We start from the raw sequence: 57,671 nt of genomic DNA, 5'->3' as shown, positions 1-57,671 counted from the left end.
TAAAAAGAAATGGAATAGTGCCGAGCATGAATCGTCCAGGCCACTGCACAGATAACGCTGAAGTAGAGTCATTCTTTCATACACTCAAGGGCGACATGATTAGAAAGAATACATTTAAAAGTGAGAAGCAGCTCAGAGATAAACTAGCGGGTTATATCCAGCATTTTTATAACCGTTATAGACTGCATTCAAGCTTAGGATATCGAAGCCCAAATGAGTATGAAGTTGTGATGGGGCTTTAGAAATATGGTGTCCATTTTATCGGGTGAAGATCATTATCAACGCTGGGCATTCTCGGCTTGGAGTCTGATAGGCTCGGTAAAATCAGTGGTTACAGCCACTTATTAAAGCGTTAGAATTTTGATTAATTCAGGAGGAATTTTTGACAAAATCAGGCGAATTATTTGAACGATCTATTCAAGATGCAGAGGAATTGCTTGGTAGGTTCGATCAAGAGAAGAATAATCAGACTGAGTACAACTCAGAATCACTTAAACGAGCAGGATTAGTTTTAACATTGGCTGCATGGGAAACCTATGTTAAAAATCGGTTTCTAGAAGAAATCGAAGTATGGCTTTATTCTACCAAAGGTAGTCAACTAGGTAATTTCGTTCAAAGAAGAGTCGATGAAGATTTAAAACGTTTTTTTAATCCAAACTCTTCTAAAACAAAGCAGCTGTTTAAATCATATTTTGATATTGATATTACTGAAAGCTGGAAGTGGCATAGCTACCACCCTCCTCAATCAAAAAAAGTACTCGACCAACTAATTTCATTACGTGGTGACGCCGCGCACCAAGCCAACACAACTGAAAATCAAGCACATCTTGTAAAAAGAGATGATCTTGATAAAGCAATCAGGTTTATCAAAGGCTTGGTTAGAGCAACTGATCAACTGAAAATTGCAAAATAATTCTAACAAGGCACTAAACCCGACACTTCACGCTTGGCATTTTTGCTTCGCAAAAGTCTATGCCAAGGTTTCTTGCGGGTTAGTTTGGCGTTAGGTGAAAAGGAATTCACAGTAAATGAAAAGATTACTAAAAATTGTCACACTGTTGCTCTTTGCTATTTCAATTCTAGGTTGCGAAGATAAAAATGAAGTCTATGCAAACCCTCCTGGCCATTTATTAGAGCAATTAGAAGCGTATTTTCCACTTTCTATTAAGTATGTAAGAAAAAATGAGGAAATAGCTCTAACCCAAGGAGTCCCATTACTACCTCAATACATCGAAATAGCACACAAGATTGGCATCAAACATCCTGAAAAAATTCGCGTCCATTATGCCGATTCAATTCCTTTGCCGGAAAATGAATCATTGCTATTTCAGATGCAACGATTAGGGCTAGACTCACCTTATATCACTGGTACAACATTTGGCTACGGTATCTGGATAGCCAATAGAGCAAAAGGTGACAAGCTATTAATGTCTCATGAGCTGATCCATGTAAAGCAAGTAGAGGATATGGGTCTCGAAGCATTTACTAAAAAATATTTGTTACAACTAAAGATCTTTGGCTACGCTGAGTCGCCTATTGAACTTGAAGCTTACAAAAAGGCAGGCAAATATTTGTAGCAACACTTCAAAAGATTCACCTAACAAGGCGCTCAACACGACACTTCACGCTTGGCATTTTCGCTTCGCAAAATTCTATGCCAAGGTTTCATGCGGGTTAGTTTGGCGCTATGTGCAAATCATAAAAAGGAACTTGTATGAACCAGCTATTGGATTCGTTACTAGAACATGGTTTCAAAGCAAAAATGAAGAACAACATCATTTACGTCAATCTTTCATTTTTCTCGTTCCCTGTCGCAATAGCTCATAATATTCCTATGAACTGTTATGAACTAAAACTCCAATATTGGCGTTATGCATTGCTCACAATGTTGTTTCTGATAAACCTCCTGCAAAATTTATCAGATGAAAATCTAGTTTTCAGTATTCTATTTGGTGCTCTCGTTGTTGGTTTCCCAATATCTACGCTGGTCGTACATCATAAATCCAGAGCCCTAAAAGATTATATAGATTCGATTAATGGAGAATAAAATGCATAACAAATTGTTCAACTGGATTCCAAAACGCTTGACACTTTTGTAACGGTCAGTTTTTGTGGTTATGGTGGTCATATTAGGTTTGGTGGCTTTGTTTTGTCACTATTTAACAAGGCTTTAGCACACAGATTGAGATTTTCACACAAGGAAGGTTTATATGTCTGATAATGGAACAGCGCTACACTGCAGTAAATGCAATCAAAAGACAATACATCGAAGATTAAACGCTTCAGAAATTGAAGCCAAAAAAGCTGAAAAGAACAACCTAAAGAGTAAAATTCTTCATTTTGTGTTTGGTGTATTGCTCAACCAATATAACTCAAAATCAAACATAAGTTACTTCAAGTGCACTGTTTGTGGTTCAGAATACACAGATAATGAGAGCATGCCTCATGGTTGGAGTTGAACTCATCGTTATACTTTGTGCTAACAAATCGCTTAACAGGGACTCCAAACGCTTGGCGACCTCAGTCGCAAATTCAGCTCCGTGTTTATGGCACAATATTTAACTCTGGTGGCATCGCGTTGTTGGACGTTAGTAAAGCGTTATGAGCCAATTCATCAAGGAGAAATAGATGTTAGATACGGTTAGGAATATCCTGGAACTTAACGATATTCCATTTGATGGTCAAAAAGACGTAGTTTATTGCAAGTTTCGTAATGCTGGTTCTAAGGTGAAAATCTCATACGATAGTTCAAGCAACAGCTACAAAGTATCTGGTAACGAATTTATTCAAGCCACCAACGCAGCCTTTTCTTTTGCATTCGCTTTTACGGTACCACATATTTTTGTTGGTGTTGAATGGAGTTGGGTGATCACTGCGCTTTCAATCTTTACTGGTACAACTTCTATCACACAGTTAATTTTCACTCAGTTCAAACTGTTAGATTTAAAGCAACAATTAAGACAGTCTGGTGTTTACTTGAGCTAGGCTCATAACAATGCGCTAAACTAGACACTTAACGCATGGCATTTTTGTAATGCTCAGGCTTTGGAGTTAAAGTGATGGAAATTGCATTTAGTCGCTTTGTTTTGTGACTTTGTTTTGTCACTTGTTAAAAAGCGTTAGGTTTACTTCAAATTCATTATATCATGAGTAAGGAAACTCAAATGTCATATGAATTTCAACTAAAAGCGGCACATAAAGAACTTGAAAGTAAAGGGGTTTGGAGAGCTAACTTTAACCCTCCCCTTTTAAAGTTATTTAGGTTTATTAGTATGCAAATACCACCACCGTATTATCAAAAGTTCACCATCAACTTTATCTTTACTAGCCTGATGTTCGGATTAATATTCAGCATATTAAATTGGTTCAATAACACTAATCCCGTTACCCAAATTCTTCTTGAAGGTGTCTTTAGTGGCCTGTTTTTTGGGTTATTAATGTCGGTTTTCTATTGGGTTCGTAAAAAACAGCTAGGTTTGACCAATTGGACAGAGCTTGTGTAAATATAAAGACCGAACAAAGCACTGGCCCAACATTTACGCATGGCGACTTCGCATCGAAAAATGACACTCCAAGTTTCATGTGGGTTCGTTTAGAGCTATGCGACAAAGAGGATTCATGGAAATTACATTACTCGCGGAGCATCCCGACTATGTACCTAAAATAGCTAAGTGGTACTTTGACGAGTGGGCTCATATTGCGCCGAATATCACTGAAGAAATGGTATTAGAAAAAGTCACCGAGAAATCTCAAAATCGGGACCAAATACCATTGGCTCTTATCGCTTGTATGGAGGATAAATTAGTAGGTGTATTGGAACTCAAGATTCGTGAAAATAAGAACTATCCTGAATATGAGCATTGGGTCGGCGGAGTGTACACCAACCCTGCTAATCGAGGACAAGGTGTTGCAAGTCAACTACTGAAAAAAGCGAAAGTGTTGGCAATAGATTTTGGTGTACAAGATCTATACTTACAATGTGAGTGTTTCAATATCCCACTGTACTTAAAACATGGCTTCAAGGCCTTACACCTAGCTCAACATCATGACTCAGAAACAACAATAATGGTGTGGCGGGCAGGCACATAACAAGGTATTAGCTGATATTAAGTTCCACACATTACAAAGATTGGAGGATCTATGAAAGGTAAAGGAAAGTGTCTATGTGGCTCGGTTGAGTTAGAAGTAGAATACGCCAGAAACGAATTGGCAGCTTGTCATTGCAGTATGTGTAGAAATTGGTCAGGTGGCCCGATGTTAGCCATTGATTGCGCTGATTCAGTTAGAATATCAGGTGAATCAAGTGTTGTTAGGTATCAGTCATCAGATTGGGCTGAAAGGGGTTTCTGCGGTAAATGTGGTACGCACTTGTTTTACTTCTTAGTGCCAAATAATCAGTACCATCTTCCTGTTGGATTATTAATATCAGAGAATGACTACAAACTAACTCATCAAATATTCATTGATGAAAAACCCGAATACTACGAATTTAAAAATGAAACACAGTACATGACTGGTGCGGAAGTGTTTGCCCACTTTGAAAATGGAGAGTAAACCGCTAACCGGGCATTTAAACGAACAAAAACCATTGGCTTTTGTTCGTTCTTTTTGAGTTCTTACCAACCATTTTTCACCATTTAACAACACCTCAAGGAGAGAGCATGACATGTCCATATTGTGGGGTGAGAGTTAGCTTCTTCAATTCATTTAAAATTACTCGTTGGAATAACCATATCTGTCTAAATTGTGGTAATGAATCTATTGCAACAAGAGTCAATATTGTTCTGTCAGTGAGCTGTATATTGGTGCCTCTATTTTCGATAGACATGTTGTTTTCTAGCCTACAACAACCTTTACACGAGGTGTTGTACATTGTTCTTGCCTTATTTTTCTCTTATACAGTCCATAGATACGTTGGAAAACTTCAAAAAATCAGCCAGAAAGAGCTAACACATTGCCTAACAGCGCTCCTAGAGATCGATAAGCTAAACCCATAGCTACGCGCCCGGTACCCTACTTCGTATCATCAAATAAAACTGAACTATTTCTTGGACCAGCACGTAACTATATTTTTGGTCTATCATTTGTCGGAGTCTAAATGAATCGTATTAACCCTCAGAAATTACTTTATAGTAAATGGACAGCAACCAACCCTAACAACCGTGAAAAGCACTTCCTTATCTCAGAAGTCGAGTTCAACGAAGATGGTTCTGTCATTCTATGCAAACTTGAAGCGGTCATCACCCATAATGAATATCTAATTGATTGGCCTGACTTGAAAGACAAAACAAAATGGCTGCAAGGGTGGAAGTAATCTAACTTGCAGGAAAACACACCTAACAAGTTGTTCCACGGGAGCAACACGTGTGCCATTAGCACACTAATTTTGTAAGAGTGACAAGCCCTAGAAAATTGAGTTACGCATATAACAACGTTTCAAACTAATTCGTAGCGCTTACCCTTTTGCTGTAGGCTTTAGATTGCGTAATTGCGTTTAAAATTTGGCTTCGGTGGCGCGTTATTTACTACTTCATCGGGCGTTTTCTTTACAGGGTAAAATGATGATTCAATGGCCATGTATTTTCAAATTAGAAGGTGACTCTGAGTTAATGTATCTCGAGTCTGAGTTGGTATTGGCTAGCGAGTTTGAGTCCTTGATTTGGAGTGGTTTAGACCAATTGATAGACAGTAACGGTCAACGTTATTTAGTCAATCACATTGGCGAGAGCTATATATTTGAATCGCAAGGAATTGAGTTGTCTCTTGAGTCAGTTACCAAACTAATTCAAGAACATGAGTTTGCAAAAATGGAAATGTGTTTGACTAAAATACAGTTCACATCGGTGCAGGAGGCGATACATTCTCTCGCGCTTGAAAAATAATCATACAAACGTTTATTCGTTATTCCCAACACTTAGAATTTTTGGTTTGATCTAAATTTAGTGTTAACGCTACAAAGGTTTAGGTAACTAGTAGCATTGTTCGTAACTTGAGTTTGATCAGGCTTATATGGAGGAAACCATGAAAAAGTACATACTGTTACTCGCTCTACTCTCTTTGGGTGGCTGCCTAGGTATACCTCAAACAATTCAACCCGTGCAACAATTTGAATTAGAAAAATATTTAGGTAAGTGGTACGAAATTGCTCGTTTAGACCACTCTTTTGAACGAGGTTTAAGTCAGGTTACTGCGGAATACTCGATGCGCTCTGATGGTGGTGTTTCGGTTCTAAATCGCGGTTACTCAGAAGATAAAAACGAATGGAAAGAGGCGGAAGGTAAAGCATATTTCGTAAATTCTAAGAATGAAGCGTATTTAAAGGTTTCATTTTTTGGTCCATTTTATGGCTCGTATGTTGTTTTTGAGTTGGAGAAAGATAACTATGACTATGCATTTGTTTCAGGACCAAACAATGACTACCTTTGGTTACTATCAAGAACACCAACGGTAAGTGTTGAAATTAAAAATAAATTTAAGCAGTTAGCACAATCACATGGCTTTGCAGTGGAACAGTTGATTTACGTGGAACAAAAATAGACCATACAATCGCTCAGCAGTAACCCTGCTTAGCAAAAGTCTATGGCACGTTAGTTTCGCGTCGGTGCTAAGCCTTTAGCCACTTTAAATCTTACCTGACTTGATGCATTTTCCAACTTCATCGTATGCGGTACATTGCCAAGTATCATTTTCAATTTCGATATATTTTGGGGCATTATCTAAGTTAAATGCGCAATACAGTGGGACTGTTTGTTTTGAACATGGGTTCTGCTTAGATTGCCCTGAACTTAGAGTGGCTACCGATGCACATGTTCCATCTTCTTTATATTCTGAACAGTGCCATTCTTCATTATTCCATACTATTTTTTCTGGGTTCCACATGCGGTTTTTGTTGAATACGCATGTGCAAGGTTTGTCATCAGTAGCGGTCCCAATTTTACGTGAAGTTTTACTATCTGTGTTTGCAAGTGCTATTGACGTGGTTATTAAGAGCAATAACGTAATTAGTGCGGAATGTTTCATATTGGTTCTCCCTCTTCGGTGAGTATGAAGTGATTATATATGAGCTATAAGCAACCATTAATGATTTCGGGCATATATTCAGGAAATCAATAAAACTAAAGTGCATAGTGACTTCATGAAAGGTAAGCTCTCCTTGTAGGGCATTTTCATTATACTTTTATAATTCCGAGTATCTTTCATGGCTAACTACCAACCTACTCTTTAATAGCGCTGCATTTATCTTACCATTTAGTATTTTGAACTGGTTTCCCCAGCTTCTTGTAGAAAACATTTCCGCGTGGGTTATTTTTCGGACTGTTAATTTCAATTTTTTACATGCTTCGTAAAAAACAGCTAGGTTTATCCAATCGGACAGACTTTGTGTAAATATCGAAACCTAACAACACACAAAAACCGACGGTTACACGTGGCATTTTTTCTTCGTAAAGTTTTATGTCACGATTTCGAGCATATTTGTTAAACGTTTAACATTAAGGAGGGCGGTGTCATGGAACAATCAATGAAATTTGGTAAGTTAGCGGAAGCTCACTTTGAAAATGGGCTGTTGTGTGCTGAAAGTGTCGTTTCTGCTATCGCTGAATATCACGGAGTGGATGATCACTTAGCCTTAAAAATGGCCACTGGATTTTGTAGTGGTATGGCTAGAACGTGTGGGCCATGCGGAGCCTTATCTGGAGCTGTAATGGGTATAAGTTTAGTTCTAGGTCGTGAATCCCAAGACGATTCTGTTGCTGTTACGTACGAAGCAACGCAGGAATTTGTCAAAAAGTTTGAAAGTGAATTTGGTGCAAAAGACTGCCATGAACTTTTAGGGTGTGACATTGGAACTGATGAAGGTATGGATTATTTTCGCTCTCAAAACCTTCGTACTAATTGCAGTAATTACACTCGAAAAGCCACTGAAATTGCGGTGATAGTTTTGAGTAAACATGCTTAGCAACCAACTTAAGGCTGACCGTATTTGGAGGATAAATGGCAAGTATTTTATATCTCGCCGCTTTTATGCTAGTCGTGGTGTCTTTTGCGCACTCTTACCTAGGAGAGCGCTTTATTCTCTCTAGGTTGTTTAAGCGTAATAATTTACCAAAAATTTTAGGCAGCGTTGACTTTACGAAACGCACTTTAAGGTTTGCTTGGCACTTAACGTCAGTCGCATGGTTGGGGCTTGCGGGTATTGTGGTCGCTCTCGCGCAACCTGAATTTAGTAAACATCTGGTTGGGCAGATAATCGCCATTACTTTTACTACACACTTTTTGGTGGCGCTTTTAGAGTCGAAAGGAAAACATCTCTCTTGGATTCTGTTTGGTGCAGCTGCCATTTTGGTGCTCGTGGGTACCTATATATAACGGTCAATTTCAGCAAATAACACATTAATTAAATGGACTTTATTATGATTTTAAATCACGTGTCAGTTGGTACCTCAGATATCGTATTAGCTGTTAAGTTTTACGATGCCGTTATGTCTACATTGTCCATCAAACGTACCCACTATATCGAAAGTATCGCCGCTGCTTATGGCGAAAACTTTGAGTTTTGGGTTGGCAGTCCTTATGAAGGTAAAGCGACATCAAGCAACGGTTCACACGTTGCTTTCAATGCGTTGTCTCAAGAGTCGGTTGACCAGTTCTATGCCACCGCCATTGAACTAGGTGGTTCATGTGAAGGTAAACCGGGATTAAGACCAGAATACGGTGCAACTTACTACGCAGCATTCGTAAGAGATTTAGATGGTAACAAAATTGAAGCCGTATCCATGTAACGTCCTCTACACCTATAACAGAGCCGTGAACTTAAGCCTCATCCTTATGGCGGAAGCCTAGAGCATAGTTACTATGCCTCACACTAAAATTGGTATGTTTGATGTTTAAAATTGAGACTAAGCGCCTAATTCTTCGGGATATGACTCCAAATGATGAGCCCGATTTTATTGCCATGTCCCAGGATGTAAAATATCAGCGTTTCTATGATGAAAGTGATTGTGACCCTAACAAATACAAAGAGCTTACATACTTGTTCATCGCTCAGGCCTCTGAAAACCCAAGAACGTCATACCAACTCGCGGTCGAATGTAAAGAATCAAGTCAATTCGTCGGTACTGTTTGTTTACGCCTTGAAGATAATAAGCAAGCTTCAATGGGGTGCGCGTTCTCAAGAGCATCCCAAGGCCGTAAGTTAAGTTACGAAGCAGCCTTAGCTCTCGCTGATTTTGGATTTTCCAAACTTGGCGTTCACCGTATTTATGCGGAGACAATTAGTAAAAATCTACCTGCCATTAATCTTTGTAAATCTTTAGGTATGCGACAAGAAGCGCACCTAATAGAACATCGTTTTTTCAAAAACCAGTGGTGGGATACCGTCATTCTGGCAATGCTTAGAACCGAATGGCTGTAAACCCGTCGAGTTTCCCAAGAGGCTGATGCATATTTGGCATCCAAATAACTACGTAGGGAAAGGGGTCTGAACCATTGCTCCTAAATGACCTAAAGTAGCTGCTTGCTTCCCTCCACCCAACAGTATGGAGCACTCATTTCCCCTTATAAGCAATACATTACACTTTCTTTTTGGATTGGAATTACTCATCAAAATTCTTCCTAAAACTGGACATCATCTCTCATTTATTATTCGTAGCCTGTCTTAAGCTATAGACGTAAACTCAACCAGAGGTGCTCGCTATGGACACACAACGTCACGGAATCACGATTGGTATTGAACGTATCGGCTTAGAGTCCATTTTAGTGTTTAAAGCAACCGGTAAGCTCACTCACGAAGATTATAAGGCCATTATTCCAGTGTTAGATTCTAGCCTAAAAGGCATAGATCCAAAACATGTAAAGATGTTGGTCGATATCACCGAATTTTCTGGTTGGGAACTTCGAGCAGCATGGGACGACTTTCAGTTAGGGCTAAAGGTTGGCTTTAAGATTGAAAAGGTAGCCATCTACGGCGATAAGAATTGGCAAGAAATGGCTGCTAAAATAGGCAGCTGGTTTTTGTCAGGTGAAATGTTGTCATTTGGAGACTATGAGTCGGCAGCAGTGTGGCTAGTTGATTAACGTAAACGTCACATTCAGTCGAATTAGGAACTAAAGTCAGTTAAACATCGCTTAAGACCTTAAAGATTAAAGCCGAGAATCAACTCGGCTTTAATCTTTAAGGTCTTAAGTTACATAATACTCGAGTCTTACTTAGAAGCTCGATAGCGAAACTAGCTGCTGTGTATAGCTTTGCGTTGGTTGACTAAACAGCTGCTGAGTATCTCCCTGCTCTATGATCTCACCATTTCTCATGACTATCGTATAATGGCACAACGACTTCACTACATTGAGATCATGGCTGATAAACAGATACGTCAGGTTGTACTTTTGCTGTAACGACTTAAGCAGGTCGAGCACTTGCGCTTGAACGGTTCGATCAAGTGAAGAGGTTGGCTCATCAAGCAATATAAACTCAGGTTTTAAAATGAGCGCACGTGCTATCGCAATACGTTGCCTTTGCCCACCCGAAAATTCATTAGGGTAACGAAAACGCGTTTCAGGATCCAAATCGACTTCTCTCATTACGGCACAGATGGCTTCATCTAGAGTTTTATCATCCATCTCTTGGTGAACAATCAAGCCTTCCCCTATCACCTGAGCAACTGACATACGGGGGTTCAATGCCGAGAAAGGGTCTTGAAATACAACCTGCATTTTACTGCGAAATGGCAGCATTTGTTGTCGGTTTAGACCTTGAAGCTCATGCCCCTCATAAGCGATGGAACCTTGAGAGTTGACTAGTTTGAGGATCGCCATTCCCGTTGTTGATTTACCCGAACCACTTTCACCGACCAGACCAATTGAATGCCCTTGTTTAAGCTCAAATGCCATGTCAGTCACGGCTTTGACGTGCGAAGTGACACGCTTGAACAGCCCCCCCGTAATAGGGAACCAGACTCTCAAGTTTTTCACATCAAGCAACGTTCTGGACGTTGATGCCACCTCGACAGGCAAGCCTCTTGGGTCAGAATTGATCAGTTTTATTGTGTACGGGTGCTTTGGCTCAGAGAATACGGATTTGCTTTCACCAACTTCAACCAACTCCCCCTCTTTCATCACCGCAACGCGATCAGCAATACGACGAACGATACTAAGATCGTGGGTAATAAACAGCATGGCCATACCCAACTCTTGCTGAAGCTCTTTCAGTAAATCCAGGATTTGTGCTTGTACGGACACATCCAATGCGGTGGTTGGCTCGTCGGCAATAAGAAGCTCAGGTTCATTAATCAGCGCCATCGCAATCATCACTCGCTGACGCTCTCCGCCAGACAGCTCATGTGGGTAGGCCGCTATTTTTTGCTCTGGATTTCTAATTCCTACCTTGTTTAGCCAAGAAACCGCAAGCTCTTCCGCTTTTTTCTGCCGCATGCCTCGGTGTATCGCTAAGGTTTCTACAAGCTGCTTTCCAATTTTATGCAGTGGATTCAGCGACACCATGGGCTCTTGAAATATCATGCCGATTCTACCGCCACGAATACCTCTAAGCTCTCGCTCGGTACAACTTAGAATATCCACGCCGTTAAAGTCGATGCTACCGCCAAGGTAATGAGACGATCCTTTAGGTAGAAGCTTTAACACCGAGTTTGCTGTTACAGATTTTCCAGAACCACTTTCGCCGACAAGCGCTAATGTTTCCCCTTTATTAATAGTAAGAGACACCTTGTTCGTGACTTGTTCAATGTCTTTCTTACGCCCAAAACCAACGGACAGATCTTTTATGGTTAATACTGTTTGAGTAATTGCAGTTGAAGTAATCGCACTTTGAGTCATGGCTATCGACCTCCTTGAGCATGCGGGTCGAAAGCATCACGTACCGCTTCACCAACAAATACCAGTAACGTCAGCATCAGTGACAATACAACGAACGCCGAAATTCCAAGCCAAGGCGCTTGAAGATTCGCTTTACCCTGAGCAAGAAGCTCACCTAGCGAAGGCGAACCCGCTGGTAAACCGAAACCTAAGAAATCAAGAGATGTCAGGGTTGTCACCGAACCAGATAAGATAAATGGCATCATGGTTAACGAAGCCACCATCGCGTTTGGTAACATATGACGCAGCATAATTCGCTTGTCGTCCACGCCCATCGCTTGCGCAGCACGAACATAGTCAAAGTTACGACAACGCAGAAACTCTGCTCGAACCACGCCAACTAAGCCCATCCAACTAAACAGCACCATGATCCCTAATAGCCACCAAAAATTGGGTTCAACAAAACTCGATAAAATAATCAGTAAGAACAGCGTTGGCATCCCTGACCAAACCTCTATAAACCGTTGTCCCAACAAATCAAGCCAACCGCCGTAGTAACCTTGTGTAGCGCCAACCGCGACACCAATTACGCTGGAAACAATGGTCAGTACAAAACCAAATAAAACGGAGATTCGAAAGCCGTAGATGATCCTAGACAAGACATCACGCCCTTTATCATCGGTACCCAGTAAATTCACCGAATCTGGCGCAGAAGGAACACTGCCCGTAATATCAAAATTGATCGTGTCGTAACTGAATCGAATTAACGGCCAAACTATGTAACCTTTCTCTTCAATTAAATCGGTCACGAATGGGTCGGTGTAATCGGCTTCGGTTTCAAACTCGCCGCCAAACTCGGTTTCCGCGTATTGCTGAGCAATCGGGAAATACCATCCGCTGTCGTAGTTGATCATAAGTGGTTTGTCGTTCGCAATAAGCTCAGCAAATAGGCTCAAGAAAAACAAAATGCCGAATATCCACAGCGACCAAAAACCTCGCTTATTCGATTTAAAACGTAACCATCTCGCTTGATTAAGCGGGTTACTTCTCGCCTTTTTGATTACTGGTTTTGGACTCTTTTCCATTTTCTCTTGCATTTCTAACATATTAGCGGGCCTCAAAGTCAATTCGAGGGTCAACCCACGTGTAAGTAAGATCAGAAATAATACTCAAGATTAATCCTAATAACGTCATGATATAAAGTGAGCTAAATACCACGGGGTAGTCACGTTGAATGGTGGATTCAAAGCCTAATAGGCCAATCCCTTCCAGTGAGAACATCACTTCAATCAACATGGATCCCGTAAAAAAGATACTGATGAATGCGCTTGGGAACCCCGCAATAATAATGAGCATGGCATTGCGAAATACGTGCTTGTATAGAATCGTATTTTCATCCAACCCTTTTGCTCGCGCTGTCACCACATATTGCTTGTTAATTTCATCTAAAAACGAGTTCTTGGTTAACATGCTCAGTGTTGCAAATCCGCCAATGACCATGGCAAATATTGGAAGTGCCAAGTGCCAAAAGTAATCGATGATTTGTTGATACCAATTGAGCTGGTCAAAATTGCTCGATACTAAGCCACGTAGTGGGAACCAACTGAAATAGTTACCGCTAGCGAACAGAATGATTAAGATAATTGCGAATAAAAACCCAGGGATGGCATACCCAATAATCACTAACGCGCTCGACCACACATCAAAACGAGAGCCGTGATGAATCGCCTTCAATATACCGAGCGGTATTGAAATAAGGTAAATGATCAAGGTACTCCACAGCCCAAGGGATATGGAGACTGGTAACCGCTCTTTAATGAGGTCAATAACGTTACCCCCTTTAAAGAGGCTATCGCCAAAATTAAACGTCGCGTAATTCTTCAACATCTCGAAATATCGAATATGAATCGGCTTATCAAAACCAAACTGACGCCTTATCTCTTCAACCACCTCAGGATCAAGGCCTCTTGATCCTTTGTAGCCAGAGACTGAATCGTCAGTACCCGTACTAAGTTCAACCTCACTACCGCCACCAGAAAAGCGCTCCATGATGCCAGAGTTGTGCCCTTCTAATTGAGCAATGGCTTGCTCTACTGGGCCACCAGGTGCAATCTGAATAATAAAAAAGTTAATGGTGATGATCGCCCACAAGGTGGGGATCACCAACAGTAAACGCCTAAATATATATGCTGCCATTGAAGCCTCTATTAACGACGTTTTTCTGGAAGTTTGGCGGCTTTATCCTCTGAAATCCACCACGTATCAATACCTAAGTCATACCTTGGCATTGTTGATGGTCTTTCAAATTTATCCCAAGAGGCCACACGATATTGGCTAATGTGCCACTGAGGAATGATGTAATAGTTCCATTGCAAGACACGGTCAAGAGCACGACCTAACGTCAGCAGCTTCTCTGGATTTTGCTGATTTGCCGATATCTCCTCGGTCAGGTAGTCAACCACTGGCTCCTTTACGCCAGCGTAGTTGTAACTTGAGTCGATATAATCAGAGTTCCAAATGATCATGAGATTCGGGCTTGGGTATGGATTCGCTGAGTAAGTCGCCGACACCATATCGAAATCACGGTCACGCCAACGCTTAACGTACTGAGTGGTGTCGATGGTTCGGATCTTCATATCAATGCCCATACGTTTCATGTTCTTCTGCACAGGAATCGCAATACGCTCGGTAGTTGGGCTATAAATCAGCATTTCAAATTCAAAAGGTTGACCCGTTTCAACATTGGTCATCACTTTATTGTTTAGCTCCCACCCTGCTTCTTTCAATAGCGCAAAAGATTTTCTCATTTGGCTACGAATTCGTCCTGAGCCGTCTGTAACTGGAGGCTGATATTCATCGGTAAACACATTCGGAGAAATACTGTCTTTAAATGGTGTTAACACTGCGATCTCTTCTTTCGAAGGTAAGCCCTTAGCTTCATAGTCCGTATTTTGAAAGTAACTACGCGTTCGAGTGTATTGATCGTAAAACATGTTGCGATTCATCCACTCAAAATCCATCGCGTAATTTAGTGCTTCACGTACTTTGGGGTCTTTAAAAATATCGCGCTGGGTGTTGAATACGAATCCCTGAGTCGACTGAGGGCTTTGGTGAGAAATTTCTTCTTTCTTGATGAAGCCTCTATCAAAGTTTGCTCCGGTGTAAGAGTTCGCCCAGAACTTAGCAGAGCTCTCTTGGCGAAGGTCAAACTCGCCAGCTTTAAAGGCTTCTAACATAACCGTGTCATCACGGTAATAGTCATACTGTACTTGCTTAAAGTTGTTGCGGCCAACATTGACAGGCAGGTCTGCCGCCCAATAGTCCTCGACTAACTCGTAGGTTACGCTTTGTCCGGCTTTATATGATGTAATTTGGTAAGCAGCGCTGCCCACTGGTGGCTCGGAAAGAGGCTCAGAGAAGTTTTTATCCTTCCAAAAGTGCTTCGGCAATACACTCATTCCTTGCGCCAAGCTAAACAGTTTCTCTCGGTTTGGGGTTTCCATGTCAATTCGGGCGACTAAATCACTCACTGCCGTCACTGACTTCACATCCTTATAATAAACCCGATATTGAGGGACACCTTCGGTACTGAATTTTTCAAATGTGAACGCGACATCATGAGCGGTAATCGGCTTACCATCATGGAAACGAGCCTTAGGGTTGATATGAACTTCTAACCAGGTGTAGTCATCTGAATAACGAACCTTTGAAGCAATTAGAGGGTAATACGCATCAATCTCATCGCTTGGTGAGAACATTAACGTATCGTACAATTGGCCAGTATTAGCGGCAGCCACACCACGAGACGCAAAACGGTTAAAGTTATCGTATGTTCCCATCGCGCCATAAGTCACTTTTCCTACTTTGGGTGCATCAGGGTTTACGTAATCGAAGTGAGAAAAGTTATCTGGGTATTTTGCTTCCCCAAAGCCAACCAGAGTCGTCGACTCAATAATTTTAGCTTGAGCTGTCAACCCAAGTGTCATCAATACTAACCCTAAAACAAACCGCTTTCGCTGTAGCATGCCTTGCTCCCTTTTGTGATTCTTCTAGCGCTTCATGCGTTGTATTCCCTTGCTAGGCTAAGGGGCACAAAATACTATTAATAATTCAGTTACTTGGGTAAGTATATACTCAAGTCCCATCAATGCGAGAATTTGTTCTTTTCAGCGATTCGTTACTATGTCGCTCTCACACTCTACGAAAGTTTTACGACAAGCTAGGTGAGTTATAAGTGCCCCACACCCGAACTTATGGGCTCATTACTTGAATTAAGATCACAGAATCAAATACAACCAAGTGCATTGCAACAAAATATTTTGGCTATTTATGGAATTGCTACTAAGTTTTAAAGACTGAACAAAATACATACAACACTCACTAAACGTCAGGCTCCAAATAAACATCATACCTAAACATCAAGAAAGGCTTTTTATCTCCTTATGCCCCATACCCCCTGTATGTGGCATTCTTTTTATGTGTATCAGAAGTTAACTTGTAACACATTCTCACCGTCCAGGTTTAATATCGTTAATGAGTCGTAAAATCAAAGCCGACACTGGTCTTTTGTATACAAATTGAAGTATTATTGTTTATTAATAACATCAATATATCCTTGGTTATCAATATAAATGACAAGCCTTAAAAATTCAGTCAGTAAAAACGTTAAAACCAAAGTGGCAGGACAGACACAAGATGATGTCGTCTACTGCCATATCTTTGATGCGATCTTAGAACAACGCCTACCGCCTGCGACCAAATTAAGCGAAGAAGCTCTCGCGGACATATTCAGTGTTAGCCGAACAATTATTCGCCGTGCCCTATTGCGATTATCTCTCGAACAAGTTGTGGTCATTCGACCAAACCGAGGGGCCGTGGTAGCTGCTCCAACGGTAGAAGAAGCAAAGCAGATCTTTAAAGCTCGTGAGATTATGGAGCTAGCGATTACAGAGTTAGCGGTTAGCAACGCAACCAAAGCCCAAATCGATGAATGCCGTAAGCTAGTCACAAAAGAAAACGCCGCTTTCGATCATGGCGACTATGGCAGCGGCTTACGACTGTCTGGTGAGTTCCACATTAAGCTGGCAGAAATGGCCGAAAATGCGCCACTGTTAGCGTTCCAACGCAGCCTAGTGTCTCAAACATCACTACTCATCGCGCAGTACGAAACGGGTAGCCATTCCAATTGCTCTCTAGACGAACATTCGATATTACTGGATGCCATAGAGTCTGGTGACGTCGAGCGAGCAACTGAACTGATGCAAGAGCACCTGGATCATATCCGCTCTAAGTTAAATCTAGACAACTCTTCGACTTCCAATGATCTGCACGTTGTTTTCTCGGATATTTTGAAGAATAAAGGTTAAACACCGACCTAAACTGTAATCTCTAACTTGAAAGCGCTTGGTATTCCTTACTAAGCGCTTTTTTGTGCTCATTATAAATTCGATATGGTTCAATGACTTAACACCTTCCTATCTCAACTACTCATTTCCCTACGCTGAGATGGTCTACTCTCAAGAAAAATCCGAAAAATTGCATACAATTATAAGTAACAACTGTAAATAATTTGCTCTTGTTGAGTAAATCAATATTGGTTGCAAATGGTAGAAAAAACAAAGGCTTAAATAAACTTTGTAGCCGACACGTAAAATTGCACACAATGCAATGTTGCATTATTGTAAATAATTAGTTGACCTTTGGGTCAGATTATCTAATTATTGACCATAAGGTCAGAAAATAATTTCAACTACAAATGTGTCATTGCACAAGGAGGTCTCTTGATTACTTTTCTACTCAATCAGGAAATCAGACAAGAAGAAAACTTGTCTCCCAATATGACGGTGCTGAACTATCTTCGCACTAAGATTAATAAAACAGGTACCAAGGAAGGTTGTGGTTCAGGCGATTGTGGGGCTTGTACCGTTGTATTGGGTGAATTAGTCAATGGCGAACTCGAATATCGTTCAGTTAACTCATGCCTTACCTTTGTTTCAGCACTTCATGGTAAGCAGTTAATTACGGTTGAAGATCTACAAAACAAAGACAAATCGCTGCACCCAGTTCAACAAGCGGTCGTGGACTTCCACGGTTCACAATGTGGGTACTGTACACCAGGTTTTATAATGTCAATGTTTGCACTCGGTAAAACAACACCGAATGCCAGCAAAGAAGACGTGATGGAATCACTAGCGGGTAACTTATGTCGTTGTACAGGCTACCGCCCTATTGTTGATGCTGCGCTGTCGCTTTCAAACGAAAAACCTCTTTTAGACCAATTTAATGAGCTTGAACGCGCGACTATCGACAAACTCGTCAGCATTCAAGATCAAGACGCAAACTTACGTGATGGTCACTTAACGGCTTTCTCTCCAAAGAGTGTGGATGAGTTAGCCAAGCTTTATCTTGCTCACCCTCAAGCTAAGCTTGTCGCAGGTGGTACAGATTTGGCTCTGGAAGTGACTCAATTCCACCGCGAAATTGAAACACTGATCAGCGTAAACCTTGTTGAAGAAATGAAGACTTGTGAAGAGACCGACACGGATCTTCTAATTGGTGCAAATCTGCCAATCAGCCAAGCATACCCACTGCTTAAGAAACATTACCCAGACTTTGGTGAACTTCTGCACCGCTTTGCTTCACTGCAAGTACGAAATCAAGGGACTATTGGCGGCAACGTTGCAAATGCCTCCCCTATTGGCGACACGCCGCCCCTTTTGATCGCACTGGATGCAAAACTAAAATTACGTTGTGGTGAGAAGACTCGAATCATTCCAATTGAAGAGTACTTCATTAGCTACAAGGTGACAGCACAGCAACCAAGTGAGTTTATTGAACAGATCATCATTCCAAAACCAACCGATTCAAGATTTAGAGCGTACAAAGTCTCTAAACGTTTAGACGATGATATTTCAGCGGTGTGTGGCGCTTTCAATATTGAAGTAAAAGACAACAAAGTCGTACAAGCACGCATCGCCTTCGGTGGCATGGCTGCTACACCAAAACGCGCAACACGGTGTGAAAACGTATTGCTAGGAAAAGTGTGGAATTCAGCAAACATCGAAGAAGCGATGGCGGAAATGAATAACGATTTCGAACCACTGTCTGACTTCAGAGCAAGCCAAGAATACCGCTCGTTAACAGCTGCCAACATGCTGCGTCGCTACTTTATTGAAACGCAGAATAAAGATAACCAAATCGAAACAAGGGTAACGTCTTATGTCTAACGCACACAACACTATGACTCACGAGGAAATGCTCGCCATAGTTAAACAGGATTTAAAAACTGGTGTAGGCAAAAGCGTGAAACACGATAGCGCGCCTATGCAAGTGACTGGCGAAGCACTCTACATTGATGACCGATTAGAGTTCCCTAATCAGCTTCATGTCTACGCTCGCCTAAGTACTCAAGCGCACGCAAAAATCACCAAGATTGATGTGTCACCTTGTTACGAATTTGAAGGTGTTGCGATTGCTATCACCGCTGACGATGTTCCAGGTCAGCTTGATATCGGCGCTATCTTGCCCGGTGATCCTCTTCTTGCTGATGGCAAAGTTGAGTACTACGGTCAGCCAGTCATCGCCGTTGCAGCTTCAAGTCTAGAACTTGCTCGTAAAGCATCTCAAGCTGCCATCATCGAATACGAAGCACTGCCTCCTATTCTTGATGTGAAAGAAGCTTTGGCTAAGAAAAGCTTTGTTACCGAAAGCCATCAACAAAAACGTGGCGATTCAGACAAAGCACTAGCAAACGCAAAACACGTTATCGAAGGTGATTTAGATATCGGTGGTCAAGAGCACTTCTATCTTGAAACACAAAGCAGCAGCGTTGTACCGACCGAAGATGGCGGCATGATTGTTTACACGTCAACGCAAAACCCAACAGAAGTACAAAAGCTGGTTGCCGAAGTTATTGGCGTACCAATGCACAAAGTTGTTGTTGATATGCGTCGTATGGGTGGTGGTTTCGGTGGTAAAGAGACACAAGCCGCTTCACCAGCGTGTATGTCTGCGGTCATCGCGCTATTAACAGGTCGTCCAACCAAAATGTGCTTAATGCGTAATGAAGACATGAGCACAACGGGTAAACGTCACCCGTTCTACAACCAATACAAAGTAGGCTTTGATGACGATGGCGTTATTCAAGGTGCTGACATTGTGGTAACCGGTAACTGTGGTTATTCACCTGACCTTTCAAGCTCAATCGTTGACCGTGCCATGTTCCACTCAGATAACGCGTATTATCTAGGTGATGCAACCGTAACGGGTCATCGCTGTAAAACAAATACGGCCTCAAACACGGCTTACCGCGGCTTTGGTGGCCCACAAGGCATGATGACCATTGAACATATCATGGACGAAATAGCCCGTTACCTGAAAAAAGATCCTCTTGAAGTTCGTAAGGCGAACTATTACGGAGAAGAGGGCCGAGATACAACTCACTACTATCAAAAAGTAGAAGATAACTTTCTTCCTGAAATCACTGAACAGCTAGAACAAAGCAGTGACTACCACGCTCGTCGTAAAGAAATTGCTGAGTTCAATAAGACAAGTCCGATCCTTAAGAAAGGTCTTGCGCTTACACCGGTTAAGTTTGGTATTTCATTTACCGCTACTTTCTTGAACCAAGCTGGTGCTCTAATTCATATCTACACTGATGGCAGTATTCATTTAAGCCATGGTGGTACTGAAATGGGCCAAGGTTTGAACATCAAAGTTGCGCAAATCGTTGCACAGGAGTTTCAAGTCGATGTCGAACGTATCCAGATCACCTCAGCCAACACAGACAAAGTACCGAACACATCACCAACCGCAGCATCATCGGGCGCCGACCTCAACGGTAAAGCAGCCCAGAACGCCGCACTAACGATTAAGCAGCGCTTGATTGACTTTGCTTCATCGCACTTTAAAGTTTCACCAGAAGAGGTGGTCTTTAAAAACGGCATGATTCAAATTCGTGATGAACTAATGACGTTCAACTCTTTTGTCGAGCTTGCTTGGTTCAACCAAATTTCACTATCAAGTACGGGCTTCTATCGCACTCCGAAGATCTTCTACGATCACGAGAAAGCGCGCGGTCGCCCATTTTACTACTACGCTTACGGCGCATCATGTTCAGAGGTTGTCATCGATACCTTAACGGGTGAGTACAAAATCTTGCGCGTTGATATCTTGCACGATGTGGGGGCCTCACTTAACCCTGCGATTGATATCGGCCAAATTGAAGGCGGCTTCATTCAAGGTGTGGGTTGGTTAACAACGGAAGAGTTGGTATGGAACGAACAAGGCCGATTAATGACGAATGGCCCTGCAAGTTACAAGATCCCAGCGATTGCCGATATGCCAATCGACTTTAGAACGCACTTGCTAGAAAACCGCAGCAACCCTGAAGACACGGTGTTTAACTCTAAGGCCGTCGGTGAGCCACCGTTTATGCTAGGCATGTCAGTTTGGAGTGCTCTGAAAGACGCCGTTGCTTCAGTCGCTGTTGATGGCGCAATTCCTAAACTGGATACACCAGCCACACCAGAACGTGTATTAATGGCAGTGCAAGAAGTCACGAAGCCACAAACAGCAACCGTTAACAGTAAGTCTGAAACGGCGTAATGTTAAGGCTATAACGTTATAGAAAGAAACAAATAGTGGTCACCTGCTAGTCCACCCTCTATACAGCAGGTTGACCACTCCCTAACTCATATTTAATTGAGAGTAGTCGCATCGCTTTAGGAGGTAATGATGTTTAAGGATAATTGGATTCATGAATTAGCTAAGCTAGAAGAGAGCTATGAACCCTGCGTCATGGTGACGGTTCTTGAAGATCGTGGCTCTGTTCCACGTGATGCTGGTACTAAAATGTTGGTAACACGTGACAAAATCATCGCAACCATTGGTGGTGGTCACCTAGAACATATTGCGACCAAAATGGCGCGTGAAATGCTCATCGGCCGAGAGAAGTCTCTGAAGGTCGAGCGTTTTAATCTTGGTGCTCGTTTAGGTCAGTGTTGTGGCGGTATGGCAACTCTCAGCTTCGAGCCCATTGGTACACAACAAAATCACTTAGTGTTATTTGGAGCAGGGCACGTTGCCAAAGCACTGCTTCATATCGTGTCTACCCTGCCATTCCGAGTCACTTGGATAGACGAACGTGAAGAAGAGTTTCCAGAAACTTTGCCTGAAGGGGTGAAAAAACTGGTTTCTGACGATCCTGTTGGCGAAGTTAAACACATGCCACCTAACAGCTACTACTTAGTGATGACACATAACCACCAGCTCGATTTCGATTTAGCGAAAGCCATCATCAACCGTGAAGGCAGTTGTTACTTTGGCATGATCGGATCGCTAACCAAGCGTAAAAAGTTCGACCACCGACTAGAACAACGCGGTTACAGCCAAGAGCAAATCAATACCATGATCTGCCCTATTGGCGTCAGTTCGGTGACTGGGAAACACCCTGCTGAAATCGCGGTATCGGTTGCGGGTGAACTAATCGCACATTATCAAGGTCAGACGCTTGAACAAAAGCGCCCTGATATGCACAGTGAAAATAGCCTAAGCGAATCTCATATAAAAAATAAAATCGCTTAGATCTAAAGGCCATATTGTCTTTAGAGAGATTAAAAGGAAGTAATAATGACAACTCAACGCAAAGCGTATCGCGCGAGCATTTTGCATAGCATTGCTGACCCAAAAGATGTAGGAATTGAAGACTCATACGAGTATTTCGAAGATGGTATTCTGGTTGTAGAAAATGGTCATGTCGTTGACATTGGTGATGCTGTAGAGGTTCTAGAACGCCAACCAAAGACACTACAAGTAAAAGAGTACAAAGATAAAATCATCACTTCAGGTTTTATCGATACCCATATTCACTACCCTCAAACGGGTATGATCGCTTCATACGGTGAACAGCTTTTAGATTGGCTAGAAAACTACACTTTCCCTGAAGAGCGTCGCTTTAAAAACCCTATCTATGCACATAAAGTCGCGAATCTATTCTTTGATGAATTAGCAAGTAACGGTACGACTACAGCACTGGTATTCGGTACGGTTCATAAAGAGTCCGTTGATGTCTTTTTCGAAGAGGCAGAAAAGCGTAACGTTCGTATGATCGCGGGTAAGGTTCTGATGGACCGTAACGCACCCGATTACTTAGTCGATACACCCGAGTCCGGTTACGAAGAATCTAAAGAGCTGATCGAAAAGTGGCACAATAAAGGCCGTTTGTTGTACGCGGTAACCCCTCGCTTCGCGCCGACAAGTACTCCAGAGCAACTTGCTACTGTAGGTAAGCTGTTAGAAGAGTACCCTGACGTATACATGCACACGCACCTTTCTGAAAACAAGAAAGAGATTGAGTGGGTGTTGGATCTATTCCCTGAACGAGACAGCTACTTGGATGTGTACGATCACTATGGATTACTGCACAAGCGTTCTGTTTTCGCTCATGGTATTCACCTGTCTGATTGTGAATGTAAACGCCTTGCGGATACAGACTCCGCTATCTCATTCTGCCCGACTTCGAACCTGTTCTTAGGTTCAGGCCTATTCAAACTTCCAAAACTGGAAGAGCATGGCATCCGTGTTGGCATGGGAACGGATGTAGGCGCGGGAACCAGTTTCTCGATTCTACAGACCATGAGTGAAGCGTACAAAATCATGCAGCTTCAGCAAGAGAAACTTCACCCAATTAAGTCACTGTTCTTAGCAACATTAGGCGGTGCGCGTTCACTTCACCTTGAAGACAAAATAGGTAACCTTGAAGTCGGTAAAGAAGCGGACTTCGTCGTACTTAATATGGACGCAACCCAACTGATGCGCTTTAGAATGCAGCAAGCCAAAAAGCTTGAAGAGAAGCTCTTTGTCCTGATGAGTCTAGGTGATGATCGTACCGTCAGCGAAACTTACATCGCAGGTGAAAAAGCATACGATGTGAATTTTGAACAACAAAAGAAGCTCGTTAGCTAGTTGAACTGGCGCGCCTCAACTGAACACAATAAGCCGCTGATAGTCAGCGGTTTTTATTTACACTGCAGTGTGAATATACTCACACTGTCATGGTGGAATGCTCATCTAATCAAATAATTCAGTTATGATAAGTACTCATCTAAAGGGAGTTGGGAGGGGCCTATGGAACCATTAAGTTTGAATGCATCTATCGTACTTTCAATATACCTTCAAGCATTGGTTGTTTCCTCCATCCTTTACCCTTTTGTTATTGCAGGCATCTCCTTAACGTTTGAAAATAAAGTGAAGCAGCGCCCCTACATCGTCCGAACGAGTATCATTTGGCTTGCCGTAACTCTCATACTGATCGCTTTGCACGCACATAACACTCTGAGTTAAAGAGCTACCTTAATAGCAACTTTTCTTATCTCAGACTATGCTCAAACCGCTAATGGACTGATTTTCACTTCATGGCTCAATCTGGTTAAAACATAAGTGGTCTTTTTATTAGCCTCGGTGCGAAATAAAAGGACGGTTAAATTTCACTCACAACTATGTGCTTTAGAGCTCACTATTGATACCTTTATTACATAAAAATCGAAATATTATTCAGCACGTGTATTGTTATGTGCCAATTGACGATATGGCTACAGTAAAATTCAGCGGACCCTTTTGTTATGCAGTATAAAATTGAAGATTCCATTAAGATTTCTATCGATACATTGACAACCGGTATGTTTGTTACCGCCATCGAAAATACCGAACGAGTTAATTTATCTAATGCAGGACGTGTTTCTTCCTCACCTGCAATTAATAAGTTACATCAAAGTGGTGTTAAGTTTGTTTGGGTTGATAAAAAGCTTTCAGATAAAAACTGTAAAATTAAACCAGTACATACAGTGACGACTCCCCAAGCAACTGCCCTCTCCATGGAGAAACCGGTCAAGCCTAAAGCGACCAGTCGTGTCGCTAATCAAAAGAAAGCAAAGAAGCTTGTCGCGGAAGCAAAAGGCCTTACAAACCGGCTCATCAACCAAACCTTCGACGGTAAGATCATTGAGATTGATGAAATCAATGACTGGGCAGATGAACTGATTGAATCAGCGCTTATTGATGCTGATGCGTTAAGCTGCGTATCAGCACTAAGACAAAAAGATCAATATTTACTGGAGCACTCGGTTAATGTTGCGTGCCTGTTGGTTACCTTTGGAACCTACTTAGGGTTAGATAAACCAACACTTAAACAACTGGCTGTCGGTGGAATCATTCATGATGTTGGAAAAATACAAGTGGATGACGCCGTTTTACAAAAACCTGCGAAGCTGACTCCTGAAGAGTTTGAACATATCAAACTTCATCAAGTGTTTGCCCATGAGCTCATTGCCAATATTAAGGGGCTTGATACGATAAGCCGAGATGTTTGCTTAATGCACCACGAGAAACTCGACGGCAAAGGGTATCCGTCAGGCTTAAAAGGTGATGAGATTCCGCTACATGGTCGCATGACCTGCATCATCGATATTTATGATGCCTTAACCGCTGATCGTTGCTATAAAAACGGAATGAGTTCAGCTGAAGCATTTAAGATCATTCTGAGTTTGACTCCCTTCCACCTTGATGCCGATTTGGTCTATAAATTCATTAACTGCATTGGCGTATACCCTGTTGGCTCTTTGGTTGAGCTCTCTGATGGTCGAGTGGGCATCGTATGGAGTTCGAACTCATCTCAGCCTTTAAAGCCTGAGGTTAAATGCTTTTATTCTAAGAAATATAAACGCTTCGTTGACATTGTCTACATCGACTTAAAAACCAGTAAATTGAAAATCGAAAGCGCTATTTCTCCTTCTTCATTGAAGGTAGACTCTACTCCTTTTTATGATTAGTGATTTGGGTACAGCAGTATTCTGTTCACACAATTTATCTATAACTAATGTGAACATTGAATAACAGACCTTCGTTTCCTAAGTTCAATATAGAAAGGAGAAAACTCAAAGAGTTAATCGGCGTTTAATTACATCAGATAAACTCAATAAGGAGTCACACCATGAAACGGATAACATGGATAATGCCCTTTATATACCTAGCTAGCTACAGTGCTTTTGCGAGTTATCAGATCAATAACCATATGATTGAGAACGATATAGACCTTCATATTCAATCAATTAACAACGTCACTTCAAACTCAGTGAGCGCTACACTATTTGAAGACGAAAGCCCTTTTTATCATTTTAACGCCAATGGTATCGGTGCCCTAGCAAAGTATCACATGGTAACTAGCCTCTATTTTGGAGAAAGCCTTGAGCAGTGCAACGGCTCAAACCCGGTAGAGACAGCCCAAAACCTTTCAGCTTTGACCGCTATTGGTACTAAAACACTCACCTTCCAGGAGTTAGCCAGTAACACCGGCTACTGCTTGGTTAGCATGATCAGCTATACATACTTGAGCGACGATGGACAAACCGTTAATACCACGACACGTTATGCTGAAGTTATCCATACCCAAACAAACAAGCCTACCTCTAATAAACAACATATTCCTACGCCTGCCGACGAAAGGTTTCTGGAGGCTATATTAGAAAGTGATATTTCCGCTGAGTTATTTCACTGTGGTATCGATGATAGCTACTGGTTTATTCATTACCAATGGCCAAACTATGTGGCTCGTTGTACTGCCAAAGGTATCGATGTAACCCTGATTGAAAACACTAATAATACGCCGGCTGATTTACGCTTTCGATACAGTAACAGGCTTAAGTATACTCAAAATCATTAGGGCAATGATTTAGCCATCAATCGTAGACATCATAACGGCCAAAGCTGACACTGACCGCTATTATCTAGGCAGGTCTAGGCCTTATTAAAAAATACGCTTTAAGCTACGCTAGATATTGCTTTAACTTTGGCGAGCGACTTACAAACAGCCAATCCACGATAAAAATAACCACAATGGTAACGCCTGCTAATGGAAAACATAGTTGGCTTTAGCCATTATCGTATCTATGGAGATAACAGATTCAACATGACGATGACTGACCATAGTATCGTCTTGATGATTAGAATAGTCATCTGCATTGATTAAACTTAGTTTTGCGCATCATTTACACTTCAAATAAGACCTCGAAAACGCAATAAATAAGCCACAATTCCCTCCCCCCATAATGAGTGATCCAACCAAGGTCATAACTTTCTAGAAAATAGGAATTAAAAAACACTCGACAGACAATTGATAATGAGTATCATTAATAATGTTATAACATAACATTATTAATGGAGATAAAAATGAAACCTGGAATTCACCCAAACTACCGAATCGTTGTATTCCATGATACGAGTGTCGATAAATATTTTTTGGTGGGCTCAACGTTGGACACCACACGAACTATTGAATGGGAAGATGGCAAGACTTACCCATATATGACCCTTGAAGTCTCTTCGGAATCTCACCCTTTCTATACAGGCAAGCAGCGCGTTGTTCATCAAGAAGGCCGTATTGCCAACTTTAATCGTAAGTTTGGTGCATTAAGCACAAAGAAATAAGGAAATACAAATGAAAGTACTCAGCTCACTGAAAAGTGCGAAAACACGACATCGTGATTGTCAGGTGGTGAAGCGTAAGGGAAGAACCTACGTGATATGTAAAACTAATCCACGCTTTAAAGCGGTACAGGGAGGGGTTCAAAATAAAAAGTAGCCACAAAAGATAAACCGCTGATTGCCAGCGGTGTATCTTTAGTTCCGTGACCTTTCTTTTATTGAGTTACCCCTGCAATCACCGCAGGATCATCCGTAACGGTCGGCATATCACCAATATCTGCACTGCCTTGAACAGATGTCGGAACATCAACGGCAGGATCACCCAACGTTAATGCCGAGCATTGCCCCGAGGCCACTTGCATGGTTTGTTCTATTTCAATGGCTTTAACAACATACTGATTTGAACCGCCCATAATAACGCCATCCGCTAATGAAAACTCGGGACGGTACTGGTCATCTCCACTTACGTAAGGAATACCCCATAAGTCTCCGTTACCGCCATAGTTAATCAATATCGTTTGACCGTCATACTCTCCAGCATCACCACTTCGATCATTCGCATCTGAATGTTGATAGGCAATCTGCAATGGGCGTTCAAAACTCACCACATCACCCGAACCATCTTTCACAGTAGAAAGCTGGTTCCACGACTGAATACCGGTTTCCCAAACATAAAACTCAGTCGTAATGGATGGATCATAGATATCCCATGAGTTACTCACTGAGCCGATGATCATCGGGCCACTTCGTACGCCCCAGCTATGGGGTGTTGAGCTAATATTAGATTGTGACAATGACGCGTTATAGCGTACAGGTTCACTGCTTGCCGCGCTTACTAGGGTTAACGTATTATTTCCTGATGTGGCAAAGGTGAAGGTATATGGACCTGATCCAGTTTCAAATGGACTACTACTGCCACTAAAATTCGTCAGATCACTCAGTTCAAACGTTCCTATAGGGCAGTTGTCATAGCACGTTAATGTCACTGTGCCAGAATTCAGTACTTCACCAGAACCGGTTTCACTGCCATTGATAAAGGTTTGCTCGTAATAAGTGAGTGAGGTTTGTCCTTCAAGATATTTCACTTCCCCCCCAAGCTGCTCTGAATACATATAGAGCGAATCATTGGCCGACAAGACAATTTGATCTGGCGCCTGAGATACTACGGTTGAACCGTTATTACCCCAAGACAGCTTGCCTATTTTATAAAATCCATCAGATCCTACTCCGTCATCAGCCACAGTCATATAGCTCACAACCCATTGATCAAAACTGTTATCGGCAAAAGCCGCGCTGTCCCAATACGAAAACCCTACGCCTCTAGCACTGCTTAATGCGAGTGTTTTCACCGTATTTTTGATAAGGCGGCCAGGCGCATTCACGTAGGTATAAGACGTTTGCGTACCGTTTTCATCCCGAATTACCGTATCACCATCTGCCAGCGCACCCTCTTCCTCTGTCCAAACGCCCCAATAACCGATGTGACCATAGCTATCGTAACTGCCATTATTATCACTATCGTATTTCATCGAGAAGCCGCTATTGATCTCTATTTGTGCCCCTGTCGTCGCATTAAAAAGATCGTAGCGATGCACAAAACTATCAAAGCTTGTTCGACTCAAACATTGACCACTGTTATTCCCTATCTTGTAGGGTAGATCAGAAAAGTCACCATTTACGCTTTGTACAAGAACATGGGTTGAGTTAAACGCTAACGCATATGAAGTCTGCCCGTCTCCATCTCGATCAAACCCTGTCAATGCAATACCACTTGAGCGATCACTTGCCATCACAACACTCGCACTTTGTGAATAAGTATTACTTCCATGTGAACTCGATTCATAAAGGGTAAATCCAATAGACCCTGGAATAGTATCTACCGTTATAACTTCGCCACCTCCATATTGATTTCCTGCCGTGAAGTTATCAAAGAAATCAAAGTTGAAGGTAAAACGACCAAATGGGTTTGAATCGCTTGCTCCCTCTGAAATCTCTGACTTAAACATTATCGCTTGTTCCCCATCACCTCCTCCCATTTCAGGGAGCCAGACGTTAACTGAAAGCGGAGAAAAGTCATCACCTCTAGTAACGACCGAAATTGCTTTCATATATTGCGTAGCGTTGCTCGCCCCTGATGACTGGCCAGAAGATCCATCATCGCTTTCATCGAAACAAGCGGCCTCATCAGCTAATACGGAATACGCTCCATCATTAACAAATTCGACGCTATTAAACTGAGCGGTGAAACAGAGGATACTATTCACCAAATCGATCGGTTCTAATGCAGCATTCCACACATGCGAATTGACATTTGCGTTGCTGTAATCCGTACCTGAGTCATTGAAGACAGCATAAGTAACTGTGGGGGTCATGGCGCATATAGCTATGGTTAATTTAGTCAGTTTCATTGGTCACTACCTCCAGCTGTTCTGGTAGTTGTAAGGATGATGTGGAAGTAGCTGTAGAACTGGCACTATCGCTATCACTGCAGGCGCTAAGTCCAAAAAAGAATAGGCATATCAATAGATATTTAAAAACAAGATGGGTCATGAAACCTCCTAACAAACGCTGTCAAATTACCACTACATTTTCTGTGGTCTTAGATTAAAAATAGGTAGGTCAGGAAGAAACGTTATAGAACTTTGGAATATTGTTATAACGCAAACTCATAAAAAATGAGCCAGATAAACAAATTGGTATAGTGTACAAATGCTTATAATTTCTCACTATAAAGAAAAATATCATTAATTACAGTGATTAGTTTGATGTGGGCCATCCATTAAGTTAATGGAGCTCATTCGAAGTAGCTGATTTTTTGATATTGCATCTTGGAGCAGTGGCTAGGAAATAGAAAGTGACGAGTAGTCAATTAGAGGGAGCAATTGCTCCCTCTCTGTAAGATTTTTTAGGAAACAACTTACAACTTAATGGTGAGAGCCTTTGCGACGTTACGTGATGTCATTTCCACGTTAAAAGCGGCTTCTTTTAGCGCGGTCGGTAAATCTGTCGCGCCAAGTACAACACTATAAGCCGCATCAATGCCATGGTCATGAACGACCTCGCAATCTGCCGCCGTTGATCCAGCAATCGCAATCACAGGTAAACCAAATTGTTTCGCGGTGCGAGCAACACCAACCGGCGTTTTACCATGAATCGTTTGGCTATCAATGCGTCCTTCACCAGTAATCACTAGATTTGCATCTTTAACTACGTCTGAAAGGTTCACCGCATCCATAACAATGCTAATACCCGGGCGGAGGTTGGCGTCAAACAGACCAATCAATGCTGCGCCAAGACCACCGGCAGCGCCGGCACCTGGGACATCTTTCACGTCTTGATCTGTCGTGTTATAGATCACTTTGGCGTAGTGCGCTAGGTTAGCATCCAGTGTATCAATCATGGCTGGTGTTGCCCCCTTTTGAGGACCAAACACATTCGATGCTCCTTTAGGGCCGCAAAGTGGATTATCCACATCACATGCAACTTCTAACGAAACCGTTTGTAAACGAGGGTCAAGCATAGACAGATCAATGCTTGTTAACCTGTTAAGAGAGCCACCACCAAAAGCGAGATCAATACCGTTCTCATCAAGGAGCTTCGCACCTAGCGCTTGCGCCATTCCTATCCCTCCATCATTAGTAGCACTGCCACCAATGCCAACAATGATATGTTTAACGCCTTGATCAAGTGCCGCTTTGATGAGCTCACCCGTACCATAGGTGGTGGTGAGCAGAGGATTACGCAGTTCAGGTTCAACCAAATGAATGCCAGAGGCTGCCGCCATCTCAATAATAGCCGTTGACCCATCACCCATTAAGCCATAGAAGCCTTCAACCGGCTCACCGAGTGGGCCAGTTACGTTTACATTTACGATCTTACCATCGGTTGCATCAACCAATGATTGAACCGTCCCTTCTCCGCCGTCTGCCATAGGCAGTTTTACGTACTCGGCATTGGGTATCACTTTCTTAAATCCGTTTTCAATCGCGGTCGCCACTTCCATTGCGGTTAAGCTCTCTTTGTATGAGTCTGGAGCAATTACAATTTTCATAAACTTATACCTTCAGTAACTTGTACTTTAAAAGACTGTGCTTTTAATTACTGCTCAGCTAAACGAATACTCACAAGCTAAAATCGTTTAACTACAGTCTTTTAAATGATGATTTCCCCAATAAACTAGGCTTACGAGAAAACAATCACGCACGAAACAATTTCATTATTGAGCGATTGTCGATGTCACTGACAATCACCTTATCGAATACTTTGATTAAACAAACAGACCAAACACACCAAACATCATCACAGAGACAAACGCGATCATAAGACCAACCGCTGACTCGTAAGGAATCAACTTGAGACGCTCACGAATGTCCATATGCACGGCACCACCCGTTGCGTGGAAGAAGCTACCGTGCGGCATGTGGTCAAGTACTGTTGCACCCGAGTGAATCATTGCTGCGCCTGCTAACGCTGGAACACCAAGTTCTAAAATCGTGCCACTAAACACGCTCGAAGCAACGGCAGTACCCGCGGTTGTCGAAGCAGTTGCCAGTGCCATCATCGCACCCGAGATTGGCGCTAAAATAAATGAAGGCATACCTGATGCTGCTAGCACATCAATCAATCCATCTCGAAGCGCAGAGTTAGCAATAATGCCCGCAAGCGTACCAGTACCTAGAAGCATCACAGCAACCGGGGCCATGCGGTTTAAACCTGACACGGCAAAGTGGTTCGTGTCTTTAAAGCGTCCCATCACGACCGCGCCAAGCAAGCCGCCAAGGGGAAGAGCGATAAGTGGGTCAACGTTAATCCCTGCAATTGGGCGCAGAGATAACAGTGCAATAGCAACTAAAGGTGCAACAATCGCAGCGTGGAAAGCGGGCAGTTTAGAATGATCAACCGCGACCACTTCGCTCTCCTCTACTTTAGTGCCTTTATTAACCAGTTTTTTCGCAATAAAATACGCGAAGAACATGCCACATAGACCGGGTACAATACCCGCAGCCATTACAGAGGTTAGCGGGACATCAAATGCATCTGCTGCTGCGATTGCATTTGGGTTTGGTGACATAACGTTACCCGCTTTGCCGCCACCAACCATCGCTAACAAAATGGCGGTTTTGGAAATATCAGCACGACGAGCAATCGCTAATGCAATTGGTGCGACAGTGATAACGGCCACATCAACAAACACACCGACCGCTGTTAGAATCATTGTTGCGACAGCTAATGCCAGAAGAGCGCGAGTTTCGCCAACTTTCTTTACTATGGTTTCTGCTATGGATGTCGCGGCGCCCGATTCAATCAATACGCCGGCAAGAACACCTGCGGCTAAAATCCGTAGTACTGCGGTTACAATACCTTGGGCACCGCCAATCATCAGTCCAACCGTGTCGGTAAGTGATACACCACCAACGACACCACCAAGCAGCGCACCGATGATCATGCCGTATGCTGGCGGAACTTTTTTAAGAATGAGGCCAATGGCCACGACGAGTGCAGTTAACGCACCTAAGGTAGAGACTTCTATCATTGTTGTTTCCATTCATTGTTGTGATTTGTAAGCAGAGTAAAAGGATGGAAGGCAGAATTCTTTATGCAGAGTGACAAATATAACCCAAATAACCGTGGTGTTTTTTGTCACCTTGCACATTTAACTCGATGCATTACATACATTTTAATGCCAAATACAACTGAACTTTATTATCTAACTTATTGATATTTAAACCAGTAACATCGTCAATCTTCTCTAGCCGATATCGCAGCGTATTTCGATGAATATGGAGCGAATCACAAGTTTGAGCCAGATCGCAATCTTGTTCAAAAAAGACTCTAAGCGTTTTAACGAGAACCCCTTTTGTATCTTGTTCAATCAATTTTTCTAGCGGTTGGATAATTTGGCTACGTCTCCAAGTGTCTTGCTTTAATGCCCCAACAAAAATAGACAGCTTGTTTTCTTGGTAGAAAAGAATCGACTCTCTACAACTGCCACTGCATTCGAGTGTCGCTTTGGCCGTCTCGTATGAACGGGCAATACCTGACAGTTCAGGGAAATAGTCGCCCATTGCGATTTTTATCGAAAACTCACCGACTTGCTGAATTCGCTTGAGCAGTTTCTTAACCCGCTTCTGTTCCTCTCTTTTACTCCATTCCCCATTAACGAGAGTCACGGGTTTGAGTACCACAATTTCATTCATCGACACCGATACAATACCCACAATATTATCTCGCTCAGGGTGCTCAAGCAGGTGTACCAGTTTTTGCAAATGCTCTAACGTTAATGATTGACCATGCTTAGGGATCACCTTTACCGCCGCAGCAATACGAGGTTGAGACAGGTCTAAATCAAGCCTTTCAGCAATCGATAGCAGCTGATTTTCATTGAGCTCTGAACCTTGAATTAGTTGCAACAGTAGCTCTTCTCTATGACGCTTATTCCACTGAACTTGAGCCATTAGCGCCGCTTGCTCCACGATCAACTCAGCGGTCATTTTAACCAGCTCGCCATAGTGTCTTACTTCATCAGGTAAACCTGAAATACCAACAACACCAATCACCTGTTCTTGATACAAGATGGGGAGGTTAATCCCCTCTTTCACACCAATAAGCGTACTTGCTACCGTTTTGTTTATTTCGACGGTTCTATTATCGTGAATAACAAGCAGTGCACCTTCATGAGTGCGATGTAATCGTGCAGGATCACTAGAGCCAATAATCTGCCCGTTTTCATCCATTACATTGACGGGGTATTGAATGATTTTGCTGGCTCGTTCTACGATCTGGCGTGCGATCAGCGAGTTTAACTGCATAATGTGGCCTTAAATCTTATGATAAAAAGCACGTTAGCATAGAGAGATAAAGAGTGAAAAGGGGGAATAGAGAGAACCGATAAGCTAGGTTACCTCGACTTATCGCCAAGGCAACCTATTAACGGCTGTATCCTAGTAATGAACTCTCATCAAACCCTTTATTGAATCACCGCACCTTGCTCGACCCATTCACCAATGAGCACACGCTCGTCATCCGTCATTTGAGTTAAGTTACCCAATGGCATCACGTTGGTCGTGACTGTTTGAGCCACAATTCTCGGTACATTTGCTTTGATCTCTTCAGGCGTATCAAGAATGACTCCTGCTGGCGCAGCTGCAAAGGCCGCGTGAGAAGGTGTCGCTGAGTGACATACCGAACAACGCTCTTGAATCACATCATTGATTTGCTTAAACGGAATCATGCTTGAATCACTATGAGCTTCTGTCGCCGCAACGTCTTGTGTAGAGGTTGCCGAATCAGCTACAGGCTGCACTTGCTCAACCGCAGGTTTAACTGCAACAGGTGCCATCGATTTTTTCGCATACGGTGAAGTGACAAACGCTAAGGTAATCATACCCAGTGCGGCGACAGGTACTGTCCATGCAAATTTTTGGCTACCATGACGCGTATTAAAGTAGTGACGAACCAAAATACTGAAGATTGAAAGTCCAGCTAGAATCGCCCAGTTATACTCATGCCCATACGTGCTTGGGAAGTGGTTACTGATCATAATGAACAGCACGGGTAGCGTTAGGTAGTTGTTATGACGTGAACGCAATAGACCTTTCGCCGGTAACGCTGGATCAGGTTCTCTGTTCTCTTCAATCGCTTTAACCAAGTTACGCTGTGCTGGCATGATAACGCGGAATACGTTACCCACCATGATGGTACCAATGATTGCGCCAACGTGAATATAAGCACCGCGACCACTGAACACTTGAGACAAGCCGTAAGCGGCACCGACTAAGGCTAAAAACAGCACAAAGCCTAATAGTTCTGGTTTCTTACCCAGTGGTGAATCACACAGAAGATCATAAACAAACCAACCCGCGATCAACGCGCCAATACCAATGGCAACGGCTGTGGTTGAATCAAGCCCAGACCCTGGTGCAATCAGATAAATTTCTGCGTTAAGGTAGTAAACCACACCTAACAATAAAACACCTGTGATCCAAGTAAAGTACGCTTCCCACTTAAACCAGTGTAAGTGTTCTGGCATTTCTGGTGGTGCGAGTTTGTACTTCTCTAGGTGATAGATACCACCGCCGTGAATTGCCCATAAATCCCCTGACAATCCGGTTTTTGGATTAACACGGTTAAGATTGTTTTCTAGCCATACAAAATAGAAAGAGGCACCAATCCATGCGACACCCACTATCATGTGAGCCCAGCGAATTGCCAAATTCAACCATTCAGTAATATGCGGATCCATAATTTACTCCTTTAATGCATCTGCGCTTTCGTTCGTTGTTTCTACGCCTATTAGTCAGACGCTTAATTCACTTCGGCGAGCTGCTTTTCATCCTGATTATTTACATTAGGGAGGTCATCCAAATGCAAAGAGACGAGATTGTCTTCGAAATGCACTTCGTCACAGTTATTGCCCTCTCCTGCTCGATCGACAATTAGAAAACGATCTTGAGGAGTTAATGCCAATACTGGGTGATGCCAAACCCCTTTTAAGTAGTTCACACCTTGCTTGCCGTTACTTAGAAAAGCGCGACACTGCGATAAGCTTGGGTTGTCGCCTTTTGGAGCGACAACCAATAGATAAGGCTGGCCAAGTAATGGAATAAAAGCTTGAGAGCCTAGCGGGTGTCGTTCGAGCATGTTGATCGTCAATGGGTATTCAAGCGGTGTTGCTTCAAAAATACTCATGATTGTGTGACCGCCCTGCTCTTCAACATCTGCACTCGCCAATTTATGAAAACGTTTAGTCGAACCGTTATTGATCATGAAGAAATCACTGTTTTCCGCTTCAATAACGTCTCCAAATTCAGCAAACGCTGCTTTTGTTAATGGCTCTATTTTTAAACGTGATAGTTCAAGTTGACGATTGCCGTTGCTCATTTGATTTCCCTTAATTCGCTTTTACTTAGCTGCTACCTAATAACTACTTTGTTTTATGCTTTTACTTCGATACGGTTACTTCGAGGTTATAATTTCGAAGACCTTACTTCGATGCTTTAGTACCAAATAAACGTAAACGACTAATACCACCATCTGGGAAGATATTGAGTCGAACGTGCGTGATCGCACCAAGGTCTTTCACTTGCTCGTTGAACTCATGCAACTCGTGTGCTGATAGCTTTTGAGCAGGTAACAGTTCACGCCAGAATAGACTTTGTGTCTCTACTTGATCATCTGTTCCGCCACTTACGTAGGCTGCTTGAATTGAACAGCTGTCTGGGAAGTTACCTTTAAAGTGAGCCGTATCAACCACAACACGTGAGATATTCGCAGAGTGACCAAGTGCAACGATGACCCAATCATTACCAGGAGTACGACGACGCGCCGTTTCCCAACCGTCACCCATGTTTTCGCCACGACCAGGGCCTAAAATGTTGGCTTTAGTTCCATAATGCTCATCACTACATGCCAGTGCGCGACCGCCATTTTCTACCGCTGCGAAATCAAGTTGCTGAGAAGCGCTTAGGTTTGCCCAATCAACACTTGGACGACCGTAGATACGTAAGCGTGCGACACCACCATCTGGGTAAATATTCAGGCGAACGTGTGTGTACACTTTGTCACTGTCAATTTCGGTTAGGTGATGCTTGTCGCCTTGAAGGCTAGTCGACGCAATGATCTCATCCCACTCTTGAGACTCAGAAGGCGCACCTTCTGGGCTGTAACAGGCATCTAAAGACGCTGACGGCGGGAAGTTACCAGTAAACCATGTTGTGTCGATGTCTACCCCTGCAATGGTGCCCGCTAGGCCAAGTTTTACTACACAGTAGTCGTAACCTTCACCACGCTTACGACGGCTTTCCCAGCCATCCATCCACTTGCCGTTATCATCATAGACATCATCTTTCCACTCAGGCGCCTCACGACGTAACATGCGAGATTTGTCTGCAAAGAAATCATCCGTTGCATAAAGTGCTTCAGCACCGAGTCGCTCGTCTGCTAGGTTCGTGTAATCTTGAAAGCGATTTGTTTGTCCAAGTTCTTGTGTCATTCGTTTGAATCCTATCCAATTGTTCAATTAATAATAAAATGAGTATCGAGGGCTTTATTTAGCGCTCGTTTTAAGCCGAAATAGTTGTCGCTGTTGACTTACATATCTCGGAGGCGAAACAGGGCAATCTTGTTGATTTCTTGAATCGCAGTAGCAAACTCAGTTTCACTATCATTGCCTAATCGCTTCTCGAACGACTCGAGAATTTGGTAACGATTGGCCCCTTTTACCGCCATGATAAAGGGAAAGTTGAAGCGACTTTTGTAGCTATCGTTATAGGTGGTAAATTTAGTAAACTCTTGAGGAGAACATTGATCAATTCCCGCTCCAGCTTGCTCTGACGTAGAGGCTGCGGTGAGTTCACCGTTAACTGCTGCACGCCCAGCTAAATCCGGGTGAGCATTAATCAGTGCTAGCTGTTTATCTTGGTCAGCGCTAAGCAGTGATGAAGCCATTTTAAAATGTAAGCTTTCTACATTGTTATCTTCATCACTAAGCCCTTGTTCAAATACGACTTGCGCCACCCATGGGCTGTGTTCATACACATCCGCAAAATGAGAAACAAAGGCTTCTTTGTCCATTTGGGTTGGCTTACAAAATCTAAACTGGGTCATGTTGCCCTCCTTGAGCATTAATGATGATTACTTTGAATATGGGTGTACTTCGTGCCAATGTTTCGCGATATCAACGCGTCGCGTTAGCCACACTCGATCATGCTGTTTAACGTAGTCTAAGAACTTGCGCAGCGCAGCAATTCGGCCTGGGCGACCTATCAATCGGCAATGAAGGCCAACTGACATCATTTTCGGCGCGGTTTCGCCTTCCATGTATAAGGTGTCAAACGTATCTTTTAGATATTGGTAGAACTGTTCACCACTGTTGAAGCCTTGAACAGTTGAAAAGCGCATATCGTTCGCATCTAGCGTGTATGGGATAACAAGTTGCGGTTTTTCACCTTGCGTGTGCCAATAAGGCAGATCATCATCATACGCGTCTGAGTCATATAAGAAGCCACCTTCATCGGCAACAAGCTGGCGAGTATTCGGCCCTGTTCGACCTGTATACCAACCCAAAGGACGTGACCCTGTCACCTTCTCGATGATATCAATGGCTTTACTCATGTGCTCACGCTCAAGATCTTTATCCATATATTGATAATCGATCCAACGATAACCGTGGCTACAAATCTCATGCCCCGCCTTAACCATTGCTTTTGCAACATCTGGGTAGCGTTCTATTGCCATCGCAACGGCAAATATGGTGAGTGGAATCTCATACTCATCAAACAAACGTAATACGCGCCATACACCAGCTCGGCTACCGTATTCATAGATCGATTCCATACTGATGTGGCGTTCACCCTTAATAGGTTGCGCAGAGGGTATCTCTGACAGGAAAGCTTCTGATTCTTCATCACCATGAAGTACACAACGCTCGCCACCTTCTTCATAGTTAAGAACAAATGAAATGGCGATTTTGGCATTATTCGGCCAGTGGGGATGAGGGGGATTCTGGCCATAGCCGATTAAATCTCTCGAATAATCCTTATTCATCCGAACTCTCCTTGCTCGATTCATTTAAGAAATCGTAATTGATAAAAGAAACAGTGCTAACAGAAGGTTCACTTCTCAATTCAATAATCAGACTGCTTCCTACAAACTCCATACTTACATTGTATACAATTTTTTATTTTAATGTAAAGAAAATGTTTATTAAGTTAATTAATATAAAATGAACACTTAAAATCAACAACTTAAATATCAACCTACACGGTATTGTTTGTCATTACTGTGAGTCCACCAATGGAAAATCATCTTTTTGACGTAACAAACTCGCAACATTAAGCTTTACTATTTCAAAAATTGTGTACATATTAATATCACAGCAGCAAGAACAACGATTATTAGTTGTTTCTAGAGATCTGGTTGTTTCTAGGAATAATGAATTTGTAAAGCTATCAAGGAGTGCGCTACCGCGCAGAGTCACCATGGGAAAACTCACTACACACGTATTAGACACAATGAAAGGCACACCAGGTTCGGAGATCAAAGTTGAACTGTTTAAGTTTGATGGCGAGCAATACCAACCTGTTGGACAAACCTTTACTAATGATGATGGCCGTACCAATAAGCCTTTACTGGAAGAGGATCAATTTAAGGCCGGTAAATATCAGTTGGTCTTTCACGTCGCCAGTTATTTTGAACGAGAAGGCGTCAAACTCGATGATGTTCCATTTCTTGATGATGTCGTGATTCGATTTGGGCTTAGCGATGAAGATTCGCATTACCATGTGCCTTTACTTGTTTCGCCATACAGTTTTTCAACTTACCGAGGTAGCTGATTTACGCCGATGGTATCGGTAACTGCAACACACTTATTTCATCTAAAACAGTTCCGCTAGCTTTTTAACTATTGGATTTTTTATCTGTTAGCGATTTAGTAACGAGCTCTGTAACAAGCAGCTCAACAGCGGAATATAACTTAATAATATTGTTAAGATTTTTACAGAATCAATAACGGAATATAAATAAGAAAAAGGACTAGCTGCAATGAATGATAGTAAAGCAGATGTACTCAACGAACAGCCGTCAAACGGTTTGTTAGAGCGCTTTTTTAAAATTAAAGCACACGGAAGTAGTATAAAGAACGAGCTATTGGGCGGCGTAACAACCTTCGCAACCATGGCGTATATTATCTTTGTTAACCCACAAATCATGGCCGCATCGGGCATGGATCAAGGCGCTGTTTTTGTCGCTACCTGTATTGGTGCGGCTATCGGCTGTATTTTAATGGGTTTATTCGCCAACTGGCCTGTTGGCTTAGCTCCGGGCATGGGGCTTAACGCCTTCTTCTCTTTCACTGTTGTTAGTGAAATGGGGTACAGCTGGGAAGTGGCGCTAGGTGCGGTGTTCATCTCTGGTGTTCTCTTTGTCGGCATGAGTTTTTATAAAGTACGCGAGTGGATTATAGAAAGTATTCCTCACAGCTTGCGTTACTCAATGACAGCAGGTGTGGGTCTATTCCTAGGATTAATTGGCCTAAAAACAGCGGGTATTGTTGTAGAAAACCCAGCTACATTGGTCTCTCTTGGTGATTTCGCAAAACCAGACGCGCTACTTGCCGCCGTTGCGTTTCTAATCATTGCCGTGTTAAGTGAGCGACGTGTCTTTGGTGCGGTTCTTATCGGTATTTTGAGTGTGACTTTGATTGGTATGGGTCTTGGCCTTGTACAATACAACGGTTTCTTCGCGGCACCGCCAAGCATTGCTCCAACGTTCTTAGCAATGGATATTGCGGGCGCTCTGAACATTTCAATGGTCAGCGTGATCTTAGCGTTCTTGTTCGTCAACATGTTTGATACAGCAGGAACACTGATGGGCGTCGCCGACCGTGCAAATCTTATCAATAAAGAAACAGGCCGTATTGAAGGGCTAAGCAAAGCACTAAAAGCCGATAGTATTGCCAGTGTTGCTGGTGCTTGTGTGGGTTGTCCACCAGTAACCAGTTACGTAGAAAGTGCTTCAGGTGTCGCTGCGGGTGCTCGTACTGGTCTATCTGCTATTGTTGTTGGTGCACTCTTTATTGCTGCAATCTTCTTATCACCACTGGCTGGAATGATCCCAGCGTACGCAACATCTGGTGCACTTATCTATGTCGCATTCGTGATGATGAGCAGCATGCAGCACGTTGACTGGAAAGACTTCACCAACGGTGCGCCAGCAGCGATAACGGCTCTAATGATGCCATTAACGTTCTCTATCGCAAACGGTATTGCACTTGGCTTTATTACTTACACTGTACTAAAAGTGGCAACAGGTAAAACAAAAGATGTTTCTATCTCAATGTACGTTCTGACAGCAATTTTTGTTGCAAAGCTCGTTTATATCTAGCCTTGTTGATACCTAAGCTCGTTTGGGTGACAACGTAAAGCACATCAATCAGTGCTAATAATACCTAGCCAGCTCAACTCTTTTAGCATCAAGAGAGAGCTGGCTTTCAACATAAATCACCTAAAAACATAACCTAATCTCTGCTCGAAATTGAAAAGGCTTGGCCTTTACGGTTTTGTGCACCAAAAATTCGGCGCAGTACACTCTGTCGTTGATAGTTTTGACCCTACGCAGTTTGTAGAAGTCATTGTTTTTATAAAACTAAGAGTAAATAATTCACTCTTGAGGAACAGAACATGAAACTTCTCTACACATTAAACCAACGTCCTCCTAAAGGGATAACCCTCTTACTCGCTTTGCAACACATGCTCGCCTCCATCGGTGGTATTGTTGCGGTGCCTTTGATTGTCGGATCCTCCATTGGCCTCCCCAGCCCAGATATCGTGTCTCTAATTAACGCTGCGTTACTCGCGTCAGGTATTGTCACCATTGCACAATGTCTCGGTATTGGCCCATTTGGTATCCGTCTACCCGTTGTGATGGGTTCTAGCTTTGCCTTTTTGGGTGTCGCTATTGCGATCGGAAAAGAAGGGGGCGTCTCAAGCATCATGGGCGCTGCACTCGTTGGATCGTTTGTCGTCATCATTGCCAGTTTCTATATGGATAAGGTGAGAAAACTCTTTCCAACCGTGGTCAGTGGTGTCGTAGTGACACTGATCGGCTTAACAATACTGCCTGTTGCTATGAATTGGGTCGGTGATTCCCCAACCGTGAGTGAAGAATTCGCTACATTACCCAAGCTCTTTTTAGCAGCCGTATCACTGGGTATAGTGGTCGCGGTTTCTGTTTACTGCAAAGGTGCCGTGGCAGCGTCAGCCATCGTTATCGGGTTAGCAGGTGGTTACATTGTGGCATTATCATTGGGGATGGTTAACCTTGAACAGCTAAGCTCTGCCGCTTGGGTCGGTGGCCCTGAACCGTTTAAATTTGGCTTAACCTTTTCTCTAAGCGCCATCATTAGTATGAGCTTGGTTTACATTGTTGTTATCGCTGAAGCAACCGGTGATTTCATGGCTCTTGGTAACAACTGTCATACCAAAGTAAGCGGAAAAGACTTAAAGCGTGGTCTATTGGCCGATGGTGTGGGTAGTACCCTATCGTCCATTTTAACAGCAATGCCGTTGGCTTCATTTAGCCAAAATGTCGGGATTGTCGGTATCACCGGCGTCGCAAGCCGATACGTGGTTGCAACGACAGGTGGCCTACTCATTCTTGGTGGTCTATTTCCCAAGTTGGCCGCCTTTGCAGTCACCATTCCAAAACCTGTGTTAGGTGGTGTCGGGTTTGTTATGTTTGGCATGATCGCGTATGCGGGTATTCGTATGCTTATTAAAGCTGCCGATACTAAGCGAAACGCGCTGGTTATCTGTGTCGGGCTTGCCTCTGGTCTTGCGGTCACATTCGAACCAAGGCTTTTACAGCACTTACCTCATGATCTGTCTAACTTTTTACACTCAGGGATCACAACAGGCACCATCGTAACGGTTCTATTGAATATCTTGCTTCCAAAGTCTTCCGCAAAAGAAGAGAAAGAAGCGTTAGCCGAAAGTCAGTTGCAGGTAGAAGAAGAGATGGCCGAACAATCTCTTAATGAAACGAACGTACAACAAGACGATACATTAGAAACATCGGCGCCATTAACATCATCTAAGAATTCAAATTAACGGATAAATATAAGAACACAAATTTTCGCTTTGTCGAAATAAGCGCACCTTTGCAATAAATACGGTGCTTACAACCAAAAAATACAATGAAAAGACCCTCTTCCCTGAAAAGGTTGAGATGGCTAAGGACTACCATGAATGGACACCATCTGGATTAAGAATCCACTGGCAATTTACTCCGGCACTAACCAAAACGCTGAAGGCGGTTTGGTTGTACGCGGTACCACAATTGTTGAACTGCTAGCACGTCACCAAGAACCCAGCGTTGTAGTCGACTACACCGTTGATGCATCACACCATGTGATCACGCCAGGGCTTGTGAATACACACCATCACTTTTATCAAACGCTGACTCGCGCCTACCCTGATGCGCTCAATAAAGAGCTGTTTCCATGGTTACAAGCGCTCTACCCTGTCTGGGCGAACCTCGATGCCGAGATGATGAGCGTTGCAACAGAACTCGCACTGGTAGAGTTAATGATGTCTGGCTGTACTACCGCATCCGACCATCACTACCTACTTCCAACTGGCTTAGAAAACGCGATTGATTTACAAGTTGAGTCCGCAAAAAGCCTTGGGGTTCGAACAGTATTGACCCGAGGCTCAATGAGCTTAGGTGAAGACCAAGGTGGATTACCGCCTAGACATACCATTCAAACTGAGCAAGCGATCATTGATGACAGCCAAAGGCTTATTCGCGAATACCACGACAATAGTGAAGGCGCGATGACACAAATTGCTCTTGCTCCATGCTCTCCATTTTCCGTCACCACAGACTTAATGAAAGAAACAGCAAGGATCGCCAAGCAAGAAGATGTTATGACTCATACTCACCTATGCGAGACCATTGATGAAGAAGAGTTTTGCTTAGAGAAATTTGGCTTGCGTCCCGTTGATTATTTAGAAGATGTGGGCTGGCTTAACGAACGAACATGGCTTGCTCACGGCATTCACTTTAACCTTGATGAAATCAAACGTTTGGGTAAGGCAAAGATTGGGATTAGCCACTGTCCTACATCAAACATGATGTTGGCGTCCGGTATTTGTAAAAATAATCAGTTAGAAGCAGCCGGTGTAAACGTTGGGATAGGTGTTGATGGGTCAGCTTCGAATGACGGATCTAACATGATCGGTGAAGTACGCATGGCGATGTATTTGCAACGCTTACAATATGGCTCTAGTAATATCAGTCATTTTGATGCGCTTCGCTGGGCAACGAAAGGGTCAGCTCAATCGATGGGACGAAATGATATCGGTGTACTTGATGTTGGAAAACAAGCGGACATTTCTATGTTCAAACTCGATGACATTCGTTTTTCTGGTAGCCATGATCCACTTGCCGCACTATTGTTATGCGGGGCGCAACAAGCGGATCGCGTGATGATAGCCGGAAAATGGCGAGTGCATGACGGCCAGGTTATTGGTGTTGATTTGGAAGCACTGATCAACAGGCACAAAGCAGCGGCTGTTAGGCTTGCGAAGTTATCAGCACACTCTTAACGCTTTCGGGTTAGTATTAAAAACCGAAGCTCATGCTTCGGTTTTTTACATCACTTTTCCAGCCAATCCAGAAGTCATTATTTAGTAGGAAGAGCAGTCATAGCCCATTTTGGTGATGAGAGACTGGCCCGTACAAAATGCTCTGAAGAGAAAAGCTGAAATATTGTAAAAAAAATAGACCCCTCCTTAAAGGAGTTCAAGCCTTTCAGGCTTGGAGCGCTTTACCATAAATCATACTGACGTACATGCCCCCAAGTTTTTACCTCTAGTTGCGATGAGATACCTAAGGCAGCATCCGTATCACGCAGAAGATCTCTTAGCGCTTGCATCTTTCCATTTAACTCATTCAACTTTCGTGATTGGCTAAGCCTTAGTTCTGGTTCAATGTTTAATAGCAGTAAATGCAAGCTCCGGTGCTGTAACGGTGATAGACCTACCTTACTTGCCACACATAACGCCTTATTAAGCCGCACCACAAGATCATCACGACTGTTCTCTATAAGGTATTGTAGTAGCGTTTGAATGTACGATGTTCGCGGAATCAAGACATCAGAGAATCCCCCAATCCAGTAGCTTAATACCACTACTTCGGTTGGTCGGTAAATACCACACTCTTCTAGATCGTCAGCATCCCAATCTTCCGGGTAACTCACACCAGTGCCTTCACAACTAAAGCTACACTCATTTAGAGCAAATTCAGTTAATTCATCAAGCGTAAAGTGAGTACTATCGAAAATATGTCTCACCACCTTTGGTAAGCTTCGTCCATCCACAGTAGGAGCAAAACCTCCCACTGGAATATCACTCTTAATCCATAGAACCATCTCTCTTAACTTAGTCACCGTATCTGATTCTGAGTTAAGAAAACCTAACTCCAGCTCAAATGCAGCAAATAGATCGATTAGTTCAGAAGTATTAATTGTCAGATTCAAGTAAAGCGTCCTTTGCTTAAATTAGAGCCAAGCATGTATTTGCTGCAGGGCTATCTAAAAATTCCACACCATGAATAAACTCTCTATCCTTTAACGTAATTGAGAAGCTGTTTACTTAGGCGAGCCAATGCACCCTTCTCTGGATTGGTATAAGAAAACGTGCGAATACCATAGATTCCCATCACAAGAAACTGAGATAGCTCCTCACAATCTCTCTCTGATGAAATCTCTTTGTTCAACTGTGCTTGGTTCAGTTTGTCGGTAAAGGCGTGTTGCCAGTCATTGAGCATGTTGCTAATAATACCTTCAACTTCTTCGTCTTGGTCAGCAAGTTCACTCATGGCTTTTTGCAACAGACACTGTTTAATCTGAGCGCTTTCACACTCGGCCACAACTCCATCAAGATAGAGTTCTAAGCCTTCCATAACCGATTCTTTACTGTCGAACAGCATATTAAACTCGTTGTTTCTTTCTGAACGGTAGTGCTCTAAAGCTGCAACAAGCAAGCCACGTTTGTTTTCAAATGCACAGTAGATTGAGCCCGGATGCAGCCCCGTGGCTTTTTTTAAATCTTGCATGCTGGTTTTACTGTAGCCTTTGCTAATAAAGGCATCCATGGCTGACCGTAACACTTTTTCGCGATCAAACTCGGCACTGCGCATATTGACTCTCTCATTGGGTAATTGCATTTCATATTATCCCATTTTGAATGATTGTTCAAAAAAGAACTTGAATGATCGTTCAAGTTGATCTAATTTGAATGGTCATTCAAGAAACAGATACCTAAATCACAGAAGGCTCAGCATGGAAAACCTATTTCAACCGCTTGATCTAAACAGTACTATTACTCTGCAAAACCGAATTCTTATGGCGCCGCTAACACGCTGCATGGCTGATGAGAATCTTATTCCAACCCAAGCAATGGCGGATTACTATGCTCGCCGTGCTGATACTGGACTGATTATTTCTGAAGCCGTTATTATTCGCCCTGATGGCCAAGGCTACCCAAACACTCCGGGCCTATTTACTGCAGAACAAATTACGGGTTGGAAGAAAGTGACCAGTGCCGTTCATCAAAATGGTGGTAAGATTTTTGCCCAACTTTGGCACACAGGCCGAGTAGCCCACCCCCACTTCTTTGACGGTGAGTTTGTGCTTGCGCCTTCTGCTTTAGGGATTGAAGGCTCCGTTCCTAGAATGCGTGAACTTACCTACACCGTTCCAAAAGCAGCCTCAAAAGAAGAGATTGATCAACTTGTTGCTGATTATAGCCAAGCAGCAGCAAACGCTATAGACGCGGGTTTTGATGGCGTTGAGATTCATGGTGCAAATGGCTACCTCATTGATCAATTCCTGCATTACAGCAGTAACGTTCGTGAGGATGAATTTGGTGGCAGTATTGAAAATATGGTTCGATTCCCACTCGCTGTTATTGATGCCATTAGCCATCGAATCGGGGAAGATCGTACCGCCCTTCGCATATCACCAGGGGCCTATGCTCACATCGACACTGATAAACGTGATCGTGCAGTATTTGATCTTCTTCTTTCAGAATTAGAAAAACGTGAATTAGCCTACTTACACGTTGGAATCTTCGATGACTCCATGACCTTTGACTATCTAGATGGTAGCGCTTCGGAATATATTCGATCTAACTACTCTAAAACACTCGTTGGCGTAGGTAGTTACACAGCGGAATCTGGCAGTGAAGCCATCGGAGCAAACAAGTTTGATCTGCTTGCTATTGGCCGTCCACTGATTGCAAACCCAGACTACGTTGCCAAGGTCAAATCTGGTGATGACCTCATTGAGTACTCTGATGAGATGCTGATGTCGTTAGTGTAAAGATATGATTCCTTAACTAAATTTCAGAAACGTTCCTGCCTGTTTCACTTTGCCGCCAATAGTTTATTGGCGGTTTTTTATTTGTCCTCCCCCAACTCTCTTCTAAATCTGGCTTATTAAACACTTCATTTTCTGCCACATATTTCCAATTATAAAACCAGGTACGTACTCAATAGCTACAGCTGTAATCCAGAGTCAACATTTTAATCGACACTATGAATCTCAGGCGGGAAACAATATAGGACTAAATTTTCATCTACCCCACCTCAGCGATGTATTCATTGAGTACCACTATTAGCGCTGCTAACTTACGCTCAAACTCAGGTAATTTCTCACTGATCTTTTGCCTATCTTGTTCTTTCGCTAGCACCTCTAACTCACTCGCGTTGTTCATAAGTTCAATGGCACTGATGTTTCCTGCTACACCTTTAAAGGCGTGAAACTCATTTCTAGCGGCACCCATATCGCCATTTTCTAGTGCGCGAGTTAGATTCTCAACCTGTGAATCTACGGACCCTAGAAAGCTGTTGGCGATGAGCACCATGAACTCATCACTGTCACCAACTCTATGCATCGCTTGGTCCTTATCCCAAACAGGCGTAGCGATATCAGCCTCATTAGTTTCTATACTTACGTCCGATGCATCTATATGGTTACTCGTCTGCATTTAGCTCGTATCCTTGCCTTTGTTCTCGTCATTATTGCACTCTGATGCACTTAGTGGGTGACATTTCACTTTCAAAGCCCAGCATTTGCCTCTATTCGATCTAATTACTAGTTCCATCTTTGAAGCATTAATTTAGATTCTAGACAAGGAATCACGAGTTCGCGTTTTTTAATTAGCGTGCATTATTAGGTTCGATAGTAAAGCGTATTAACAATGTGACGATTGGAGACTATTGACCTTTTTTACGGTATCTAGCCTCACTTTGAACGCTGTTCACCATTTTACCAAAGGCTTTGTCTTTGGCTCTTTTCTCAGCCAATGACGAGCTATTAAATGCTTGTTCTTTCATCAACTTTTGGTAGCTGATAAAGCGGCGCTCTTCGAGTGTGCCATCGTTCAATGCGGCTTGAATTGCGCAACCGGGTTCTGAGTGGTGGCTACAATCACCGAATCGGCACTGTTCGGCCAACACAGTGATTTCTCCAAACGTCTCACTGACACCTTGTTCACAGTCACTGAGTTGTAGCTCTCGCATTCCCGGCGTATCCATCAATAGGCCTCCCTGAGGTAACCACTTAATCGCACGATAGGTTGTCGTATGTCGGCCTTTACTGTCATCTTCTCGAATGGCGCCAGTGTCCATGACATTCGCCCCCATTAATCCGTTCACTAATGTCGATTTTCCAACACCCGATGAACCCAAAAACGCGATAGTCTTATTCGTTTTACAGTAATGACTCAGCTCAGCTAAATGATCACCGTCTAGGGCGTTAACCGCATGCACTATTAGAAGCGGGTCAAGTGATTGAACATTTTGTCGTTTATCTTCAACATCAGCGCATAAATCCGCTTTGGTTAAAATGATGACAGGCTCAACATCGGCCTCTTTCGCGATCGCAAGGTAACGCTCAATTCGACTAAGGTTAAAATCGTCATTCAATGAACAAACAATAAATACACTGTCGATATTTGCGGCAATTAACTGTGTATCAAGCTTTGAGCCCGGTGACTTACGTTGAAACACCGACTGACGTTCTAAACCTCTAACGAGCCGTTTGGAATCATCAAATAACACCCAGTCACCTACGCAGACGCGCTCACCGCTAGGTGTTTGAGTAAGACTGAATTGACCTTGATCACTCATCACAACAACACCGCTTCGGTGATGTTCAATAATTCGACCAATAGAAAATTCTGTAAACTCATCAAGCGTCAGTTGTTGTTGAAAGAATGGACGCCACCCTAGTTGAGATAAGGAGGATGGCATTAATGTTTTTGGTTCGATTTCAGTACTCATTTTCACCCTTATTATTCAAAGCCAGTTTTAGTGTGCTCACATTCGATAGCCTTTGTTAGTGCCAACACCTTAAACTATAAAGCACTAGACAGGTCAAGTGTTTATCTATTTCATCTCTACCCCCCTCACTCTAATGATAAAACTATCAAATAAAGCTCAAAACGCTCCGTTTTCTACTAAAATTAATGGATACAAAATATTAAAATAACGTTGGCTTGCTCCTTACTACAACCAGTATTAACTAGGACGTTGTTATGACAGGTTATTTATCGCACCCTCGCTATACCCATAAAGCTTTCACTTACTTTATGCTGCTACTTTTGTTCGCCTTGTTCAACACTCAAAGTGCTTTTGCAAAGAACGAAGATAGGCCCCCCTTCCCTAATGTAGAACTTCCAGAAAAAGCGCAAGGGCAAGTTGCTATTGTGGCATTGGGGAATAAACTCCCTGATGTAGCCAAATGGTATGGAAAGAGTGTCGCGGAATTTATTAAGATGCTGCGTGAAGATCCATCGATATGGATTGATCAAACGGGTCGAATGCTGATCATTGAGCCTGCTCCGACGTTAGCGTCTCCATCAGAAGGAGAAGTTGAAGTTTCAGAAGGCGCATTTCCTAATTCGCAAACGTTCCTCTTGCACAGCCGTCCAGGCTCAAATCGCGTCATTTACCTCGATTTCACTGGCGATACCAACATTACCAATACTGCATGGAATCAAGATTACGGCAACTTCATCGCCACCCCGTTCGATCTAGATGGCTCACCTAATACATTTAACAGCAGTGAGCATACTGCCATTCAAAAAGTCTGGCAGATGGTCGCTGAAGATTACGCCCCCTTTGATGTCGATGTGACGACACAAGATCCAGGCGTTGATGCCATCATGCGCGATGTAGAAGCCGATACTACTTACGGCACTCGTGTCGTCATAACGGAAGATTTCACCGCTGGCCCAAACGCTTGTAATTGTGGTGGTTTTGCTTACGTGGGTGTATTTGATTTCTATTGGAGTGACCCTTTCTATAGAGGATGGTACAAGCCAGCTTTTGTCTTCTATGACAACTTGTCTAATTCCGCCAAAAATATAGCCGAAGCCACCTCGCATGAAGCTGGGCATAACCTTGGGCTTTCTCATGATGGCGGCCCTTCAACCAATTACTATTGGGGACATGGTGCTACCGAAACCACATTAGACTGGGCTCCCATCATGGGGGTTGGCTACGATCAAACCGTCGTGCAATGGAGTAAAGGGGATTACTATGGCGCGAATAATACCGAGCAAGATTTAACCGTCATAGACAGCTTTGGGGCCAAATTACTGGTTGATAGTAATACTGGTCTTCCAAGTGCAGAGCTATTAACAGGGACGAGTGATGGATCTACTGTCACGCTCAACGCCATATCCAATATTATTTCAGGCCCTAATGACATCGACTTCTACCGAATAGAGTCGGGATCTGGCGATCTTAATATTACCGTAGAGCCTTATGTGGAAAGCCCTAATTTGGACATTATGGTAGTGCTTTATGATACCAACGGAGTGATGCTGGCAAGCTTTAACCCAAGCCCATCACTTTCCGCGATCATCGTGAACTATCCCGTAGCGATTGACGACTACTATCTTTCTGTTGAAGGTGTTGGAGTTGGTTCACCACAGAGCTCATCACCATCGGGCTACACCGACTACGGCAGTTTGGGCAACTACACTATCTCAGGTAACTACCCAGATGCAGGTGGTGTATTAGTTCCTACAGCCAATATCGATGCATCACCAACCTCAGGAGGTTATCCATTACTGGTGAACTTCGACGGTAGTGGCTCGGTAGCGAACGGTGAAAGCACCACCATCACCAGTTATGATTGGGACTTCGGTGATGGTAACTCTGACCTAGGTTCAACCGCTTCGAATACTTACACTGCGCCTGGCAATTACACCGTGGTTCTAACAGTTACTGATAGCAATGGTAATGATGATTCTGACTTTGTCGTTATCAGCGTCACTAACAGCGATCCAGTCGCAGTAGCATCGGTTAACCCAAGCTCGGTCGTTCAAGGTGAGTCTGTTTCATTCTCTAGTGCAGGTTCTAATGACAGTGATGGTTCTATCGTTAGTTATAGCTGGGACTTTGGCGATGGTAGCGCTTCTTCAGCGAGCAACCCTAATCACACCTATGGAGCTATTGGGAACTACACTGCAACACTGACCGTTACTGATGACTTTGGCGCAACCAACAGCGATAGCGTCAATGTTTCCGTCACCGAAGATACAACCATTAATGACCTCAAAGCGAACCTGACTATTATGCAAAATAGTTCGGTTTCCAAAGCAAAAGGCGGAAACGGTAAAGGTAATGGGGGAGGTGGTAGTGACGGCGGAGATGGTGGAGACGGAGGTTCTGGCGCGACCTTCACTGTTACCGCAGAGGTTCGAGACCATAACGGTAGTGGCGACTTAATACGTCGAGCCAATATTAGTGCCCGTTGGGAATGGTCTAGTGGTAGCCAAACTGTATCAGGAAGAACTAATCGACGTGGCGTTACGAACTTTACTTCGCCTTCTATACCAGAGGGAGAAGGGGTCACTTTCACCGTTACGAACATCAGTAAATCTGGCTATGACTTTGGTGGGGAAACCAGTATTAGCTCACCGTAGCAGGTTAACCATTATGTTTAACGGCCTCTTATTTTGAGGCCGTTTTTATAAAGCCAATCTCTGCCAATTGAGTTTAAAGGGAAAGAGTATTGTTGACTCCACTCTCTTGTATAAAGTCCTCATCGTGGCTAACCAAGATAAATGCACCTTCATACTGTTTCAACGCGGTTGCTAGTATCCTCTTTGAATCGAGATCCAGATGGTTATCGGGTTCATCAAGTAAAAGCAGAGGCTGTTCTGGCTGATGACTAATAAGCAACATTGCCAATTTCATTTTTTCCCCACCACTTAGCTGACTGACTAATCGATGCACATCATCCCGACGAAAACCAATGCCCGCAAGTAGTGTTCTGCTATCACTTTGCTGCATACCTTGGCAAAGCGTACAAACACTCTCAATTAAAGAAAGGTCATCTTTCAACAGTCCAAAATGCTGATCTAGATAAACCATTGGCGTATTAATATTCCACTCGCCAACTGTAGGTTCTACACGACCTAACATAGCTTTAAGCAGTGTCGATTTACCGCTGCCATTTCCACCTTGAAGGTGCAACTTCATTGAACTATTAATCTGTATATTTATTGATTGTTGGTTTCCAAACGGGAGCCGTCCATTAACGATGGATACCAAGCCTTTTGACCGCTGGTTACTCTCTGAAAGGTACATTTTCTGCTCTTTTAACTGCTCTTGCCTCGCCTGTAATGAACTTGCTTTCTCTTGCAGTAGTTCACGTCGACCATTCTCATTTTTCATACGATTCGAGACCTTAGCCGTCGCTTTACTACGGTGTTGGTTAAGCACAATTTTCGGTGTGCCTCCTTTTGCTCTCTCCTTCATTCCCTTGGCCGCTCTTTGCTCAAACTTCTCTCTATTTTTCTGGGCCTCTACTTCCAATCGTTTCTGTTGCTTAGTAACACTATTTGCTTGTCGTTCAATGGCGAGAAATTCTTGCTGCTTTTGTTGGGTATAAAAATCGAAGTTCCCTCCATACTGAGTTAAGCCAAGCGTTGATAACTCCCAAATTCGGTCCATCTTCCTAAGTAACAATCTGTCATGGCTTATCAGCAGAATGTGGCCTTTGTACTGGTTTATTTGGTTCAATAGCCAATGCTTTCCCTCAGAGTCTAAATGGTTAGAAGGTTCATCTAACACCAATAGATCTGCGTCTGAAGTAAACAGCTGCCATAATCGAAGTCTTGCCAGCTGCCCACCACTCAACAACTGGCAACGAAAGTGGACATCAGCCGGTAACTCTAGCGATATCAATTGCTGCTCTAAATCTTGCTTGGCTGTCCAATTATCTCCTACCAATGAGAATAACTCAGTGTCACATTCCCCCTGCTCGATGTGCTCAATAGCGCGAATAATGAGATCAAGTTTTAAAAATTGAGCAATGGTTATATCACCGGTTAATAGCTCAGAAGGAAGTTGACTATAACTGGCTGTTTTAGCGTTCAATAGCACGTTACCTGTGGCCGGTAATTCCTGCTTAATGAGCAAAGAGGTTAACATGGATTTCCCAACCCCATTTCGCCCAACTAACCCAACTCGACGATGGGTTAATGTGCAGGAAATATCCCTAAATAGAGTTTCTCCATTATCAAACTGGTAACTAAGATTGTTTGCTTGTATCAGCGGTCGTATCGATTTTATATGGTCTTGTGGCATAAGTTGCCTCCTGTAAACAGGGGCGTAAGACGTAGCAATAGAGAGAGTAATAACAGATAGAACTGTGCCTATGTATCATGCTCAACATGTACTCTTCATATTGCAATAGGTAGAAAAATTCGCTCGATCTGAGCTAAAAGCTACGCCTACTAACCCTGTGGATCCAAAAATATTGTGTGAATGGATGACAGGTATTAGTTATTCATATGGGCGTAGACTCCTAAAGATGGGATGTGCGGATTGTAACTGGATCTTGTATGACAACGCAACAATTGAGACAAGGCTCAAGTCACAAAAAAACGCCCCAGCGTTAAGCTAGGGCAACTGTATTTTACCGTATTATCTTTAAGCAAAATCATCCTTACCTTCAACAAAAATATGATGATTCACAGCGCCTTCACTACGCGCTTTAAAATGCGGTGCATAAGCAGGGTCTTCCATCAATCCTACTGCAGCTTCTTTCGATGGCCACTCGATAATCACACATAACGCTGCGCTCTCTCGATCGCCTTCCATTTGTTGGTGACTCCCTGTTCGCGCAAGATACTTCCCACCATGTTTTGCAACTATCTGCGTGACCTGCTCTATATAACTAGGTATCCACTCTTCACTGGTTGGGGTCACTTCCACAACCGAATAATAAACAGACATCTTCAACTCCTATTGATAAATACCCCAATGAGTATAGGTGTTATTTGGATATAAATCGGGCTAACTATTCATTTTGTAAATGGAACTATTATCACGATACATATGCCGTGCTAGTATAATGGGTGATACCACACTGGAGATATCGATGATCTGGCTTTCCGTAAAGGTGCTGCAGATAGGACTTGTCTACGGATACAGGAAGTATCAACAATCAAAAAATGCCCCAATCTAGGGGCATTTCTCTTTTAATCAGATTTACCTTCCTATTGTAAACTCTAGGTGTTATACATATATATAACACCACTACTAAGCAGAGAGTCACTCATGACAAACTGGCATGATCGACAACCGATTTTCCGTCAGTTAGCTGATCAAATCACACAGCAAATACTGCAAGGTATATGGCAAGAAGGTGAAGCGTTGCCTTCTGTGCGCAGTGTTTGTGCGGATATGAAAATAAATCATCTAACCGTCATGAAAGGCTATCAACTGTTAGTTGATGAAGGGTTGGTCGAAAAAAGGCGTGGCCAAGGCATGTATGTTACTTTAGGTGCAAAACAGAAGCTCATCGCTGATGAAAAAAAACAATTTCTCCAACAACAGATTCCACAAATTGCGGCAACATTGCAGCGCCTTGGCATGTCGTTAGAAGAACTCTCCCTGCAACTTAAACCACATTTGAAAGGTGACCAATGAGCGCATTAGTCAGTGTACAAAACGCGTCTAAACAATATCGACAAAAAGGCGAAGCCCTGCATGACGTTAGCTTTGAGTTACATGCAGGACAAGTTCTCGGTTTACTTGGGCATAACGGTGCAGGTAAATCGACCCTTATTAACTCGCTGTTAGGCGCTCATGAGTATCAAGGTGTGATCCGCATTGATGGCTATGAGCCCGTTATGCAGCGAGATAAAATCATGCAGAACTTATCGTATATTTCAGATGTTAACGTTCTGCCCGGCTGGATGACAGTAGCTCAGCTACTCAATTATTCAGAAGGTGTGCACCCGAGCTTTAACCGCAGTAAAGCCGATGCACTGCTTGGTCAAACCGACATCAAGCCTCGTAGTCGTATTAAGTCGCTCTCTAAAGGGATGAAAGTCCAACTGCACCTAGCGATTGTCATTGCGACCAATACTAAGATTTTGATTTTAGATGAACCTACACTGGGGCTTGATTTAGTCTACCGCGACACCTTCTACCGCCACTTGCTTGAGTGGTTTCATGATGGAGAACGCACCCTTATTATTGCCAGTCATGAAGTCTCTGAAATAGAACACCTTCTGACCGACGTGTTGATTCTCAAGCAAGGTCGAACGGTCTTACAGAGTTCAATGGAGAGCATTAGTGAGGATTACTTCATCCTAGATGCGAGCGACGAGCACCGATCAACCATTGAGTCACTGAAACCGCTCTCATTTCAAAAAGGGCTAGGCTCCACTAAGTGGTTACTGTCTTCCCAATACGCCGCTCAAGTAGAAGGACTTGGCGAAGTTTATACCGTGAAATTAGCGGATCTATTTTTGGCTCTACAGAAGGAGGCTGCGTAATGCGTTCTATCACCGCGATGTTACGTAAGGAGTGGATAGAGAACCCTCTCGTTACCCGCATTCCTTTATTTATGTTTGCCTGTGGTTTACTGCTGTTTATAAGCTTGATCAGTAGTTCTACCTTGCAACACAATATGTTTTTTCAAATGAGTTTTAGTGGCGATGTCAGTGATATTCACAAAGAATTAGGCGATGACGTCAATATGCTGATTTCTGGTGGTGTTGGATTACTTTCTATCTTGCTCGCCACACAATACTTTCCTCGAACCTTTCGTAAGGAACGTTTAGAAGGCAGCATTATGTTTTGGCGTAGCATGCCCGTCAGTGACGTCAAAACTCACCTTGTTAAGCTCAGTTTCGGACTCCTTATTATTCCTCTGGTGTGCTCCATTTTGGTCTTCTTCGCCGACCTGATGCTGTGGGTTTTGAACCTATCCACTGAGCACCAACTCGCTTTGCTCTACCGTCAAGCGTCACTCGGTTATGTACTGCTGAACTGGATAGAGTTCTTATTAAGAATGGTTGTAGCTGGAGTGCTATTGTTGCCATTGGCACTGACCGCAATGGCTGTCTCGCAGAAAGTGAAGTCACCGCTGTTGGTTCTGCTCATTGCGATTTACGCGCTGCGTTGGATGCCGATTGCGATGTTTAACAATTACAGCATCGATCAATTCTTTTCTAAGATATTTTACCTACCACTACACGCTATTCTGGCGTCAAACCCATTTAGTGCGATACCCGAAGCAGGTTGGCTCAACGTGGTGATTTATGCTTGTATTGGCGCAATAGCATGGATGTTGAGCCTGAGGTTTAGTCGAACGGTGAGTTAGCTTCAAACAAAAAAGCGAGGACTAAACCTCGCTTTTTTATTCACGGTTAACGTATGACCGCTCTCATCGACACAGTTACAAAGGCTGAACAGCCATCAGTATTGCCACTACAGCCAAGCTGCCACCAAGTAGGCCGTTAACCACAGAGGTCACTTTTTCCGAACGAATACATCGCTGTAATACCGTCCCAAGGTACGCCCAAAACACCATGCTGACGATGCCTGTTAATGCCATGATTACCGTTAACAGTGCAACTTGAGGTGCATACGCGACGTTCTGAGAAATAAACTGTGAAAAGATCGTAAGTGAAACAATGTAACCTTTAGGATTGAAAATCTGTATTAACACACCCGATGTAAATCCAGTGCGATGACTCTCAACATTTTCGTCCACTTTCATCGTGGCAATCGACCACGCCAAATACACCAAATATGCCGTTCCTAACCACTTCAATACCGCGAACACACTCGGATATAGAGTCATAACCCCAACTAATCCAGCGCTCGCAGCTAAAAGTATCGATGTAAAGCCCACTACATTTCCGGCGATAAACGGATATGTTGCGCTCATACCAAAACGCTTGGAAATGCTAAGAAGCACCATATTCCCTGCCCCTGGAACCATTGAAATTGAAATCGAGAATAGCAAAAATGCTATCAACATCTGACTTGTCATTATTTGTCCTATAAATTGTCATTTGAAATAATGTTAACGAATTACGGTGAAATGACTTTGCTATATGCGCTAAGATAAACAGTAAATAAGGCAGATTATTTCAATATACAGCATGAAAAAGAAAGAACTTTCCATTAACGAGCTCGACACTACTGATTTTTCGATTCTTAAGAAGATTCAAAAGGATGGGCGCATTAGTAACAGTAAGCTAGCGGACGATGTCAATCTGAGTGAAACACCTTGTTGGAGACGCTGGAAGCGAATAGAAGAAGAAGGGTTCATTGATGGTTATGCTGCAATCCTTAACCGAAAGAAATTAGGCATACAAGTTTCAGGCTTTACTCTCGTTACTCTGGGTGGGCACCAAGTTGAGGATACTGAGCCGCTAGAAGAGTTTGCTAGGAATACTGATTGGATATTGAGCTGCCACTGCATCTCAGGCATGGCAGATTATATGGTGCAAGTCGTAGCAAGAGATTTAGATGAATATTTTGACCACATCAGCACATTG

At 43.0% G+C, this 57,671-nt stretch carries 58 protein-coding genes (2 of these 58 running past the window's edge); 37 read left to right on the top strand and 21 right to left on the bottom strand.

All coding sequences use genetic code 11. From position 1 onward, the window contains the following. The 12 genes from KP803_RS15715 to KP803_RS15660 all read left to right on the top strand — a co-directional run. On the top strand, positions 1 to 242 hold part of the coding region annotated (locus KP803_RS15715) for an IS3 family transposase (protein ID WP_248009797.1) (this coding region is incomplete at its 5' end). Its footprint begins 176 nt before the window's first position; 242 of 418 annotated nt are visible. Positions 243 to 382: 140 nt separating this feature from the next. Beyond that, positions 383 to 913, top strand: a complete 531-nt coding sequence (locus tag KP803_RS15710) for a HEPN domain-containing protein (protein WP_248009796.1) — start codon at positions 383 to 385, stop codon at positions 911 to 913. A 115-nt stretch (positions 914 to 1,028) separates the two neighbouring features. Beyond that, positions 1,029 to 1,577, top strand: coding sequence for a hypothetical protein (locus KP803_RS15705; RefSeq protein WP_248009795.1), 549 nt, complete (start codon positions 1,029 to 1,031; stop codon positions 1,575 to 1,577). 137 nt (positions 1,578 to 1,714) lie between these two features. Further along, entirely contained in the window at positions 1,715 to 2,047 is a 333-nt protein-coding gene (locus tag KP803_RS15700) for a hypothetical protein (RefSeq protein ID WP_248009794.1), read from the top strand. 581 nt (positions 2,048 to 2,628) lie between these two features. Beyond that, positions 2,629 to 2,985, top strand: a complete 357-nt coding sequence (locus KP803_RS15695) for a hypothetical protein (protein ID WP_248009793.1) — start codon at positions 2,629 to 2,631, stop codon at positions 2,983 to 2,985. Positions 2,986 to 3,164: 179 nt separating this feature from the next. Continuing rightward, positions 3,165 to 3,503, top strand: a complete 339-nt coding sequence (locus KP803_RS15690) for a DUF6404 family protein (protein ID WP_248009792.1) — start codon at positions 3,165 to 3,167, stop codon at positions 3,501 to 3,503. A 115-nt stretch (positions 3,504 to 3,618) separates the two neighbouring features. Then, positions 3,619 to 4,089 (top strand): GNAT family N-acetyltransferase, encoded by a 471-nt coding sequence (locus tag KP803_RS15685; RefSeq protein ID WP_248009791.1) that lies wholly within the window; start codon positions 3,619 to 3,621, stop codon positions 4,087 to 4,089. A 51-nt stretch (positions 4,090 to 4,140) separates the two neighbouring features. After that, positions 4,141 to 4,554: a GFA family protein gene (locus tag KP803_RS15680; protein ID WP_248009790.1), complete on the top strand. Its 414-nt coding sequence runs from the start codon at positions 4,141 to 4,143 to the stop codon at positions 4,552 to 4,554. Positions 4,555 to 4,661: 107 nt separating this feature from the next. Further along, positions 4,662 to 4,997, top strand: coding sequence for a hypothetical protein (locus KP803_RS15675; RefSeq protein ID WP_248009789.1), 336 nt, complete (start codon positions 4,662 to 4,664; stop codon positions 4,995 to 4,997). Between the two features lie 101 nt (positions 4,998 to 5,098). Next, positions 5,099 to 5,314, top strand: a complete 216-nt coding sequence (locus KP803_RS15670) for a TIGR02450 family Trp-rich protein (protein WP_248009788.1) — start codon at positions 5,099 to 5,101, stop codon at positions 5,312 to 5,314. 247 nt (positions 5,315 to 5,561) lie between these two features. After that, complete coding sequence (locus tag KP803_RS15665) at positions 5,562 to 5,882, top strand: DUF4144 family protein (RefSeq protein ID WP_248009787.1); 321 nt, start codon at positions 5,562 to 5,564, stop codon at positions 5,880 to 5,882. Between the two features lie 139 nt (positions 5,883 to 6,021). Further along, on the top strand, positions 6,022 to 6,537 hold the full coding sequence (locus tag KP803_RS15660; RefSeq protein WP_248009786.1) for a lipocalin family protein: 516 nt from the start codon (positions 6,022 to 6,024) through the stop codon (positions 6,535 to 6,537). Between the two features lie 84 nt (positions 6,538 to 6,621). Here the strand turns inward: KP803_RS15660 and KP803_RS15655 are convergent, their stop codons facing one another. After that, a complete protein-coding gene (locus KP803_RS15655; protein ID WP_248009785.1) occupies positions 6,622 to 7,020 on the bottom strand; it encodes a hypothetical protein in 399 nt (132 codons plus the stop codon). A gap of 487 nt (positions 7,021 to 7,507) precedes the next feature. On the opposite strand from KP803_RS15655, the gene KP803_RS15650 reads away from it, so the two are divergent. The 5 genes from KP803_RS15650 (at position 7,508) to KP803_RS15630 (ending at position 10,074) form a co-directional block, all read left to right on the top strand. Beyond that, a complete protein-coding gene (locus KP803_RS15650) occupies positions 7,508 to 7,957 on the top strand; it encodes a C-GCAxxG-C-C family protein (RefSeq protein WP_248009784.1) in 450 nt (149 codons plus the stop codon). Between the two features lie 35 nt (positions 7,958 to 7,992). Next, the gene (locus tag KP803_RS15645; protein ID WP_248009783.1) at positions 7,993 to 8,367 is read left to right on the top strand and encodes a hypothetical protein; all 375 of its coding nucleotides are present in this window, start codon (positions 7,993 to 7,995) and stop codon (positions 8,365 to 8,367) included. 44 nt (positions 8,368 to 8,411) lie between these two features. Further along, on the top strand, positions 8,412 to 8,780 hold the full coding sequence (locus tag KP803_RS15640) for a VOC family protein (protein WP_248009782.1): 369 nt from the start codon (positions 8,412 to 8,414) through the stop codon (positions 8,778 to 8,780). A 101-nt stretch (positions 8,781 to 8,881) separates the two neighbouring features. Then, entirely contained in the window at positions 8,882 to 9,412 is a 531-nt protein-coding gene (locus KP803_RS15635) for a GNAT family N-acetyltransferase (protein WP_248009781.1), read from the top strand. Between the two features lie 281 nt (positions 9,413 to 9,693). Continuing rightward, on the top strand, positions 9,694 to 10,074 hold the full coding sequence (locus KP803_RS15630; protein WP_248009780.1) for a SpoIIAA family protein: 381 nt from the start codon (positions 9,694 to 9,696) through the stop codon (positions 10,072 to 10,074). A 132-nt stretch (positions 10,075 to 10,206) separates the two neighbouring features. Here KP803_RS15630 and KP803_RS15625 read toward each other — a convergent pair whose 3' ends face one another. From KP803_RS15625 to KP803_RS15610, 4 genes are read right to left on the bottom strand one after another with little or no spacing between them, the layout of a single operon-like run. Next, the gene (locus KP803_RS15625; protein WP_248009779.1) at positions 10,207 to 11,829 is read right to left on the bottom strand and encodes an ABC transporter ATP-binding protein; all 1,623 of its coding nucleotides are present in this window, start codon (positions 11,827 to 11,829) and stop codon (positions 10,207 to 10,209) included. 2 nt (positions 11,830 to 11,831) lie between these two features. After that, the gene (locus tag KP803_RS15620; RefSeq protein WP_427916961.1) at positions 11,832 to 12,914 is read right to left on the bottom strand and encodes an ABC transporter permease; all 1,083 of its coding nucleotides are present in this window, start codon (positions 12,912 to 12,914) and stop codon (positions 11,832 to 11,834) included. A gap of 1 nt (position 12,915) precedes the next feature. Beyond that, a complete protein-coding gene (locus KP803_RS15615; RefSeq protein WP_248009778.1) occupies positions 12,916 to 14,004 on the bottom strand; it encodes a microcin C ABC transporter permease YejB in 1,089 nt (362 codons plus the stop codon). An 11-nt stretch (positions 14,005 to 14,015) separates the two neighbouring features. After that, positions 14,016 to 15,794 carry an extracellular solute-binding protein gene (locus tag KP803_RS15610; protein WP_248009810.1) on the bottom strand — a complete coding sequence of 593 codons (1,779 nt, stop codon included), beginning with the start codon at positions 15,792 to 15,794 and terminating at the stop codon, positions 14,016 to 14,018. A 645-nt stretch (positions 15,795 to 16,439) separates the two neighbouring features. On the opposite strand from KP803_RS15610, the gene KP803_RS15605 reads away from it, so the two are divergent. The 10 genes from KP803_RS15605 to ykgO all read left to right on the top strand — a co-directional run bounded on the left by KP803_RS15605 (position 16,440) and on the right by ykgO (position 27,442). Continuing rightward, complete coding sequence (locus KP803_RS15605; RefSeq protein ID WP_248009777.1) at positions 16,440 to 17,174, top strand: GntR family transcriptional regulator; 735 nt, start codon at positions 16,440 to 16,442, stop codon at positions 17,172 to 17,174. A gap of 414 nt (positions 17,175 to 17,588) precedes the next feature. Then, positions 17,589 to 19,034, top strand: coding sequence for a xanthine dehydrogenase small subunit (gene xdhA / locus KP803_RS15600; RefSeq protein ID WP_282437301.1), 1,446 nt, complete (start codon positions 17,589 to 17,591; stop codon positions 19,032 to 19,034). Then, positions 19,027 to 21,414, top strand: a complete 2,388-nt coding sequence (gene xdhB / locus KP803_RS15595) for a xanthine dehydrogenase molybdopterin binding subunit (protein WP_248009776.1) — start codon at positions 19,027 to 19,029, stop codon at positions 21,412 to 21,414. The genes xdhA and xdhB overlap by 8 nt, the downstream gene beginning before the upstream one ends. 129 nt (positions 21,415 to 21,543) lie before the next feature. Beyond that, on the top strand, positions 21,544 to 22,392 hold the full coding sequence (xdhC, locus tag KP803_RS15590; protein WP_248009775.1) for a xanthine dehydrogenase accessory protein XdhC: 849 nt from the start codon (positions 21,544 to 21,546) through the stop codon (positions 22,390 to 22,392). A gap of 45 nt (positions 22,393 to 22,437) precedes the next feature. Next, entirely contained in the window at positions 22,438 to 23,772 is a 1,335-nt protein-coding gene (gene guaD / locus KP803_RS15585) for a guanine deaminase (protein ID WP_248009774.1), read from the top strand. A 162-nt stretch (positions 23,773 to 23,934) separates the two neighbouring features. After that, complete coding sequence (locus tag KP803_RS15580) at positions 23,935 to 24,150, top strand: hypothetical protein (protein ID WP_248009773.1); 216 nt, start codon at positions 23,935 to 23,937, stop codon at positions 24,148 to 24,150. Between the two features lie 278 nt (positions 24,151 to 24,428). Beyond that, positions 24,429 to 25,634, top strand: a complete 1,206-nt coding sequence (locus KP803_RS15575) for a cyclic di-GMP phosphodiesterase (protein WP_248009772.1) — start codon at positions 24,429 to 24,431, stop codon at positions 25,632 to 25,634. 161 nt (positions 25,635 to 25,795) lie between these two features. Beyond that, on the top strand, positions 25,796 to 26,524 hold the full coding sequence (locus KP803_RS15570) for a hypothetical protein (protein ID WP_248009771.1): 729 nt from the start codon (positions 25,796 to 25,798) through the stop codon (positions 26,522 to 26,524). 506 nt (positions 26,525 to 27,030) lie between these two features. Then, entirely contained in the window at positions 27,031 to 27,288 is a 258-nt protein-coding gene (locus KP803_RS15565; protein ID WP_248009770.1) for a type B 50S ribosomal protein L31, read from the top strand. 10 nt (positions 27,289 to 27,298) lie between these two features. Then, entirely contained in the window at positions 27,299 to 27,442 is a 144-nt protein-coding gene (ykgO, locus tag KP803_RS15560) for a type B 50S ribosomal protein L36 (protein WP_248009769.1), read from the top strand. A 58-nt stretch (positions 27,443 to 27,500) separates the two neighbouring features. On the opposite strand, the gene KP803_RS15555 is transcribed toward ykgO, so the two are convergent. From KP803_RS15555 to puuE, 9 genes are all read right to left on the bottom strand, one after another. Further along, a complete protein-coding gene (locus KP803_RS15555; protein ID WP_248009768.1) occupies positions 27,501 to 29,693 on the bottom strand; it encodes a hypothetical protein in 2,193 nt (730 codons plus the stop codon). Between the two features lie 509 nt (positions 29,694 to 30,202). Beyond that, positions 30,203 to 31,336, bottom strand: coding sequence for a glycerate kinase (locus tag KP803_RS15550; RefSeq protein WP_248009767.1), 1,134 nt, complete (start codon positions 31,334 to 31,336; stop codon positions 30,203 to 30,205). Positions 31,337 to 31,552: 216 nt separating this feature from the next. Beyond that, positions 31,553 to 32,818 carry a GntP family permease gene (locus KP803_RS15545; RefSeq protein WP_248009766.1) on the bottom strand — a complete coding sequence of 422 codons (1,266 nt, stop codon included), beginning with the start codon at positions 32,816 to 32,818 and terminating at the stop codon, positions 31,553 to 31,555. A 133-nt stretch (positions 32,819 to 32,951) separates the two neighbouring features. After that, entirely contained in the window at positions 32,952 to 34,094 is a 1,143-nt protein-coding gene (locus tag KP803_RS15540) for a sugar diacid recognition domain-containing protein (RefSeq protein ID WP_248009765.1), read from the bottom strand. Positions 34,095 to 34,252: 158 nt separating this feature from the next. After that, complete coding sequence (locus KP803_RS15535; RefSeq protein ID WP_248009764.1) at positions 34,253 to 35,527, bottom strand: urate hydroxylase PuuD; 1,275 nt, start codon at positions 35,525 to 35,527, stop codon at positions 34,253 to 34,255. Between the two features lie 62 nt (positions 35,528 to 35,589). Further along, the gene (locus KP803_RS15530; RefSeq protein ID WP_248009763.1) at positions 35,590 to 36,165 is read right to left on the bottom strand and encodes an ureidoglycolate lyase; all 576 of its coding nucleotides are present in this window, start codon (positions 36,163 to 36,165) and stop codon (positions 35,590 to 35,592) included. A gap of 103 nt (positions 36,166 to 36,268) precedes the next feature. Then, entirely contained in the window at positions 36,269 to 37,276 is a 1,008-nt protein-coding gene (gene alc / locus KP803_RS15525) for an allantoicase (RefSeq protein WP_248009762.1), read from the bottom strand. A 98-nt stretch (positions 37,277 to 37,374) separates the two neighbouring features. After that, complete coding sequence (uraD, locus tag KP803_RS15520) at positions 37,375 to 37,890, bottom strand: 2-oxo-4-hydroxy-4-carboxy-5-ureidoimidazoline decarboxylase (protein WP_248009761.1); 516 nt, start codon at positions 37,888 to 37,890, stop codon at positions 37,375 to 37,377. Between the two features lie 27 nt (positions 37,891 to 37,917). Further along, positions 37,918 to 38,829 carry an allantoinase PuuE gene (gene puuE / locus KP803_RS15515; RefSeq protein WP_248009760.1) on the bottom strand — a complete coding sequence of 304 codons (912 nt, stop codon included), beginning with the start codon at positions 38,827 to 38,829 and terminating at the stop codon, positions 37,918 to 37,920. 434 nt (positions 38,830 to 39,263) lie between these two features. Here puuE and uraH point away from each other — a divergent pair, with 434 nt between their 5' ends. The 4 genes from uraH (at position 39,264) to KP803_RS15495 (ending at position 44,390) form a co-directional block, all read left to right on the top strand. Further along, complete coding sequence (gene uraH, locus KP803_RS15510; RefSeq protein WP_248009759.1) at positions 39,264 to 39,617, top strand: hydroxyisourate hydrolase; 354 nt, start codon at positions 39,264 to 39,266, stop codon at positions 39,615 to 39,617. Positions 39,618 to 39,825: 208 nt separating this feature from the next. Next, on the top strand, positions 39,826 to 41,166 hold the full coding sequence (locus tag KP803_RS15505; protein WP_248009758.1) for an NCS2 family permease: 1,341 nt from the start codon (positions 39,826 to 39,828) through the stop codon (positions 41,164 to 41,166). 296 nt (positions 41,167 to 41,462) lie between these two features. Continuing rightward, a complete protein-coding gene (locus tag KP803_RS15500; RefSeq protein ID WP_248009757.1) occupies positions 41,463 to 42,890 on the top strand; it encodes a nucleobase:cation symporter-2 family protein in 1,428 nt (475 codons plus the stop codon). A 138-nt stretch (positions 42,891 to 43,028) separates the two neighbouring features. Further along, on the top strand, positions 43,029 to 44,390 hold the full coding sequence (locus KP803_RS15495; RefSeq protein WP_248009756.1) for an 8-oxoguanine deaminase: 1,362 nt from the start codon (positions 43,029 to 43,031) through the stop codon (positions 44,388 to 44,390). Between the two features lie 221 nt (positions 44,391 to 44,611). Here KP803_RS15495 and KP803_RS15490 read toward each other — a convergent pair whose 3' ends face one another. Together KP803_RS15490 and KP803_RS15485 are read right to left on the bottom strand one after the other, a co-directional pair. Continuing rightward, positions 44,612 to 45,322, bottom strand: a complete 711-nt coding sequence (locus KP803_RS15490) for a hypothetical protein (protein ID WP_248009755.1) — start codon at positions 45,320 to 45,322, stop codon at positions 44,612 to 44,614. 83 nt (positions 45,323 to 45,405) lie between these two features. Further along, positions 45,406 to 45,984 carry a TetR/AcrR family transcriptional regulator gene (locus tag KP803_RS15485; protein ID WP_248009808.1) on the bottom strand — a complete coding sequence of 193 codons (579 nt, stop codon included), beginning with the start codon at positions 45,982 to 45,984 and terminating at the stop codon, positions 45,406 to 45,408. A 142-nt stretch (positions 45,985 to 46,126) separates the two neighbouring features. Between KP803_RS15485 and KP803_RS15480 the strand changes: the two genes are divergently transcribed. Further along, positions 46,127 to 47,167: an alkene reductase gene (locus KP803_RS15480; protein ID WP_248009754.1), complete on the top strand. Its 1,041-nt coding sequence runs from the start codon at positions 46,127 to 46,129 to the stop codon at positions 47,165 to 47,167. Between the two features lie 256 nt (positions 47,168 to 47,423). Here the strand turns inward: KP803_RS15480 and KP803_RS15475 are convergent, their stop codons facing one another. Both KP803_RS15475 and rsgA read right to left on the bottom strand, forming a co-directional pair. After that, a complete protein-coding gene (locus tag KP803_RS15475) occupies positions 47,424 to 47,834 on the bottom strand; it encodes an Hpt domain-containing protein (protein WP_248009753.1) in 411 nt (136 codons plus the stop codon). 229 nt (positions 47,835 to 48,063) lie between these two features. Next, positions 48,064 to 49,131 carry a ribosome small subunit-dependent GTPase A gene (rsgA, locus tag KP803_RS15470; protein ID WP_248009752.1) on the bottom strand — a complete coding sequence of 356 codons (1,068 nt, stop codon included), beginning with the start codon at positions 49,129 to 49,131 and terminating at the stop codon, positions 48,064 to 48,066. A gap of 254 nt (positions 49,132 to 49,385) precedes the next feature. Here rsgA and KP803_RS15465 point away from each other — a divergent pair, with 254 nt between their 5' ends. Next, positions 49,386 to 51,785, top strand: coding sequence for a PKD domain-containing protein (locus tag KP803_RS15465; protein WP_248009751.1), 2,400 nt, complete (start codon positions 49,386 to 49,388; stop codon positions 51,783 to 51,785). 73 nt (positions 51,786 to 51,858) lie between these two features. On the opposite strand, the gene KP803_RS15460 is transcribed toward KP803_RS15465, so the two are convergent. Further along, positions 51,859 to 53,454, bottom strand: a complete 1,596-nt coding sequence (locus KP803_RS15460) for an ATP-binding cassette domain-containing protein (protein ID WP_248009750.1) — start codon at positions 53,452 to 53,454, stop codon at positions 51,859 to 51,861. Positions 53,455 to 53,799: 345 nt separating this feature from the next. Then, positions 53,800 to 54,105, bottom strand: a complete 306-nt coding sequence (locus tag KP803_RS15455; RefSeq protein ID WP_248009749.1) for a DUF1330 domain-containing protein — start codon at positions 54,103 to 54,105, stop codon at positions 53,800 to 53,802. Between the two features lie 324 nt (positions 54,106 to 54,429). Between KP803_RS15455 and KP803_RS15450 the strand changes: the two genes are divergently transcribed. The 3 genes from KP803_RS15450 to KP803_RS15440 are packed head-to-tail and all read left to right on the top strand — an operon-like array spanning position 54,430 to position 56,485. Next, positions 54,430 to 54,801 (top strand): GntR family transcriptional regulator, encoded by a 372-nt coding sequence (locus tag KP803_RS15450; RefSeq protein ID WP_248009748.1) that lies wholly within the window; start codon positions 54,430 to 54,432, stop codon positions 54,799 to 54,801. Beyond that, on the top strand, positions 54,798 to 55,655 hold the full coding sequence (locus tag KP803_RS15445) for an ABC transporter ATP-binding protein (protein ID WP_248009747.1): 858 nt from the start codon (positions 54,798 to 54,800) through the stop codon (positions 55,653 to 55,655). Before KP803_RS15450 ends, KP803_RS15445 begins: the two co-directional genes overlap by 4 nt. Continuing rightward, on the top strand, positions 55,655 to 56,485 hold the full coding sequence (locus KP803_RS15440; RefSeq protein WP_248009746.1) for a hypothetical protein: 831 nt from the start codon (positions 55,655 to 55,657) through the stop codon (positions 56,483 to 56,485). Before KP803_RS15445 ends, KP803_RS15440 begins: the two co-directional genes overlap by 1 nt. Before the next feature lie 75 nt (positions 56,486 to 56,560). On the opposite strand, the gene KP803_RS15435 is transcribed toward KP803_RS15440, so the two are convergent. Then, the gene (locus KP803_RS15435) at positions 56,561 to 57,160 is read right to left on the bottom strand and encodes a LysE family translocator (RefSeq protein ID WP_248009745.1); all 600 of its coding nucleotides are present in this window, start codon (positions 57,158 to 57,160) and stop codon (positions 56,561 to 56,563) included. A 112-nt stretch (positions 57,161 to 57,272) separates the two neighbouring features. Here KP803_RS15435 and KP803_RS15430 point away from each other — a divergent pair, with 112 nt between their 5' ends. Then, on the top strand, positions 57,273 to 57,671 hold the 5' portion of the coding sequence (locus KP803_RS15430) for an Lrp/AsnC family transcriptional regulator (protein ID WP_248009744.1). 84 nt of this gene lie beyond the right edge of the window; 399 of the gene's 483 nt are visible here — the first part of the coding sequence; it begins with the start codon at positions 57,273 to 57,275; the stop codon falls past the right edge of the window.

The organism is Vibrio amylolyticus (assembly GCF_023145695.1).
Taxonomy (GTDB): Bacteria; Pseudomonadota; Gammaproteobacteria; order Enterobacterales; family Vibrionaceae; genus Vibrio; species Vibrio amylolyticus.
This window is presented reverse-complemented; position numbering and strand designations above follow the sequence as displayed.

Excerpts from the sequence above, each read along its gene's own strand:
- KP803_RS15705 (WP_248009795.1), top strand. The coding sequence starts at position 1,029 with ATGAAAAGATTACTAAAAATTGTCACACTGTTGCTCTTTGCTATTTCA.
- KP803_RS15700 (WP_248009794.1), top strand. The coding sequence starts at position 1,715 with ATGAACCAGCTATTGGATTCGTTACTAGAACATGGTTTCAAAGCAAAA.
- KP803_RS15695 (WP_248009793.1), top strand. The coding sequence starts at position 2,629 with ATGTTAGATACGGTTAGGAATATCCTGGAACTTAACGATATTCCATTT.
- KP803_RS15690 (WP_248009792.1), top strand. The coding sequence starts at position 3,165 with ATGTCATATGAATTTCAACTAAAAGCGGCACATAAAGAACTTGAAAGT.
- KP803_RS15685 (WP_248009791.1), top strand. The coding sequence starts at position 3,619 with ATGGAAATTACATTACTCGCGGAGCATCCCGACTATGTACCTAAAATA.
- KP803_RS15680 (WP_248009790.1), top strand. The coding sequence starts at position 4,141 with ATGAAAGGTAAAGGAAAGTGTCTATGTGGCTCGGTTGAGTTAGAAGTA.
- KP803_RS15675 (WP_248009789.1), top strand. The coding sequence starts at position 4,662 with ATGACATGTCCATATTGTGGGGTGAGAGTTAGCTTCTTCAATTCATTT.
- KP803_RS15670 (WP_248009788.1), top strand. The coding sequence starts at position 5,099 with ATGAATCGTATTAACCCTCAGAAATTACTTTATAGTAAATGGACAGCA.
- KP803_RS15665 (WP_248009787.1), top strand. The coding sequence starts at position 5,562 with ATGATTCAATGGCCATGTATTTTCAAATTAGAAGGTGACTCTGAGTTA.
- KP803_RS15660 (WP_248009786.1), top strand. The coding sequence starts at position 6,022 with ATGAAAAAGTACATACTGTTACTCGCTCTACTCTCTTTGGGTGGCTGC.
- KP803_RS15655 (WP_248009785.1), bottom strand. The coding sequence starts at position 7,020 with ATGAAACATTCCGCACTAATTACGTTATTGCTCTTAATAACCACGTCA.
- KP803_RS15650 (WP_248009784.1), top strand. The coding sequence starts at position 7,508 with ATGGAACAATCAATGAAATTTGGTAAGTTAGCGGAAGCTCACTTTGAA.
- KP803_RS15645 (WP_248009783.1), top strand. The coding sequence starts at position 7,993 with ATGGCAAGTATTTTATATCTCGCCGCTTTTATGCTAGTCGTGGTGTCT.
- KP803_RS15640 (WP_248009782.1), top strand. The coding sequence starts at position 8,412 with ATGATTTTAAATCACGTGTCAGTTGGTACCTCAGATATCGTATTAGCT.
- KP803_RS15635 (WP_248009781.1), top strand. The coding sequence starts at position 8,882 with ATGTTTAAAATTGAGACTAAGCGCCTAATTCTTCGGGATATGACTCCA.
- KP803_RS15630 (WP_248009780.1), top strand. The coding sequence starts at position 9,694 with ATGGACACACAACGTCACGGAATCACGATTGGTATTGAACGTATCGGC.
- KP803_RS15625 (WP_248009779.1), bottom strand. The coding sequence starts at position 11,829 with ATGACTCAAAGTGCGATTACTTCAACTGCAATTACTCAAACAGTATTA.
- KP803_RS15620 (WP_427916961.1), bottom strand. The coding sequence starts at position 12,914 with ATGTTAGAAATGCAAGAGAAAATGGAAAAGAGTCCAAAACCAGTAATC.
- KP803_RS15615 (WP_248009778.1), bottom strand. The coding sequence starts at position 14,004 with ATGGCAGCATATATATTTAGGCGTTTACTGTTGGTGATCCCCACCTTG.
- KP803_RS15610 (WP_248009810.1), bottom strand. The coding sequence starts at position 15,794 with ATGACACTTGGGTTGACAGCTCAAGCTAAAATTATTGAGTCGACGACT.
- KP803_RS15605 (WP_248009777.1), top strand. The coding sequence starts at position 16,440 with ATGACAAGCCTTAAAAATTCAGTCAGTAAAAACGTTAAAACCAAAGTG.
- xdhB (WP_248009776.1), top strand. The coding sequence starts at position 19,027 with ATGTCTAACGCACACAACACTATGACTCACGAGGAAATGCTCGCCATA.
- xdhC (WP_248009775.1), top strand. The coding sequence starts at position 21,544 with ATGTTTAAGGATAATTGGATTCATGAATTAGCTAAGCTAGAAGAGAGC.
- guaD (WP_248009774.1), top strand. The coding sequence starts at position 22,438 with ATGACAACTCAACGCAAAGCGTATCGCGCGAGCATTTTGCATAGCATT.
- KP803_RS15580 (WP_248009773.1), top strand. The coding sequence starts at position 23,935 with ATGGAACCATTAAGTTTGAATGCATCTATCGTACTTTCAATATACCTT.
- KP803_RS15575 (WP_248009772.1), top strand. The coding sequence starts at position 24,429 with ATGCAGTATAAAATTGAAGATTCCATTAAGATTTCTATCGATACATTG.
- KP803_RS15570 (WP_248009771.1), top strand. The coding sequence starts at position 25,796 with ATGAAACGGATAACATGGATAATGCCCTTTATATACCTAGCTAGCTAC.
- KP803_RS15565 (WP_248009770.1), top strand. The coding sequence starts at position 27,031 with ATGAAACCTGGAATTCACCCAAACTACCGAATCGTTGTATTCCATGAT.
- ykgO (WP_248009769.1), top strand. The coding sequence starts at position 27,299 with ATGAAAGTACTCAGCTCACTGAAAAGTGCGAAAACACGACATCGTGAT.
- KP803_RS15555 (WP_248009768.1), bottom strand. The coding sequence starts at position 29,693 with ATGAAACTGACTAAATTAACCATAGCTATATGCGCCATGACCCCCACA.
- KP803_RS15550 (WP_248009767.1), bottom strand. The coding sequence starts at position 31,336 with ATGAAAATTGTAATTGCTCCAGACTCATACAAAGAGAGCTTAACCGCA.
- KP803_RS15545 (WP_248009766.1), bottom strand. The coding sequence starts at position 32,818 with ATGATAGAAGTCTCTACCTTAGGTGCGTTAACTGCACTCGTCGTGGCC.
- KP803_RS15540 (WP_248009765.1), bottom strand. The coding sequence starts at position 34,094 with ATGCAGTTAAACTCGCTGATCGCACGCCAGATCGTAGAACGAGCCAGC.
- KP803_RS15535 (WP_248009764.1), bottom strand. The coding sequence starts at position 35,527 with ATGGATCCGCATATTACTGAATGGTTGAATTTGGCAATTCGCTGGGCT.
- KP803_RS15530 (WP_248009763.1), bottom strand. The coding sequence starts at position 36,165 with ATGAGCAACGGCAATCGTCAACTTGAACTATCACGTTTAAAAATAGAG.
- alc (WP_248009762.1), bottom strand. The coding sequence starts at position 37,276 with ATGACACAAGAACTTGGACAAACAAATCGCTTTCAAGATTACACGAAC.
- uraD (WP_248009761.1), bottom strand. The coding sequence starts at position 37,890 with ATGACCCAGTTTAGATTTTGTAAGCCAACCCAAATGGACAAAGAAGCC.
- puuE (WP_248009760.1), bottom strand. The coding sequence starts at position 38,829 with ATGAATAAGGATTATTCGAGAGATTTAATCGGCTATGGCCAGAATCCC.
- uraH (WP_248009759.1), top strand. The coding sequence starts at position 39,264 with ATGGGAAAACTCACTACACACGTATTAGACACAATGAAAGGCACACCA.
- KP803_RS15505 (WP_248009758.1), top strand. The coding sequence starts at position 39,826 with ATGAATGATAGTAAAGCAGATGTACTCAACGAACAGCCGTCAAACGGT.
- KP803_RS15500 (WP_248009757.1), top strand. The coding sequence starts at position 41,463 with ATGAAACTTCTCTACACATTAAACCAACGTCCTCCTAAAGGGATAACC.
- KP803_RS15495 (WP_248009756.1), top strand. The coding sequence starts at position 43,029 with ATGGACACCATCTGGATTAAGAATCCACTGGCAATTTACTCCGGCACT.
- KP803_RS15485 (WP_248009808.1), bottom strand. The coding sequence starts at position 45,984 with ATGCGCAGTGCCGAGTTTGATCGCGAAAAAGTGTTACGGTCAGCCATG.
- KP803_RS15480 (WP_248009754.1), top strand. The coding sequence starts at position 46,127 with ATGGAAAACCTATTTCAACCGCTTGATCTAAACAGTACTATTACTCTG.
- KP803_RS15475 (WP_248009753.1), bottom strand. The coding sequence starts at position 47,834 with ATGCAGACGAGTAACCATATAGATGCATCGGACGTAAGTATAGAAACT.
- rsgA (WP_248009752.1), bottom strand. The coding sequence starts at position 49,131 with ATGAGTACTGAAATCGAACCAAAAACATTAATGCCATCCTCCTTATCT.
- KP803_RS15465 (WP_248009751.1), top strand. The coding sequence starts at position 49,386 with ATGACAGGTTATTTATCGCACCCTCGCTATACCCATAAAGCTTTCACT.
- KP803_RS15460 (WP_248009750.1), bottom strand. The coding sequence starts at position 53,454 with ATGCCACAAGACCATATAAAATCGATACGACCGCTGATACAAGCAAAC.
- KP803_RS15455 (WP_248009749.1), bottom strand. The coding sequence starts at position 54,105 with ATGTCTGTTTATTATTCGGTTGTGGAAGTGACCCCAACCAGTGAAGAG.
- KP803_RS15450 (WP_248009748.1), top strand. The coding sequence starts at position 54,430 with ATGACAAACTGGCATGATCGACAACCGATTTTCCGTCAGTTAGCTGAT.
- KP803_RS15445 (WP_248009747.1), top strand. The coding sequence starts at position 54,798 with ATGAGCGCATTAGTCAGTGTACAAAACGCGTCTAAACAATATCGACAA.
- KP803_RS15440 (WP_248009746.1), top strand. The coding sequence starts at position 55,655 with ATGCGTTCTATCACCGCGATGTTACGTAAGGAGTGGATAGAGAACCCT.
- KP803_RS15435 (WP_248009745.1), bottom strand. The coding sequence starts at position 57,160 with ATGACAAGTCAGATGTTGATAGCATTTTTGCTATTCTCGATTTCAATT.